The organism is Neisseria sp. S1 (assembly GCF_048060015.1).
GTDB lineage: Bacteria > Pseudomonadota > Gammaproteobacteria > Burkholderiales > Neisseriaceae > Neisseria > Neisseria arctica.
On record NZ_JBLUPI010000004.1, the window covers coordinates 57672 to 115342 of the forward strand.

Annotated in this window: 48 protein-coding genes, 1 other RNA gene and 1 pseudogene (1 of these 50 only partly in view); 34 read left to right on the forward strand and 16 right to left on the reverse strand. The window is 47.2% G+C overall.

All coding sequences use genetic code 11. The annotated features are described in order from the left end of the window. Positions 1-301: 301 nt before the first annotated feature. The 6 genes from rpsI to ACEPPX_RS04155 all read right to left on the reverse strand — a co-directional run bounded on the left by rpsI (position 302) and on the right by ACEPPX_RS04155 (position 3354). A complete protein-coding gene (gene rpsI, locus ACEPPX_RS04130; RefSeq protein WP_047759908.1) occupies positions 302-694 on the reverse strand; it encodes a 30S ribosomal protein S9 in 393 nt (130 codons plus the stop codon). Positions 695-703: 9 nt separating this feature from the next. Further along, positions 704-1132 carry a 50S ribosomal protein L13 gene (rplM, locus tag ACEPPX_RS04135; RefSeq protein WP_047759909.1) on the reverse strand — a complete coding sequence of 143 codons (429 nt, stop codon included), beginning with the start codon at positions 1130-1132 and terminating at the stop codon, positions 704-706. A gap of 273 nt (positions 1133-1405) precedes the next feature. After that, positions 1406-1588: non-coding RNA, 6S RNA (gene ssrS / locus ACEPPX_RS04140), on the reverse strand. Between the two features lie 22 nt (positions 1589-1610). Continuing rightward, entirely contained in the window at positions 1611-1910 is a 300-nt protein-coding gene (locus tag ACEPPX_RS04145; RefSeq protein WP_047759910.1) for a cell division protein ZapA, read from the reverse strand. Continuing rightward, positions 1907-2245 carry a hypothetical protein gene (locus tag ACEPPX_RS04150; protein WP_047759911.1) on the reverse strand — a complete coding sequence of 113 codons (339 nt, stop codon included), beginning with the start codon at positions 2243-2245 and terminating at the stop codon, positions 1907-1909. Before ACEPPX_RS04150 ends, ACEPPX_RS04145 begins: the two co-directional genes overlap by 4 nt. Before the next feature lie 119 nt (positions 2246-2364). Then, complete coding sequence (locus ACEPPX_RS04155) at positions 2365-3354, reverse strand: NAD(P)H-dependent glycerol-3-phosphate dehydrogenase (RefSeq protein ID WP_416623145.1); 990 nt, start codon at positions 3352-3354, stop codon at positions 2365-2367. A 371-nt stretch (positions 3355-3725) separates the two neighbouring features. Here ACEPPX_RS04155 and ACEPPX_RS04160 point away from each other — a divergent pair, with 371 nt between their 5' ends. Further along, positions 3726-4895 (forward strand): cytochrome-c peroxidase, encoded by a 1170-nt coding sequence (locus tag ACEPPX_RS04160; protein ID WP_416623050.1) that lies wholly within the window; start codon positions 3726-3728, stop codon positions 4893-4895. A gap of 369 nt (positions 4896-5264) precedes the next feature. On the opposite strand, the gene fabF is transcribed toward ACEPPX_RS04160, so the two are convergent. The 3 genes from fabF to ACEPPX_RS04175 form a co-directional block, all read right to left on the reverse strand. After that, positions 5265-6515, reverse strand: coding sequence for a beta-ketoacyl-ACP synthase II (gene fabF, locus ACEPPX_RS04165; protein ID WP_416623051.1), 1251 nt, complete (start codon positions 6513-6515; stop codon positions 5265-5267). Positions 6516-6674: 159 nt separating this feature from the next. Further along, positions 6675-6911, reverse strand: a complete 237-nt coding sequence (gene acpP, locus ACEPPX_RS04170; protein WP_047759914.1) for an acyl carrier protein — start codon at positions 6909-6911, stop codon at positions 6675-6677. A gap of 313 nt (positions 6912-7224) precedes the next feature. After that, entirely contained in the window at positions 7225-9228 is a 2004-nt protein-coding gene (locus ACEPPX_RS04175) for a prolyl oligopeptidase family serine peptidase (protein ID WP_416623146.1), read from the reverse strand. 84 nt (positions 9229-9312) lie between these two features. Here ACEPPX_RS04175 and ACEPPX_RS04180 point away from each other — a divergent pair, with 84 nt between their 5' ends. The 8 genes from ACEPPX_RS04180 (at position 9313) to ACEPPX_RS04215 (ending at position 18373) form a co-directional block, all read left to right on the forward strand. After that, entirely contained in the window at positions 9313-9693 is a 381-nt protein-coding gene (locus tag ACEPPX_RS04180; RefSeq protein WP_416623052.1) for a PAS domain-containing protein, read from the forward strand. Between the two features lie 71 nt (positions 9694-9764). Further along, entirely contained in the window at positions 9765-10328 is a 564-nt protein-coding gene (locus ACEPPX_RS04185) for a hypoxanthine-guanine phosphoribosyltransferase (RefSeq protein ID WP_416623053.1), read from the forward strand. A 141-nt stretch (positions 10329-10469) separates the two neighbouring features. Next, positions 10470-10892, forward strand: coding sequence for a PTS sugar transporter subunit IIA (locus ACEPPX_RS04190; RefSeq protein ID WP_416623054.1), 423 nt, complete (start codon positions 10470-10472; stop codon positions 10890-10892). Next, positions 10886-11155, forward strand: a complete 270-nt coding sequence (locus ACEPPX_RS04195; protein WP_047759919.1) for an HPr family phosphocarrier protein — start codon at positions 10886-10888, stop codon at positions 11153-11155. The genes ACEPPX_RS04190 and ACEPPX_RS04195 overlap by 7 nt, the downstream gene beginning before the upstream one ends. A 2-nt stretch (positions 11156-11157) precedes the next feature. Further along, complete coding sequence (gene ptsP, locus ACEPPX_RS04200) at positions 11158-12909, forward strand: phosphoenolpyruvate--protein phosphotransferase (protein WP_416623055.1); 1752 nt, start codon at positions 11158-11160, stop codon at positions 12907-12909. Positions 12910-13080: 171 nt separating this feature from the next. After that, a complete protein-coding gene (gene leuS, locus ACEPPX_RS04205; protein ID WP_416623056.1) occupies positions 13081-15726 on the forward strand; it encodes a leucine--tRNA ligase in 2646 nt (881 codons plus the stop codon). Positions 15727-15956: 230 nt separating this feature from the next. Beyond that, the gene (locus ACEPPX_RS04210) at positions 15957-17735 is read left to right on the forward strand and encodes a DUF3616 domain-containing protein (RefSeq protein ID WP_416623057.1); all 1779 of its coding nucleotides are present in this window, start codon (positions 15957-15959) and stop codon (positions 17733-17735) included. Between the two features lie 170 nt (positions 17736-17905). Next, positions 17906-18373, forward strand: a complete 468-nt coding sequence (locus ACEPPX_RS04215) for a YchJ family protein (protein ID WP_416623058.1) — start codon at positions 17906-17908, stop codon at positions 18371-18373. 358 nt (positions 18374-18731) lie between these two features. Here the strand turns inward: ACEPPX_RS04215 and ACEPPX_RS04220 are convergent, their stop codons facing one another. Beyond that, a complete protein-coding gene (locus ACEPPX_RS04220; RefSeq protein ID WP_416623059.1) occupies positions 18732-19520 on the reverse strand; it encodes an inositol monophosphatase family protein in 789 nt (262 codons plus the stop codon). An 89-nt stretch (positions 19521-19609) separates the two neighbouring features. Between ACEPPX_RS04220 and ACEPPX_RS04225 the strand changes: the two genes are divergently transcribed. The 4 genes from ACEPPX_RS04225 (at position 19610) to acnB (ending at position 25007) form a co-directional block, all read left to right on the forward strand. After that, entirely contained in the window at positions 19610-20335 is a 726-nt protein-coding gene (locus tag ACEPPX_RS04225) for a 16S rRNA (uracil(1498)-N(3))-methyltransferase (RefSeq protein ID WP_416623060.1), read from the forward strand. A gap of 221 nt (positions 20336-20556) precedes the next feature. After that, the gene (locus ACEPPX_RS04230) at positions 20557-21264 is read left to right on the forward strand and encodes an SIMPL domain-containing protein (protein WP_416623061.1); all 708 of its coding nucleotides are present in this window, start codon (positions 20557-20559) and stop codon (positions 21262-21264) included. A gap of 84 nt (positions 21265-21348) precedes the next feature. After that, a complete protein-coding gene (locus tag ACEPPX_RS04235; protein ID WP_416623062.1) occupies positions 21349-22152 on the forward strand; it encodes a M48 family metallopeptidase in 804 nt (267 codons plus the stop codon). A gap of 269 nt (positions 22153-22421) precedes the next feature. Further along, on the forward strand, positions 22422-25007 hold the full coding sequence (gene acnB, locus ACEPPX_RS04240) for a bifunctional aconitate hydratase 2/2-methylisocitrate dehydratase (protein WP_416623063.1): 2586 nt from the start codon (positions 22422-22424) through the stop codon (positions 25005-25007). Positions 25008-25438: 431 nt separating this feature from the next. On the opposite strand, the gene ACEPPX_RS04245 is transcribed toward acnB, so the two are convergent. Continuing rightward, positions 25439-28804: a right-handed parallel beta-helix repeat-containing protein gene (locus tag ACEPPX_RS04245; RefSeq protein ID WP_416623064.1), complete on the reverse strand. Its 3366-nt coding sequence runs from the start codon at positions 28802-28804 to the stop codon at positions 25439-25441. A gap of 441 nt (positions 28805-29245) precedes the next feature. After that, positions 29246-30754, reverse strand: a complete 1509-nt coding sequence (locus tag ACEPPX_RS04250) for a catalase (RefSeq protein ID WP_416623065.1) — start codon at positions 30752-30754, stop codon at positions 29246-29248. Between the two features lie 583 nt (positions 30755-31337). On the opposite strand from ACEPPX_RS04250, the gene ACEPPX_RS04255 reads away from it, so the two are divergent. Then, positions 31338-32657, forward strand: a complete 1320-nt coding sequence (locus ACEPPX_RS04255; protein ID WP_416623147.1) for an MFS transporter — start codon at positions 31338-31340, stop codon at positions 32655-32657. Between the two features lie 135 nt (positions 32658-32792). Here ACEPPX_RS04255 and xth read toward each other — a convergent pair whose 3' ends face one another. Together xth and ACEPPX_RS04265 are read right to left on the reverse strand one after the other, a co-directional pair. Continuing rightward, positions 32793-33563, reverse strand: coding sequence for an exodeoxyribonuclease III (xth, locus tag ACEPPX_RS04260; RefSeq protein ID WP_416623066.1), 771 nt, complete (start codon positions 33561-33563; stop codon positions 32793-32795). Positions 33564-33636: 73 nt separating this feature from the next. Next, positions 33637-33927 (reverse strand): ArsR/SmtB family transcription factor, encoded by a 291-nt coding sequence (locus tag ACEPPX_RS04265; RefSeq protein WP_152667018.1) that lies wholly within the window; start codon positions 33925-33927, stop codon positions 33637-33639. A gap of 222 nt (positions 33928-34149) precedes the next feature. Here ACEPPX_RS04265 and ACEPPX_RS04270 point away from each other — a divergent pair, with 222 nt between their 5' ends. The 3 genes from ACEPPX_RS04270 (at position 34150) to ACEPPX_RS04280 (ending at position 38144) form a co-directional block, all read left to right on the forward strand. Then, positions 34150-34344 (forward strand): DUF2892 domain-containing protein, encoded by a 195-nt coding sequence (locus ACEPPX_RS04270; RefSeq protein ID WP_047759930.1) that lies wholly within the window; start codon positions 34150-34152, stop codon positions 34342-34344. A 163-nt stretch (positions 34345-34507) separates the two neighbouring features. Further along, positions 34508-37207, forward strand: a complete 2700-nt coding sequence (pepN, locus tag ACEPPX_RS04275; RefSeq protein WP_416623067.1) for an aminopeptidase N — start codon at positions 34508-34510, stop codon at positions 37205-37207. Between the two features lie 265 nt (positions 37208-37472). After that, entirely contained in the window at positions 37473-38144 is a 672-nt protein-coding gene (locus tag ACEPPX_RS04280) for an OmpA family protein (protein WP_047759932.1), read from the forward strand. A 204-nt stretch (positions 38145-38348) separates the two neighbouring features. On the opposite strand, the gene ACEPPX_RS04285 is transcribed toward ACEPPX_RS04280, so the two are convergent. Next, positions 38349-39602: a YihY family inner membrane protein gene (locus tag ACEPPX_RS04285; protein WP_047759933.1), complete on the reverse strand. Its 1254-nt coding sequence runs from the start codon at positions 39600-39602 to the stop codon at positions 38349-38351. A gap of 47 nt (positions 39603-39649) precedes the next feature. Between ACEPPX_RS04285 and wrbA the strand changes: the two genes are divergently transcribed. Both wrbA and nfsA read left to right on the forward strand, forming a co-directional pair. Beyond that, on the forward strand, positions 39650-40255 hold the full coding sequence (gene wrbA, locus ACEPPX_RS04290; protein WP_416623068.1) for an NAD(P)H:quinone oxidoreductase: 606 nt from the start codon (positions 39650-39652) through the stop codon (positions 40253-40255). Positions 40256-40329: 74 nt separating this feature from the next. After that, positions 40330-41103 carry an oxygen-insensitive NADPH nitroreductase gene (gene nfsA / locus ACEPPX_RS04295; RefSeq protein WP_416623069.1) on the forward strand — a complete coding sequence of 258 codons (774 nt, stop codon included), beginning with the start codon at positions 40330-40332 and terminating at the stop codon, positions 41101-41103. Between the two features lie 110 nt (positions 41104-41213). Here the strand turns inward: nfsA and hslO are convergent, their stop codons facing one another. Then, on the reverse strand, positions 41214-42131 hold the full coding sequence (gene hslO / locus ACEPPX_RS04300; RefSeq protein WP_416623070.1) for an Hsp33 family molecular chaperone HslO: 918 nt from the start codon (positions 42129-42131) through the stop codon (positions 41214-41216). Positions 42132-42474: 343 nt separating this feature from the next. Here hslO and ACEPPX_RS04305 point away from each other — a divergent pair, with 343 nt between their 5' ends. The 15 genes and pseudogenes from ACEPPX_RS04305 to ACEPPX_RS04375 form a co-directional block, all read left to right on the forward strand. After that, entirely contained in the window at positions 42475-43317 is an 843-nt protein-coding gene (locus ACEPPX_RS04305; protein WP_416623071.1) for a class II glutamine amidotransferase, read from the forward strand. A gap of 174 nt (positions 43318-43491) precedes the next feature. Further along, positions 43492-43965 carry a transcriptional regulator NrdR gene (nrdR, locus tag ACEPPX_RS04310; RefSeq protein ID WP_416623072.1) on the forward strand — a complete coding sequence of 158 codons (474 nt, stop codon included), beginning with the start codon at positions 43492-43494 and terminating at the stop codon, positions 43963-43965. A 155-nt stretch (positions 43966-44120) separates the two neighbouring features. Beyond that, positions 44121-44699, forward strand: coding sequence for a cytochrome C (locus ACEPPX_RS04315; protein ID WP_416623073.1), 579 nt, complete (start codon positions 44121-44123; stop codon positions 44697-44699). Positions 44700-44710: 11 nt separating this feature from the next. Further along, entirely contained in the window at positions 44711-45823 is a 1113-nt protein-coding gene (gene ribD / locus ACEPPX_RS04320) for a bifunctional diaminohydroxyphosphoribosylaminopyrimidine deaminase/5-amino-6-(5-phosphoribosylamino)uracil reductase RibD (RefSeq protein WP_416623074.1), read from the forward strand. A gap of 354 nt (positions 45824-46177) precedes the next feature. After that, on the forward strand, positions 46178-47485 hold the full coding sequence (locus ACEPPX_RS04325; protein ID WP_416623075.1) for a nucleotide sugar dehydrogenase: 1308 nt from the start codon (positions 46178-46180) through the stop codon (positions 47483-47485). A gap of 99 nt (positions 47486-47584) precedes the next feature. Then, positions 47585-49006, forward strand: coding sequence for a lipopolysaccharide biosynthesis protein (locus tag ACEPPX_RS04330; RefSeq protein WP_416623076.1), 1422 nt, complete (start codon positions 47585-47587; stop codon positions 49004-49006). Between the two features lie 24 nt (positions 49007-49030). Continuing rightward, entirely contained in the window at positions 49031-50197 is a 1167-nt protein-coding gene (locus tag ACEPPX_RS04335; RefSeq protein ID WP_416623077.1) for a glycosyltransferase, read from the forward strand. Positions 50198-50276: 79 nt separating this feature from the next. Next, positions 50277-51560: an O-antigen ligase family protein gene (locus tag ACEPPX_RS04340; RefSeq protein WP_416623078.1), complete on the forward strand. Its 1284-nt coding sequence runs from the start codon at positions 50277-50279 to the stop codon at positions 51558-51560. After that, positions 51557-52627, forward strand: coding sequence for a glycosyltransferase family 4 protein (locus ACEPPX_RS04345; protein ID WP_047759945.1), 1071 nt, complete (start codon positions 51557-51559; stop codon positions 52625-52627). The genes ACEPPX_RS04340 and ACEPPX_RS04345 overlap by 4 nt, the downstream gene beginning before the upstream one ends. Positions 52628-52635: 8 nt before the next feature. Further along, positions 52636-53808, forward strand: coding sequence for a glycosyltransferase (locus ACEPPX_RS04350; RefSeq protein ID WP_416623079.1), 1173 nt, complete (start codon positions 52636-52638; stop codon positions 53806-53808). Continuing rightward, positions 53801-54397 (forward strand): annotated as a pseudogene (locus ACEPPX_RS04355) (sugar transferase); the annotation flags it as partial. The gene ACEPPX_RS04350 and the pseudogene ACEPPX_RS04355, both read left to right, overlap by 8 nt. After that, positions 54377-55369 carry an ATP-grasp domain-containing protein gene (locus ACEPPX_RS04360; RefSeq protein WP_416623148.1) on the forward strand — a complete coding sequence of 331 codons (993 nt, stop codon included), beginning with the start codon at positions 54377-54379 and terminating at the stop codon, positions 55367-55369. The pseudogene ACEPPX_RS04355 and the gene ACEPPX_RS04360, both read left to right, overlap by 21 nt. Continuing rightward, a complete protein-coding gene (locus ACEPPX_RS04365) occupies positions 55366-56040 on the forward strand; it encodes an HAD family hydrolase (protein ID WP_416623080.1) in 675 nt (224 codons plus the stop codon). The genes ACEPPX_RS04360 and ACEPPX_RS04365 overlap by 4 nt, the downstream gene beginning before the upstream one ends. Next, positions 56034-57209, forward strand: coding sequence for a DegT/DnrJ/EryC1/StrS family aminotransferase (locus tag ACEPPX_RS04370; protein WP_416623081.1), 1176 nt, complete (start codon positions 56034-56036; stop codon positions 57207-57209). Before ACEPPX_RS04365 ends, ACEPPX_RS04370 begins: the two co-directional genes overlap by 7 nt. 14 nt (positions 57210-57223) lie before the next feature. After that, positions 57224-57671 carry the 5' end (the start) of a polysaccharide biosynthesis protein gene (locus ACEPPX_RS04375; RefSeq protein ID WP_416623082.1) on the forward strand. The gene runs 1451 nt beyond the window's last position, so 448 of the gene's 1899 nt are visible here — the first part of the coding sequence; the start codon lies at positions 57224-57226; the stop codon falls past the right edge of the window.

Below are 57671 nucleotides of genomic sequence, written 5' to 3' on the forward strand. Positions count from 1 at the left end.
GTACAGGATACCAAGTCTCTCCAAAATCAGTAGTGAAATTGCACAAATTTACAAAAATTCATAAAGTACAATATTTTAATCAAAATAAACATTCAGCCTTATTTATATTGCCGAACAAATGATTACCATAAGCAACAGAAGATCAAAATCTTTCATTTAGACACCGACAACTTTGTTCCTCAACCTGGTATATAACAACTTATGAACCATCTTATCTCGCCCAATAAAATTATGAGCTTACACGATAATAGTAGAAAATAAAAAAAGCCCCACACATTGTGGGGCTTTTTTGGATAAACAATTAACGTTTTGAGAATTGTTTCGCACGGCGTGCTTTGCGCAAACCGAATTTTTTACGTTCAACTTCACGTGCATCACGAGTAACAAAGCCAGCTTGAGAGAGAGCCGGTTTCAAAGCTGCATCGTAATCAATCAAAGCGCGGGTGATACCGTGGCGGATAGCACCAGATTGGCCGGTTTCACCACCGCCAACTACGTTTACTTTAATATCAAACGCTTCGGCGTTTTCAGTCAATACCAAAGGTTGGCGAACAACCATGCGGCTGGTTTCACGTGCGAAAAATTCATCAACAGGGCGGCCGTTTACGATGATTTGGCCAGTACCTTTTTGCAGGAATACACGAGCCACTGAACTTTTGCGGCGGCCAGTGCCGTAGTAATATTTACCGTTCATGTCGTGTCCTTAGATTTCCAATACTTTAGGTTGTTGTGCGGCATGGCCGTGCTCGGCACCTGCATACACTTTCAATTTTTTAATCATGGCGTAACCTAAGGGGCCTTTCGGCAACATGCCTTTTACGGCCTTCTCCAAAACGCGCTCAGGGAATTTTTCTTGCATTTCGGTGAAGTTACGCTCATAGATACCACCGGGATAGCCTGAATGGCGGTAGTATTTCTTATCCAACGCTTTGTTACCGGTAACACGCAATTTGTCGGCATTAATTACAATAATGTAATCACCGGTATCAACGTGAGGAGTATATTCTGGCTTGTGTTTACCGCGCAGACGGTGGGCGATTTCGGCAGCAACGCGACCCAAAACTTTATCTTGAGCGTCGATAACGAACCATTCGCGCTTCACCTCATGCGGTTTGGCTGAAAAGGTTTTCATAAGGAGGAATCCAAACAAATATATAGAAAGCTACCGATTCTAGTGATAAATCAGTTTTCTGTCAATCAAATTGACGCCGTATAAAGTATTTACCGGTTCTCTAAGAATAGGGCTAATCCAAAGTGTTGTATTTCAAGCATCAGCTTAAAACATCATTTAAATTTTAAAACGCAAAGAGTCTGGCATACGATACATTTCTAAGCCCCGGCAAGTGCTATGTCATGATATACCATAGAATAAAAATACCACCCAATAGGTGGTATTTCTTAAAATTGAATCCCCGCAAATGTCGTTTAGGCTGAATCCGCTTGAACCTTGCTGACAAGGCGGTCACCTCGGGGTGATTTCGGGTGCATCGACTATAAACGACGCTCGCTCCCATCACTACTCTCGGCAACCTGAAGCGAACTTATTGGTTCAAAGGAATGTATGCCTTCGCGAACACCGCAGGGAAAAGAAGAAACTGTTGGTTGTTGATTTAATTCGAAAGCCTTGACAGGGCTTTATCGCAAACCTCAACCATGCCATTTATTTTACGCTCAAATTCGCCGATTGCCAAATCATCTTTAAGTGACATTTTTAATAAATCATGTACTACATTTAAGGCGGCCATAATTGCGATTTTATCGGTTTCAACAATTCTGCCGTTTTGTTTGATTGCATCGATTTTTTGATTTAATAACTCGACTGCCTGCAGTAAGGTAGCCTTTTCTTCCGGAGGAGTACCGATATTAAACTGGCGTCCCATGATATGGATACTGACTTGCTCATGGCTCATAATTCACCCTCATATTCTTGCGTCTCTTTCGGCAATCTTGCCAACAAAGTCCGGATATGCATTGCGCTACCTTCTAATAAATCGCGGTATTGTTGGTTTTCTACCATTAATCCGTCGATCTTACTCTGCAGATCCTCTTTTAACTTACCCACTTGCACCAATAATGCTTCGCTTAATTCATCAACGGCCGCCTGGTGCTCACTTTTCTGCTGGGTTTGTTCTGCCTTCAAACGGGCAATTTCTTCATGCAGACGCTTGTTCTCACCGACTACGGTTTCAAATTTCTGTGCCAGCTGATAAACGCTGACCTCAAGTTTTTCCAAAGACTGGTTCATAATTTGTCATACCAGGAAAATAAATTATGGCTGCAAGCATAGATTGATGTATGCGTACTGTCAAATCAGGCCGTCTGAAAATCTTTTCAGACGGCCTTAGAAAATTTACCGAATTGGCTTTATTCGAATCGTGCTTCGCGCTCCATCAAACGCTCAACCACTTGCTCGGCCGTCAATTCTTTACGGATAAGTTGCAATAATGTATGGGTAATCGGCATATCGATCTGATATTTACACGCCGTGTTAAATACTTCTTCAATAGTGCTGACACCTTCGGAAACATGACCGATTTCGACCAACACTTGATGCAATTCCTTACCCGAAGCCAACCCCAGCCCCACCCGACGGTTACGGGATAACGCTCCGGTACAGGTAAGAATCAAGTCGCCCATGCCGGCCAGACCCATCATGGTTTTCGGCTGTGCGCCCATGACCACTGCCAGTCGGGTTATCTCAGCCAAACCACGGGTTACTAAAGCGGCACGTGCATTTAAACCGTATTCAAGGCCATCTGAAAGACCTGTGGCAATAGCCATGACGTTTTTCACTGCTCCACCAACTGACACACCAATAACGTCTTCACTACCATACAAACGCATCACGCCTGAATTTAATTGCTGTACCACGCTCTCGATCCATGGTTTGTTCTCTGAAGCCAGCACTACCGCACAGGGTAACTGTTTAGCTAATTCTTGTGCAAAACTAGGGCCGGAAAGTACGCCGACTTTATCATTACCGGGTAAAACCTCTTTCAAAACTTGGAAAGTGAGCAAACCGGTATCTTGTTCAAAACCCTTACAAGCTGCCAAAACAGGCAGGTGGGAATAGCCGTTATCTGACAACAGTTTGGCACTATCACGCAAACCCGCTACGGAGGTAACGATCAAAGCCAATTCGCTCCCGCTTAATGCTTCGGATAAGGAAGTACATGCCTTTAAAGCCTCTGGTAACTCGAATCCAGGCAAGTATCGCTTATTTTCACTATCTTGTTGCAAAGCACGCATATGTGCTTCATTTCTCGCCCACATAGAAACTTCATGACCCTGCTTGGAAAAATGTATAGCCAACGCTGTTCCCCAAGCACCGGCACCTATCACTGTAATTTTCATCTCATTCTCACTTTCCGAAACTGCCGCCAACTTTAAAACAATCATGCCCCGCATGCAAGCTTTAATACCCCCTCCTTTACACGCTACATCCTAAAGTCAACAAAGGAATCAAATGTTGTACTTCATCACTGTTTTTTAATAATCCTCAGCTACATTTTGAGTACCGCCACACTTAACCTAAAACTATTGCCCTGATAAAATAAACCAATAGCATAAGCATACCTAATTTTAAGATTGACTTAAGGCAAAGTTTCCAAGAAACAACCACTCTATACTCTAACCAAGCACATAACGATACCTACCCAAAGGGAAAACTACCATATCTGCCACTACCTGACGAACACAATCAAAATATTCAGAAAGGAACCATAATGAAACTTACTATGAAAAAGTCCGCACTGGGATTAGCTACGCTATTTACTTTGGCTGCCTGTAACCAACAGCAATCCGCATCCTCTCCAGAGCAACCTGCAGCTGCAAGTGCCGCATCGGCTCCAACCGCATCAGCATCACAAGCCCAATATGACAATAGCAATGCCTCCGCTGAAGATAAAGATCTGCTGACCAAAGCACAAGGTATTTTCCAACCACTACCCGATCGCGCAGAAATGGAGAAAATCCACCCATTCACAGACGAGCAAGTCAAATTAGGGCATCAATTATGGTATGAACCACGCTTATCACGCGGCAATACTGTTAGCTGCAACTCTTGCCACAACTTGGCTTCTTATGGCGTTGACAACCTACCGACTAGTCCCGGTGATAAAAGCCAGCTAGGTGCCCGCAACTCACCTACTGCCCTAAATGCAGCTTTGCTGGGCAGCCAATTCTGGGATGGTCGTGCACCCGATGTAGAAGCACAAGCAGGCGGCCCGTTACTCAATCCGGTAGAAATGGCAATGCCTGACGAAGCATCCGTTGCGGCCAAAATCTCCCATATTCCCGAGTACCAAGAAATGTTCAAGGCTGCCTATCCGGATAAAGGCGGCGAGATCAACTTTGCCAATATTACTGACGCGATTGCAGCATTCGAACGCACCTTGCTGACACCAACCCGCTGGGATGAGTATCTCAAAGGTAATATCAGCGCCTTGAACGACCAAGAACGAAAAGGTGTTAAAGCATTTATCGACAACGGCTGTATTGCCTGCCACTCAGGCGTTACCTTAGGCGGCAACTCATTCCAAAAATTCGGCCTGGTTGACGGTCCCTACTGGAAATTCACCGGCAGCAAAAACCATGACGAAGGCCGCTTCCAGGTTACCAAAACAGAAAGCGATAAATTCGTATTCCGTGTTCCCGGCCTTCGCAACGTCGCCAAAACTTACCCATACTTCCACGATGGTAGCGTTTGGGAATTAGATAAAGCTGTTTCAATTATGGGACAAGCCCAACTGGGTAAACAATTGCCTAAAGAAGATGTAGACAATATCGTTGCCTTCCTCGGCACACTCACTGCTCCTGCTCCGGAGTCTGCCCGCGTATTGCCGGTATTGCCTTCATCAACCGCAGAGCAAGCCCGCCCTGCTACAGATAAGTAAGTAAATTCAATATTTGGATTTTTTCCTAGTCTGAAATATTGAACCGCCTAAACCAATGCCGTCCGAATTAATTCAGACGGCATTATCTTTTTCCCAAAGTAGCTTTGCTTTTATACATACCATCTCTTAACTCTATCAATCTAATAGGCTATTAATAATTTCGCTTGTTTAAAGCATACCCCCTCAAGCAAAACCGGGTATTTCCAACAGTATGACTACCTAACCAACTATTCTCTCACTCGCAAACCAACCTCATCTATGATTAACGACATATATGGAGCGTAACCAAATCTATATAAAAATGAAGAAGCCGTCTGAAAATATTTCAAACGGCCTTTAAAAAACAATATTTCGAGTTATCTAAAATTTTTAATCAGTAAACTTTTTAAATACCAGCGTACCATTCGTACCGCCGAAACCGAATGAATTGGAAATAGCCACATCGATTTTCACATCACGAGCTTCATTGGCACAGTAATCCAAATCACAGCCTGATTCAGTATCTTGCTCGAAAATGTTGATGGTCGGCGGCGATTTTTGCTCGTGAACGGCCAACACGCTGTACACGGCTTCAACACCACCTGCCGCACCCAGCAAATGACCGGTCATTGATTTGGTAGAGTTCACCACGATTTTACGTGCATGTTCTTCTCCCAGTGCCAACTTCAAAGCATTTGTTTCATTGGCATCACCCAAAGGCGTAGAAGTACCGTGAGCGTTAACATAATCCACATCTGTCGCATTCAAACCGGCATCATGCAAAGCACGTGTAATCGCCAAAGCTGGTCCTTCCACATTCGGAGCGGTAATATGATAAGCATCCGAGCTCATACCAAAACCAACCAGCTCTGCATATATCTTGGCACCGCGTTTTTTCGCATGTTCCAATTCTTCCAATACCAAAATACCGGCACCTTCGCCCATTACAAAACCATCCCGGCCTTTATCCCATGGTCGTGAAGCAGTTTTAGGATCATCATTACGAGTAGAGAGGGCCTTCATAGCAGCAAAACCGCCCATACCGAGAGTACAAATCGCACCTTCTGCGCCGCCGGCAATCATAATATCGGCATCACCATATTTGATTAGGCGTGCCGAATCCCCGATAGCGTGCGCTCCGGTGGTACAAGCGGAAACCATACCGTAGCTGGGACCACGATAGCCTTTGAGAATAGTAACGTGTCCGGCGATCAAATTAATCAGTGATCCGGGAATAAAAAAGGGATTAATTTTCCGCGGGCCGACTTCTTGTACAGCAGTGCCGGTTGCTTCAATGCTAGGCAAACCGCCGATACCCGAACCGATATTGACGCCTACACGGTCTTTGTCCAAACCTTCAATATCATCCAATCCCGCATCGGCGACGGCCTGTAAAGCAGCTGCGATACCGTAATGAATAAAAACATCCATACGGCGGGCTTCTTTAGCGCTGATATAGTCACCGATATTGAAATCTTTTACTTCACCCGCGATTTGGCAGTTTAGCTCAGAGGCATCAAAGCGGGTAATGGTATCGATACCGCTTCGGCCGGCCAACAGGTTGTTCCATGCGGTTGTCACATCGTTGCCCACCGGCGACACTTGTCCCAAACCGGTAATGACCACTCTTCTCTGGCTCATAGCTGTCTCACTATTATATTTAGGTTAGGATGGCTGCAACCTTAATGACTCCCGGCTGCAGGCCGTCTGAAATTCAAAATTGACGGTACATAAGTAAGGAAAAGCCCCTGTCGGCAGGCAAACCCGCAGCAGAGGCCGATTTATTGCATTAAATGCAAATTAACCGTTGTGAGCGGTGATATAGTCGATCGCCAACTGAACGGTAGTGATTTTTTCAGCTTCCTCATCGGGAATTTCGCAGCCGAAGGCTTCTTCCAAAGCCATTACCAGCTCAACGGTATCCAGAGAGTCGGCACCCAAATCGTCTTGGAATGAAGATTCGTTTTTAACTTCAGCTTCATTCACACCCAATTGTTCGGCAACAATTTTTTTAACTTGTTGTTCAATATTTGACATGTTGGTCAGTCCTTATATGCCTTAAGTTTGCAAAATTAAGGCGGGTTAAGAAAATTATTAATTCGGCGTATTGTACCGAATCAGTTTAGAGTTTTCCATCTAAATTTTCGCTTTGCTATATGACTTCAGCAGTTACGTGATATCTGCCTGCTCGCAAATAACGTTACAGGGCATATTATCATAGGCTTATTTTGAACCACAAGCTGCTTTTCATCCCATATATTTATCAAACATTTACACCGGTAGAAAACCCCAAAAACCATTTTCCGCACACCGATTTCAGCCGTATTCCACCCCATCTGGCAACAATTCCTCATGCTAAATTTTGCTGTAAAAAGTACAACACGCCAGCCAGCTCGGCTGCTGTTTGGGTCTGAGTAGTATTTCCTACATGCCCCCCGCTTTGCGGAGCAAACAGCCAACTTTGAGGAGAAATTGTACGAAGTTTGGCATAAAACTTAAGGGCGTGCGCAGGATGCACCCTATCATCAGAAAAACTGGTAGTGATCAGTGCCGGCGGGTATTTCCGGCCGTCCGAAAGATGATGATAAGGAGATAACGAGGCCAAAGCTGTTTTTTCATCGGGGTTATCAGGGTCTCCATATTCATCGATCCAGCTTGCACCTGCCGACAATTGGGTATAAGCCAACATATCGGTAAGCGGTACTTCGCACACCAGTGCACCGATACTTTCGGGTGCGCGCACAAATGCGGCCGCAGTTATCAAGCCACCGTTGCTGCCGCCCTGCAAACCGATACGGGCAGGTGAACTTAAACCTCGTGCGGCAATATCACGCACTACGGCTACCAAATCTTCAACACTTTTATATTTGTTTTTCCGCTGCGCTGCACGGTGCCAATTCGGCCCGAACTCGCCGCCACCACGGATATTAGCTACAACGAAAGCATATCCTTTTTCCAACCAATGCCGGCCTATCGTGCCGAGGTAGTGCGGCAGTTCGGGCATGCCGAAACCACCGTACGCATACACCAGCGTAGGCGTATCCACGCCTGATGTTTTACCTACATGGTAATACGGGATATGCGTTCCGTCTTCCGATTCGGCATAAAACTGCCGTACCCGGACATCTGTAGCATCAAATTGTTTAGGCTGTCGGCGCAGCACAGTCAGTTCCATTACTTGCAAATCAAGTGCAAACAGGGTGAGAGGGGTTGTAAAATCTCCGGCAGCAATATAAACCACATCCCCGCCCCACGGCTGATCGGTAATTTCCAAAGCCCCCTGAGGCAGCGCAGGCACTTCGACCTCCTGCCATTGACCGTTGGCAAAACGCCATGCTTTCAGACGGCCCGAAACATTATCAAGAATACCGGCCACCACAAAACGCTTCGTGGTTTCCACACTTTCCAATGCTTGTCTTTCATTAGGGGAGAATAACAATTGCGCACCGCCAAGCTCTCCCTTGTTCAGTTTTACCGCAACCAAACTGCCCGCCGGATAACAATGGTTAGCGCGTTGCCAGTCACTGCGCAAATGCAGCATCAGCTGACCAGCAAGATATCCGCTGATCTCGCAATCTGCAGGCAGGTTCAAACGCTGCACCAAACCTTCGGCCGACACTTGAAAATAGTCTTTAGTAAAAAAACCGCCGGCCGCTTCGATTAAATCTATCGGCGCACCCTGACCGTCCAAATAACGCCAGGCATTGACCATCATGCCGTCTGAATCCATCTGATAAACAGGCTGAGCTTCCGAAAAACTTTGCCCCCGCCGCATCAACCATACTTCCCGAGGATACCCGGAACGGGTGAGCTGTCTTTCGTCCCACGCAGGACAAACCCATACGCTGTCGGCATCCCGCCAAGCAATATGGCTTTTTCCCGCCGGAAAATGAAAACCGCCCTCAACCAATGCACCCTTGTTCAAATCAAATTCGAGCGTATAAGCCGTATCACTGCCTTCCACGCTCAGGCTTAGCAATACCTGATGGGGTGCTTCCACATAATGCGACACACCGTCTAAGTAAACACCGTCACCCAAAATTTCATCAAAATCAGCAACTGAGAATAATATCTGCCAATCAGGAATCCCCGCCCGGAAAGATGCTGCCGTACACATCCGGTACACTCCTTTGGGGTAGTCCGCACTTTGGTGGAAGTGATACATCCGCCCCCGATGCTCTTGGCAAAAGGGAATTTGCCTTTCGTCTTGCAGCTGACGGGTAATATCATCCGCCATCGAGAGAAAGGTATCATCATTACAAAACCGCGCTAAAGTTTCGGCATGCGCGGCAGAAGCAAACTCACGGGTAATGGAGGAAGACAAATCGTGCAGATAAGAATAAGGGTCTTGCATAAAATCTTGCATGGGTAAAGAGGCCGTCTGAAAGCAAAAAGGCGATTATAATACGTAACACTCTCTGCTATGAAAGGATGTACAATGAATGCCCTACCCTACCAAGCCATGATTGAACAGATGACCGATTCCGTCATATATGCCGATTCTGAAGGCATTATCCGCGCATGGAATCACGCATCAGAAAAAATGTTCGGTTTTAGCGCCGCCGAAGCCATTGGCCAAAGTTTGGATATCATTATTCCCGAAAAATTGCGCGCTCCGCACTGGAAGGGTTTCCATTCCGCAATCTCGACGGGGGCAACCCGAAGCGGCGGACAAGCCACACGCACCAAAGCCCTGCATAAAACAGGCAAATATATTTATGCGGAGGTGAGTTTCTGCATCATTACCGATCCCGCAAACAGCAAGCGGGGTGCTCTGTCCGTCGCCCGTCCCGCCCATAAAAACCAAACGGGCGTATAATACCGCCAGCATGCCGGACAATCGTCCGGCATGCTGTTTCAAAGATTAATAAAGAAATTAAAGATTGCATCATGAACATTGACACCAAACGCAGCCACACCCAAGCCATGCTCGACAATGCCGATTTATTGTTCGATGAAAGCCAATGCCGAAGTGCCTTGCAAAACCTTGCCGACCGTATTAGTGCCGACTTGGGCGACAAATACCCTCTACTGCTGCCCGTAATGGGCGGTGCCGTTGTTTTTACCGGCCAACTGCTGCCACTGTTACGCTTTCCTCTGGATTTCGACTATGTTCACGTTTCTCGCTACGGCGACAAACTCGAAGGCGGCAACTTCAATTGGCTGCGCATGCCCCGGCCCGAAAACATCCGGGGCCGCCATGTCGTAGTACTCGATGACATTCTCGACGAGGGACATACCATGGCGGCCATTAAAGAAAAACTACTGGAAATGGGCGCGGCCAGCTGCTCGGCGGCTGTCTTCGCCAATAAACTAATCAGCAAACCCAAGCCTATCACCGCTGACTATATCGGCTTAAACGTTCCCGACCGCTACGTATTCGGCTACGGTATGGATGCGGCCGGCGCCTGGCGCAATCTCGGCGAAATTTACGCACTGAAAAACGAAAGCTGACAAACCATTTCCAGGCCGTCTGAAACCCTCTTTTCAGACGGCCCGATTAGTCTTATAGTCTGCATTATTCCAAACTATCCGTATGCAGCCATATTTGAAACAGCCTGATATACAGCCAAACAAGAAAGCCACAATTCCAATATGATCGGTTTACTTATCATTACCCACGAAACCCTAGGCGAAGCCTACCGCAGCCTGGCACAACATTTCTTTTTGGGCGAGCCGCCGGGAAATATCCGTATTCTCGGCGTAGAGCATAATGAAAACCATGAAGACATCATCCAACGCGCCCAGTCGGTTATCCACGAAATCAACAGCGGTTACGGCGTTTTAGTATTAACCGATATATTCGGTGCAACACCCTGTAACGCAGCCAGAAAGCTTGTTCGAGAAAACGAAGTGGCCATACTCACCGGAATCAACGCTCCGATGATGCTCAAAGCCACCCAATACAGTACCCAAGAAACCGATTTGACTAAATTCATTCAAACGGTAAAGAATGCCGGCATCAACGGTATTCTCGACATCACCACCCCGCCCGAAGGAGCTTGCCGCCCATGCTGAAACAAGAAATCGAAATCATCAACAAACTCGGCCTGCATGCACGGGCTTCAAGCAAATTCACCCAAACTGCATCTGGCTTTCAAAGCGAAGTATGGGTTAGTCGAAACGACCGCCGCGTAAACGGTAAAAGCATCATGGGTCTGATGATGTTGGCAGCCGCCAAAGGCAGCATTATCGAACTCGAAACAGACGGCCCCGACGAAGCTGCCGCCATGCAAGCGCTCACCAACCTGATCAACGACTATTTCGGCGAAGGCGAATAACCATGAGTATCGTGCTGCACGGCATCGCCGCAGGCAAAGGCATTGCCATTGGGCGTGCCCACCTGATTGCACGCGGCATTAACGAAGTACCGCAATTCGACATACTACCCAACGAATTGGCTTCCGAAAAAGCACGCTTCGAAGCCGCCATCAAGGCCACACGTAAAGAGCTGGAACAACTTCGCAGTGCAATTCCCGAAAACGCACCAGCGGAACTAGGTGCATTCATTTCTCTGCATTTGATGCTGCTTACCGATGCTACCCTCTCACGCGATCCCGTCGATATCATTGAAGAGCAAAACATTAATGCCGAATGGGCATTAAAACTGCAAACCGACAAACTGGCCAAACAATTCGACGAAATCGATGATGCCTATCTGCGCGAGCGCAAACAAGATATGCTGCAAGTGGTTGAGCGTATCCACAACAACCTTATCGGCCAAGGCAACGAAATCAACCTGCAAACCAACCTGCTTGATGACACCGTTCTGATCGCGCACGACCTTTCCCCCGCCGATACAGTGCATTTTAAAGAACAGCGTATTGCCGGCTTCGTAACCGATGCAGGCGGTTCTACCAGCCACACCGCTATTTTAGGGCGCAGCCTCGATATCCCGTCCGTTATCGGCCTGCACAACGCTCGTAAACTCATCAGCGAAGACGAATGGGTTATCGTTGACGGCATTAACGGTATTCTGATTATTAACCCCGACGAATTGGTTTTGGCAGAATACCGCCAACGTATGCGCCAATACCGTTTGCGCAAGCGGGAGTTAAACAAGCTCAAAAAAACCGCCGCTACTACCAAAGACGGCATCAATATCGAATTACTGGCCAATATAGAATCGGTTGAAGACATTAAATCGCTACATAATATGGGCGCAGACGGCGTCGGCCTGTTCCGCAGCGAATTTCTCTACCTCAACCGGGACAACCTACCCGATGAAAACGAACAGTACGAAGTATATTCCGCCATCATTAAAAAACTCAAAGGCAAGCAGTTCACCATCCGTACCGTAGATTTAGGCGTTGATAAAAATCCGCGCTGGTTCGGGCAAAACGCTACGCCCAATGGGAGCCTCAACCCTGCCCTCGGCCTGACCGGTATCCGCTTATGTTTGGCCGAACCGGTCATGTTCCGCACACAGATGAAAGCCATCTTACGCGCCTCCGTACACGGCAAAGTAAAAATGATGTGGCCGATGATCACCTCTCTGTCCGAACTCAAACAATGCCTCGTACACTACGAAACAGCCAAACGCCAACTTGAAGAGCGCGGCGAAACATACGGCGAGGTAGAGCTTGGCTGCATGATTGAAATCCCGTCAGCCGCACTAACGGTAAGCAGTCTGCTGAAACTGGTCGACTTCGTATCCATCGGCACCAACGACCTGATCCAATACACCTTATCGGTCGACCGCGGCGACGACAGCGTCAGCTATCTTTACCAACCCGGCCACCCGGCAGTACTCAAGCTGATACTGCACGTTATCCGAACCGCCAACCGCATGGGAAAAACCGTATCCGTCTGCGGCGAAATGGCCGGCGATACCACCTTTACCCGGGTGCTGCTGGGCATGGGTCTGCGGCGTTTTTCCATGAATCCCAACAATCTGCTGGCGGTGAAAGACATCGTTTTACACAGTAATACGGATACGCTTGAAGGAGATATCGTCAAACTGATGCGAAACGAAGATCCTGAAAAAACCGAAAAACTGCTCAAAATCATCAATGCGGCAGAAAGCGACATCTAAACCACCCCTATAAAATTTTCAGACGGCCTGATACAAGCAATATCAGGCCGTCTGAATACCGTCACCCCGAAATATCCCATACCCGCAATCTGCATTATTTACAAAATTCCCTGCCGAAACTGCTATAATTCCGCCCTGATTTTCTATTTTTAAGCATATAAAAGCCAAATCATGCAAGAACATTACCAACCTTCCGCCATCGAAACCGCCGCCCAGGAAAAATGGGAAAAAGCGCGCTTATTTAATGTCAGCGAAGACAGCAGCAAACCCAAATACTACTGCCTTTCCATGTTCCCCTACCCCAGCGGCAAGCTGCACATGGGACATGTACGCAACTATACCATTGGCGACGTACTTTCCCGATTCAAACTACTCAACGGCTACAACGTCATGCAGCCCATGGGATGGGACGCCTTCGGTATGCCGGCTGAAAATGCCGCAATGAAACACCAAGTGGCGCCGGCAAAATGGACTTACGAAAATATCGCCTACATGAAACAGCAGCTCAAAAGCTTGGGCTTCGCCATTGATTGGGAGCGTGAAATCGCCACCTGCACCCCCGAATACTATCGTTGGGAACAATGGCTATTTACCAAACTGTTTGAAAAAGGCATCGTTTACCGCAAAAACGGCACCGTAAACTGGGATCCGGTAGACCAAACCGTACTCGCCAACGAGCAAGTAATAGATGGTCGCGGCTGGCGCTCGGGCGCGTTGATTGAAAAACGCGAAATCCCGATGTATTACTTCAAAATCACCGACTACGCCGAGGAACTTCTGGCCGATCTCGACAAGCTCGAAAACTGGCCCGAACAAGTAAAAACCATGCAACGCAACTGGATCGGCAAATCACGCGGTATGCAGGTCCGCTTTAAAGTCGATGCAGACAGCCGCAGCGGTTTGGAAGGCGAATATGCCGATTATTTACAGGTTTACACCACCCGCCCCGATACCCTGATGGGCGCCACTTACGTTGCCGTAGCTGCCGAGCATCCGCTGGCTACCGCCGCCGCGGCCAACAAACCCGAACTGCAAGCCTTTATCACCGAATGCAAATCCGGCAGCGTCGCCGAAGCCGATATGGCGACAATGGAGAAAAAAGGCGTACCTACGGGCCGCTATGTCATCAATCCGCTAAACGGCGACAAACTCGAAGTTTGGATTGCCAATTATGTATTGTGGGGCTATGGCGACGGCGCCGTCATGGCCGTTCCCGCCCACGACGAGCGCGATTTCGAATTTGCTGCCAAATACGCACTGCCCATGAAGCAAGTGATTGCTGTTGAAGGAGAAACCTTCGACGCTACCCAATGGCAGGAATGGTATGCCGATAAAGAAAACGGCACACTGATCAACAGCGGCAAATACGACGGCATGAATTTTCAGACGGCCTTCGATACTATGGCCTCCGACTTACAGGCTGCCCATGCAGGCGCACCGAAAACCCAATACCGCCTGCGCGACTGGGGTATTTCGCGCCAACGTTACTGGGGCTGCCCGATTCCGATTATCCATTGCGACTGCTGCGGCGATGTCCCCGTACCAGCCGAGCAGCTACCTGTCGTACTGCCTGAAGACGTTGTTCCCGATGGTACAGGTTCTCCGCTGGCTAAAATGCCCGAATTCTATGAAACCACCTGCCCCAAATGCGGCGCGCCTGCCAAACGCGAAACCGACACCATGGATACCTTCATGGAATCGAGCTGGTATCCGTTCCGCTATATGTCTCCCCGCTTCGAAGAAGGTATGGTAGAGCCGCAAGCGGCCGCTTATTGGGGTGCGGTAGACCAATACATCGGCGGTATCGAACACGCTATTTTGCACCTACTCTATGCGCGCTTCTTCACCAAGCTGATGCGCGACGAGGGCCTGATTAATGTAGACGAACCGTTTGAACGCTTGCTCACCCAAGGCATGGTGGTGTGCGACACCTACTATCGCGAAGGTGAAAACGGCAGCAAAAACTGGATTAACCCCGCCGATGTCGAACTAACCTTCGACGAAAAAGGCCGCCCCGTTTCCGCCGTATTGAAAGCAGACGGTTTGCCCGTCATCATCAGCGGCACTGAAAAAATGTCGAAATCAAAAAACAACGGCGTCGACCCGCAAGCTCTGATTGATGCTTACGGGGCCGATACCGCCCGTTTGTTTATGATGTTTGCCTCACCGCCCGAGCAATCGTTGGAGTGGAGTGACAGCGGTGTAGAGGGCGCCCACCGCTTCTTGCGCCGCTTGTGGCGCACGGTGTACGAATACACCGCCAAAGGCGGCACGGTTACCGCGTTTACGGGCGACCAAAGCGGTTTGAGCAAAGCACTGAAAGAGTTGCGCTTCAAACTACACAGCACAATTGCCAAAGTAGGTGATGACTACGGACGCCGCCTACAATTCAACACCGCTATTGCCGCTGTGATGGAATTGCTCAACCAATACGACGCTTGCGTTAAAAACGGTGATTGCGACAGCGCCGAAGGCCGCGCCGTGGCCCAAGAAGTACTCGAGGCTACCGTGCGTCTGCTGTGGCCGATTGTGCCGCATATTTGCGAAACCCTTTGGAGCGAGTTACGCCCGGATACCGCATTATGGGAAGCCGCTTGGCCACAAACCGATGAAGCCGCATTGGTAAAATCGGAAATCGAAATCATGGTGCAGGTAAACGGCAAATTACGCGGCAAAGTCACTGTTGCCGCAGATGCTTCAAAAGATACCGTGGAAGCCGCCGCACTCGCATCTGAAGGCGCGGTAAAATTCATGGATGGCAAACCGGCCAAGAAAGTTATTGTTGTTCCGGGGCGATTGGTCAATATCGTGGTTTAAACATACCACTTAAAAATGCCGTCTGAAACTTTAGATTTCAGACGGCATTTTTCATTACAAAGGAACCTTGCACATATAAATGCCATCGAACAAGTATGATTCCCAATGAATTGATTTTCATCATTTACCAAGCCGCCTGAAAATTTTCAGGCGGCTTGGTAAATACCCATTCATTTAACTCATTGAGATACTTTTCCGATTATCCATTTATAAAGACAGTACCCGACGTCATGACTGCCGAGCCGCCCCCACCACTGCTACCGCCCGACAAGCCGAATGATATAAATGCTGCCGATTCCCAAAGCATGCCGTTACTGCCCGACAGCGACACTGCTGCTGCGTCAGAGCAAAATATCGGACTGTCCGCCCGCTCCACAGTCAAAAAGAAAAAAAGCGGCAGTAGAAAAACAAAAAATACCACCACCCAACCTGAGAGCGGCAACACCAGTAACATCGGCACCTCAAAAGGTGTAGAAACCATGTTCCGAAACGCCTTTCGCACTGAATTGGAACTAATTGCCCTAGCCGCCACTAAAGCGAACATCATGATTTCGCTCAACGGTTTTATCGTATCGGCTCTGATGATTTCGGGAGCGTTTATTTTCGCTTCGTCACCGGCTTTTCTTGTCCCTGCGGGCATTTTTATGTTTACCGCCGCCGCATCCATCGTATTTGCCCTGATTTCCGCCTCTCCCGAACGGGCAGGGCTGCCGCGTGCAGTGTGGGCATGGTTAAAAGACGTTGCCGCCCGTCGGGCAAAACTACACGATTTCAAACAACGCATACTCTATGCCGACAGTGCTTTTTCAGACGGCAGCAGCCAACCCAATATCCTGATTTACGAGGACCGCGCACGGCTTTCCAAAAGCGAATACTGGGAACAGATGCAGGAAATACTGTCCAGCCGGCACGACGTTTACCATAAAATGAGCGACCAGCTTTACTGGCTGGGAATGATTGCCAACAAAAAATTCAAATATCTGAATATGTCTTATACTGTTTTCCGCTGGGGTTTGCTGGCTTCCGTTATCGCCTTTGTAGGTGTTAAATCCATCCAAAGCATCATGCCCGTACTGGCCGACACCGGACAGGCCATCAAATTGCGCAACTTAGGTATTAACGATTTCGACAATATCTACGAACCTTCCGCCGTCCAACAACTGCCCGACGGTCGTCTGCTGGTAGTGGAAGACGAACCTTCCCGTGCCTTCAGTCTGGTGAAATTCACCGAAGACGGCACACTGTATGAAGATGAAGCGTTGGATTTTCGGCTTATCCGAAGCTTTCAGCGGAAGCTCAGTGATTTGGAAGGCTTGGCACGCGATAACGAAGGCTATATTTACGCTACCACCTCGCATTCTCGCAATAAAAAAGGCGAACGCCGCCCGGACAGGGAGCATATGTTGCGCTTCAAAATCGAAGGCAACAACGTACACGACCTACGCTACTTTTCCGGCCTGACCGATACCCTTGCCGAGTCTGACACACTCAACAAACTCATCCGTTCGAAAATCAACGCGCAAGTGGATTTTGAAAAAATCAATATCGAAGGATTACTATATGACCGCAAACAAAACCGCCTGATGCTGGGCTTCCGCGAACCAATGGTCAACGAGCTTTCCATGATCGTCGTGATTGGCAATCCGAAAGAAATGTTTGAAAACCAAGCAAAGCCTGAATTCACCGATGTAATTTTTCTCAATCTCAACGGCGGCGGCATTCGGGCGCTCAGCTATGACCCGGTGCTGGATACATTCATGATTGTCAACGAAATTACCGGCTACGAAGACAACCCCTATTCGCAGCTGTGGACCTGGAATGGTAACCCGCAAAGCGAACCAGAGCAGCTCGCCCTACCCGAAATCATCAACCTCAACAATGTCGAATCCATAGATTCCGTTACCATTAACGGAGAATCCCGACTAATGATTATGAGCGATGAAGGCAATGAAAAAAAGAAAAGGCCGGCAAAATATATGATGCTGGATTACAATCAGCTAAAGCAGTAAAGCATTATAAAGAGGCCGTCTGAAAAATTATTTTCAGACGGCCTAAATTGATAAACCAAACCCAATGATTATAGCTCAAACTATGCGCCCGGTTTACCTCAGGCAGAGCAATAGGTTTTACCCAAACGCTTGGGCTATAATTGCCACTTTATTTCGCCTCTCAATACAATATGACTACCGCCTGCCCCTGCCAATCAGGTCTTCCCTATACGGAATGCTGCCAACCTTTTCACAATGGCACGGCTACCGCCCCAAATGCCGAAGCATTGATGCGTTCGCGCTATTGCGCTTATGTACTCCATCACATTGATTATATTATCGACACTACCGTTCCGGCCCAGCAACCATTGCTCGACCGCTCCGAGATACAGCATTGGAGCGAATCCACCCGATGGCAGGGCTTAAACGTATTGGCCCATCATCCGAATATCTCGAAAAACCATGCACAAGTAGAATTTAAAGCCCTTTATAGCGAGAACGGCCAAACACAAGTTCATCACGAACTTTCCGCGTTCGTGCGAATTGGGGAAGATTGGTATTTCATAGACCCCACGGTTCCCCTCCCCGGTATGAAGCACCCTTGTTTTTGCGGTTCGGCAAAAAAATTTAAAGCGTGCTGCGGACAGTTTTTCAAATAAGCCTTTCCTCACTTAAGGCCGTCTGAAATCCGGATAAGCACTCATACATATTAATAATAAAAACAAAGATGGCAGATCCGCCGAAAACAAAGCAGCCAAATTTTCCAGACAAAAAAAACCATTCACGCCAAGGGAGAAGCATGAATGGTCAATACATTGCGGGAAAACGTCTTACTCACTACTTCGATCACTTCAAGGAAAAGCAATCTCTGTCAGCGGTTTCTATTGTAACTATTTCAGTTTTAAATAGCGTTAAACTGTGCAATCGTTATATCAATTCAGCCTAAGCTTTACTTACGTTATTGCATTATTATTTTTCTTCGCCCGGAATCTTCAATTAAACAAAACCGCCTGATGATTATTGGTTATCCCTTATCCATTTGAGCCAATTCGCAAACACCTGCGGCTGCAAACCTGCAATCACCGACCTGCTGAATACATGCTCACCGCTCCAGAAGTCATCTCCCTCCAAAGTGGCCAAACATCCCCCGGCTTCTTCAAAAATCAACGCGCCTGCGGCGTAATCCCACAATTTCTGTCCGCCGTGCACATATACGTCATACCGTCCGGCTGCCAAATAACACCAATCCAAAGTGCTGCTACCCAAACTGCGGATACTGCCTACCGGCGCCAACGTATTCATCCGGCTCGAAAGTTTTCCCGAACGCAGATATTTGATTTCCACACCGGCGATTGCCTCATGCAGATGCTTGTGCACACTACGCAAAGGCAGGCTGCGGCCGTTTAGAAACGCCCCTTCGCCACGCTTTGCATAAAAGCATTCGTCGCTTACCGGATTGAATACCACTCCCAACTGTGCCCGCCCGTGTTTGATGTAAGCTGCCGAAAGTGCGAAATGCGGCAGGCCGTTGATAAAATTATTGGTACCGTCTATCGGATCGACTACCCACAAGCCCTCTTCGTTGTAGTGCCATAACTCGCGCTGTTCAACAGCCGTCATTTCCTCACCCAGCATCGGACAATCGATAATCGCAGGCAATCCAGCCGCAAAAGCAGACTGAGCCGCCAAATCAGCTTCGGTCAGCAAAGAACCGTCTAATTTACGGCTCACGACCGCATCCAAAAAACGCGGCATTACCTCGGTTTGCGCCACCTCGCGCACCAGCGACTGTAATCGGTTTAACACTGTGGTTCGTCCTTAACTACTAATACTTGATATTTGTGCGGATAGAAGTCAATATTACCATTTTAACAACCAATATACACCCTGCCTTTATGCCACGTTTTTACGTTCCCGCAGAATTAAATCCCGCCCAAGTGTTGGAACTACCCGATACCGTTGTCCGCCACCTGCATGTTCTGCGGGTTAAGGCAGGCGAAATGATCACCCTGTTCAACGGCAACGGCCATAGCTATCTCTCCCGCCTTACTTTACTTGAAAAACGACGCGCACATGCCGAAATTCTGAACCGTGAAACACCGGATAACGAATCACCCCTGAAAATCACGCTGATTCAAGCCGTATCCAGCGGCGAGCGCATGGATTTCACCCTGCAAAAAAGTGTCGAGCTGGGCGTTACCGAAATCCGCCCTGTTATCAGCGAACGCAGTATTGTCCGGCTTTCGGGCGAACGTGCCGACAAACGCGTCGCACGCTGGCAGGAAATCGTTATCGCCGCTTGCGAGCAAAGCGGCCGCAATATCATCCCCCCCGTATTACCGCTGGTTTCCTACCGTGAGGCATTGGCACAGCTGCCACCTGCTGATGTCCACCTGCTAATGAGCTTGAACCGTGCCCTCAGCCTTGCGGATTCTGCTACCGCCCCCCAATCCCTAACTTTCATGGTCGGCCCCGAAGGCGGCTGGAGCGAAACCGAAGAAGAGGCGGCATTTACCGCAGGATTCCAATCCGTTACCTTAGGTCCGCGTGTATTACGCACCGAAACCGCATCTCTGGCCGCCATTGCCGCCATGCAGACCCTATGGGGTGATTTCGTATAACCCAGATGCCCCTCTCCTGTGTTAACTCTCACCATACATACCATTTATGAATCATGCCGTCTGAAATATTATTTTCAGACGGCATGATTCATTACTATCATATACAAACCGTGTTTTACTGCATCGCTTCGGATGCAAACAATGTTTCACATATCTTATCAACCCGACTACAAAACAGTATGTTAAATTACTCTCCCAACCCTAATACCTAGGAAAAACACATGCTGAATAAACCATTGGCACTCGGTATGCTGGCTGCAGCCGCTGCCCTACCCGCGCAGGCTGAAACCCTGAATTATAATATCGTTGAATTTTCGGAAAGCGCCAGCATTGAAGTTCCACGAGACATCATGACCATCCGCCTGACTATTAATGAAGAAGGTGCAGACCGTGCTGCAGTCAACCGCGCATTTGTACAAAAATACAATTCGCTGAACCGCCGTCTCGAAAGCAACCGCGCATTCAAGAGCGAACTGTTAAACCGCAATGCCTATCCCCGCTACCAATACAAAAACGGCAAGCAAACCCAAATCGGCTGGCAGGAAAGCGCGCAAATTAAAGTAGAAAGCAAAGATTTCGCCGCCTTAAACCGCCTGATTGCCGAAGCACAAAACGAAGCCTCGCTAAACGACACATCATTTAGCATATCCGACAAAAAACGCGAAGAAGTGATAGATGAGGTCAGCAAAGCCGCTCTCAACCGCTTTAAAAACCGTGCTGATACACTAAGCCGCACCCTCGGATTTTCAGGCTATAAAATTGTACGCCTCAACTTAGGACAAATCGGCAACCAACCCTTGGAATATGCCGCTCCCGTTGCCGCCATGCGTACTATGAAAATGTCAGATAGTGCAGGAGAAATAGCCGAAGCTCCCAACCCCGGTACCGAAGACATCAGTATTACCGTAAACGGCACGATTCAAATGTAAACCCGCCACTGTAATAAAACAACTTGCCGAAAGGGACATATACGCCCTTTTGGCATATCACGCCGCAATAAATCGGGAGAAATCATGAAAAACAAAATTGTACAGTTTACTGCAATGGCCACCGCTGCAATATTAGCCGTTAGCGGCTGTACCGCCGTTGCCGATATGGCAGGTTATGACACCGCCACTTTAAATGCGAGTGCCGCCCAAGGTTACAATAAAGTCATCACCCAAGCGCGCTCGAAAGATTTGTTGGATACGACCTCCCAAACCTACCGCCGCATTCATGCCGTATTCAACCGTATGAAGCCTTATGCGGAGCGGGCTAATACCACGGGCATTCCGTTTGCATGGCAGATGAGCGTAATCAAATCAGACCAACCCAACGCTTGGGCCATGCCCAGTGGAAAAATGGCCATGTATACCGGCATGGTCGACAAGCTCAATCTGACCGATGATGAGATCGCTGCTGTAATCGGCCATGAAATGACCCATGCCTTACACGAGCACAGCAAAAAAGCAGTCGGCCAACAAGTCCTCACGGGCTTAGCCGCCGATATCGGCAGCAGTGTTTTGAGTGCCAAAACCGGCATCAGCACCGATGCAGCCAACTTTTCTACCGGCCTGCTTGGCGAGCTGGGTCTTAATATGCCTTTTTCGCGCAATCAGGAAAGCGACGCCGATGCAGGCGGCCTACGCCTGATGGCACAAGCCGGCTACAACCCTGCCGCCGCAGTTACGGTTTGGGAAAAAATGAACAAAATCCAAAACAATAACACGACACTGAATGCATTGCTTTCCACCCACCCCACCAATAATGCGCGTATTGCCTCTATCCGCAAGATGCTTCCGGAAGTTATGCCGATTTACCAGCAAAACCGCCGCTGATGACTCTTAGCCAGCTACCATTATTATCCGGCCGTCTGAATATCATTTCAGACGGCCTTCCCTATTTAGAGAAACACACTACCGAAACTTAAATATCCCCCCGGCCTTACACCGGCCACAAACCAAACGAATCATTTTAGCTATCCCTCATTCCTACCTTGTAAAGTATTCCTATTTATAACGAATTAGTTTATGATTGGAATGCTACTGCATACTACAATATGCGTATCCCCACCAGAAGAAAAACTGCACAAAAAAGGAACGAAGAGATGTTAGAAGCCTATCGTAAAGCTGCCGCAGAACGCGAAGCAATGGGTATTCCCGCCCTTCCCCTCACCGCACAGCAAACCGCTGATTTGGTTGAGTTGTTAAAAAACCCGCCCGAAGGCGAAGGCGAATTTTTGGTCGACTTACTGGCCAATCGCATTCCTCCCGGTGTAGACGATGCATCTAAAGTCAAAGCCTCTTTCTTGGCCGCCATTGCAGAAGGCAGTGCCACCAGTCCGTTGGTTTCTCCTGAATACGCTACTAAGCTTTTGGGAACCATGCTCGGCGGCTACAACATCTACCCGCTGATCGAACTACTGGACAACGAAAAACTGGCACCGATTGCAGCAGAAGGTTTGAAGCATACCCTGCTGATGTTCGATTCATTCCACGACGTGCAGGAAAAAGCTGAAAAAGGCAACGCCCATGCCAAAGCCGTGTTGGAATCATGGGCTAATGCCGAATGGTTTACCTCTCGTGAAAAAGTACCCGAAAAAATCACCGTTACCGTATTCAAAGTAGACGGCGAAACCAATACCGACGATCTCTCTCCGGCACCCGATGCGTGGAGTCGTCCCGATATCCCGCTGCATGCACTGGCGATGTTAAAAAACCCCCGCCCGGGCATCGATCCCGACAAACCGGGTGAAATCGGCCCGATCAAATTATTGGAAGAACTAAAAGCCAAGGGCCATCTCGTTGCTTACGTAGGCGACGTAGTCGGCACAGGTTCTTCACGCAAATCCGCAACCAACTCGGTAATCTGGCACACCGGCCACGATATTCCTTTTGTTCCGAACAAGCGCTTCGGCGGCGTATGCTTGGGCGGCAAAATTGCACCTATCTTCTTCAATACTCAAGAAGACTCGGGCGCACTACCGATCGAGGTAGACGTATCCAAACTGCACATGGGCGATGTTGTCGACATCCTGCCCTACGAAGGTAAAATTGTAAAAGACGGCGAAACCGTTGCCGAATTCGAACTGAAATCACAAGTATTACTGGATGAAGTACAAGCCGGCGGCCGCATCAACTTGATTATTGGCCGTGGCTTAACTGCCAAAGCCCGCGAAGCTTTAGGCCTGCCGCCCTCAACCGAATTCCGCCTGCCGCAAGCTCCGGCCGCCAGCAATGCCGGTTTCTCACTGGCGCAAAAAATGGTCGGCCGTGCCTGCGGTCTGCCTGAAGGCCAAGGCGTACGTCCCGGCACTTACTGTGAACCGAAAATGACTACCGTAGGCTCGCAAGATACTACCGGCCCGATGACTCGCGACGAATTGAAAGATTTGGCCTGCTTGGGCTTCTCTGCCGATTTGGTAATGCAGTCGTTCTGCCACACTGCCGCCTATCCCAAACCGGTAGACGTGAAAACCCATAAAGAGCTGCCGGAATTTATCTCCACCCGCGGCGGTGTTTCTCTGCGCCCGGGCGACGGTGTAATCCATTCATGGCTTAACCGTCTGCTGTTACCGGATACCGTAGGTACCGGCGGTGACTCACACACCCGCTTCCCGCTGGGTATTTCATTCCCTGCCGGCTCAGGTTTGGTAGCATTTGCAGCGGCCACAGGTGTAATGCCCCTAGATATGCCGGAATCGGTATTGGTACGCTTTAGCGGCAAACTGCAGCCGGGCGTTACCCTGCGCGATTTGGTAAACGCTATTCCTCTGTATGCCATCAAAGCAGGCTTGCTAACCGTAGCCAAAGCCGGCAAGAAAAATATTTTCTCCGGCCGTATTCTCGAAATCGAGGGTCTGCCGGATTTGAAAGTAGAACAGGCTTTTGAATTATCGGATGCCTCTGCCGAACGTTCTGCTGCCGGCTGTACCGTAAAACTAAATAAAGAGCCGGTTATCGAGTATATGAAATCTAATATCGTGTTGATGAAAAACATGATTGCCGACGGCTACAAAGATCCGCGCACTCTAGAGCGCCGTATTAAAGCCATGGAGAAATGGCTGGCCGATCCTCAATTGCTCGAAGCAGATAAAGACGCGGAATACGCTGCCGTTATCGAAATCAATATGGATGACATCAAAGAACCGATCGTTGCATGCCCGAACGACCCCGATGATGTGAAATTCCTGTCTGAAGTAAGCGGCACACCTATCGATGAAGTATTTATCGGTTCGTGCATGACCAACATCGGCCATTTCCGCGCAGCCGGCAAACTGTTGGAAGGCAAATCGGATATTCCGGTACGCCTCTGGGTTGCTCCTCCTACCAAAATGGATGCCCAACAGCTGACTGAAGAAGGCTATTACGGTATTCTCGGCCGTAGCGGCGCGCGCATGGAAATGCCGGGTTGCTCACTGTGTATGGGTAACCAAGCACAAGTACGTGAAGGTGCTACCGTGGTTTCTACCTCTACCCGTAACTTCCCGAACCGCTTGGGTAAAAATACCAATGTTTACCTAGCCTCGGCCGAACTGGCGGCTATCTGCTCGAAACTGGGCCGTATCCCGACTGTTGAGGAATACCAAGCCAATATCGGCATCATCAACGAAAAAGGTGCGGAAGTTTACCGTTACATGAACTTCAACGAAATCGACAGCTATAATGAAGTTGCCGAGAAAGTAAACCTCTAATACCTGATACGGTGATAATAAGGCCATCTGAAAAACCTATTATCACAACTCCACAAACACCCGTCGGATAAGCCGGACGGGTGTTTTTTATTGCCTGCTTATCTTTGTATTATTAGACTGCCGTCTGCATTCAACGGAAGCGGCTACATCAATAATATATCCTCACATAAGGCAAAGCTATTAAGTGCCGGCATTATGGATCCCGCTCAGTCACATGTTCGATTTAATGGAAACCCCGTCTCTTCGTAAGTTACTTTCCAAACTTTCAGACGGCCTTTTATTTATGCCCACCTGTTCCCAAAGAATCATTATCCTAAAATATAAAGAGCGGATTACTTCAGAATACAAGTATATTAGCCAACCTATTAATCGCCATAAAAAAACGGCCTACTTATTTAAAGTAGGCCTCCCGTAATGTGTTTATTAATTTGTTAGAAAATCACAGTATTACCGATGTCTTCCGTATAACTGATTTCCGTGACAGGCAAAGTAGGAAGGTACGCCGCATCTGTTGTACCCGGCTGTAGGGCAGCAGAAGTATTGCCAGAAGGCAGCAGACTTGCTAATTCGATAGTATTACCAGTATCTAGCAGATCTGATAAAGTCAACGCACTGCCGTTTTCGGTAATTACTGTATCCGAAAGCACTCCAGCAGGCTGAGCACGTGCGGAATCATTATCGCCAACCGAATCACTTCCAATATCGAAAAGCTGTGTATTGGCGGTTTCTGTTACCGATAACGGTCCGCTGATAATATCTTCTCCGATAGATTCATCAGCTACCTCTACAACGTTTTCTTCTGATGTCGTTTGGTTTTTTGCAGCCAATTTCTCTGCCAAAGCTTCTGCATCGTTATGTTTGTTGTCGGAAGCATTCACGGTTGCGCGCACCGATTCGATCCATTGGTTGGAAAGCTGATTGTAATCAGTAAATACCAGATTTCCGGTTACATTCAGTTCCGGTTGCACCTCTCCGCGATGACCGTGGATACTGATAATCGAATGATTTATCACACCATGCAGTTCAAATACATTATCAATAATATTGTACTGTGTGGCATTGCCGATTACCTGGATACCCTCTACCGCTCCATTAGATTTTTCACGAACGGTAATATAGTTGTCCTGAATCGTTACCGCACCGCGTAAATTACCATCCGTATTATGCTCATTGATAAAAATCGGCATAGTAGTCCGAGCGATTTCACCAATACTGGCAATATTACCGGTAATATTGATATTGCCGGAGCCCGGGCCGTTGGTCTGGGTAATATAGTCTTTGGTATTATTAATGATACCAATCAGATATTTAGTAGATTCCCCACTGATATGGTTATCTTTAATATTCAAAGTGTAATCCATAGCCTGCTCATGGTTACGGAATTCGATCGCATAGGTTTGAACGGCATCCTTATATAAGGTCAGGTTCTTAATCGTATTGTTACTGATTTCAAAATAACCGTTAGGATCGCTGTGCAGGTTTTTCAACTGGGTATTGGTTTGTATTTGAATACCTGAATAAGTATGGTAGCTGTTTTTGTATTGGAGATTATCATCCGCTTCCAAACGGAAATTAGGATCTTGCTCAATCACATTACCACTGATTTTTACATTATTCATGGTAAATTGGCGGTTATATACGGCAATACCATATAAACGGTCGCCAATGGCAACGTTGTCCGTAATCACGATATCGTTACCGTCGTGTACATCCAAACCTTTACGGTAATTGTGGTCGGTAGTGTTCTTGGTAAAAGTTACCCCGAAATTATAGCTGCCTGCCATAGCCATAATACCGTAACCCGTACCACCATCAGCTTCGTGGCCGTTCCAAGAGAATGTATTTCCTTCTGCGATAAAGTCTTTTTGATAGGCCACACCCGCACCCGCTACACGGTTATGGTGCAGATAGCTGTCAACCAGACGGTTATTTTCACCTACAGGCAAATTCGGATAATCTTCCGAAATTTCATCATGAATCAAACGGGCTTTATAAGTTTTTCCTTTACCGTTCGGATCAACAGTTAATGCCGCCGTAGACGAGAACATAATGCCGGCACGGTTGGCGCCCGAAACCTCTACCTTACTGATCAGCGTATTGCTGGCATCATTAACTAATATCCCGCATACTTTGCCAAAATAGCTTTCTCCGGGGCGGTAGAAATCTTTATTGGTGTATTGCACCGATAAATCGGCTATTGTTTTACCGTTTTGCCCATCAATCAAAATACCCGCATCTTTACGAATATCGGTATCGTTACTATTGGGATTAAATACACCTACTTGGGCTTTATCAAAAGAAATAACCGTTTTACCCATGCCGTCACCAAACAGCGAGGTAACTCCGCTGGTATTTTTATCAATTACCAACTGCTCGGAAATATACAGTTTTCCATGCAGATATACACCGGCCCCGACTTGGTGTGCAGCAGCTAATGCAGCTTTAATTGCGGCATAGCTGTCTTGTTTGCCACTGGGATCACTACCGAAATCACGGGCATCCACGTATTTTCCATACGAAGTATGCGTATACACTTTGTAGCCGCCAATAACCCCAAATACTGCCGTATCGGTTTTCTCTATGGTAGCAAGGCCGTCTGAAATATTATTACCGGATGTTTGTAACGATACATCTTTAGCAGTCACTAAATTTTCTGAACCAACTGACGCGGTATCTGTTTTGAGATTCGCAAATTCAACAGGCATCGGAGTAGTTGTTTGGAGGGGGTTTGCGTCAATCGCTACGGCCTCATTAGCCGCAACATTTTCTTTTACGATTCCTGTTGTTTTACTCTCTACCGGTAACGGTTGGTTTTGAATAGTTTCGACAGCGGGTTGGGCAGCATTATTCTGCGAAGCAGGAGATTTCTCAGCCTCAAGCGAACTGGAAACTGCTTCTACTTTAGCTTTTTCTACCAATACCGGCTCAGATATATTTTTTTCTACATTTTTAGCGTTAACAGCTAAAACCTGTTCACCTGCAGATGCACTCTTAACAGGTGATAAAGTAGACGTTGGAATTTCCTTATTTTGAGTAACGCCAACAGTGGATTGAGCAACCTTAGAAACAACTACTTCCTGCTGCTCACCAACAGATTTATCCACAGTTTCATTAACCACAGGTTTGGCAGCATTATTCTGCGGAGCAGGAGATTTCCCAGCCTCAAGCGAACTAGAAGCTGCCTCTGCTTTGGCTTTTTCTACCAATACCGACTCAGATACATCTTTTTCTACATCTTTAGCGTTAACAGCCAAAACCTGTTCATCTGCCGATACGCTATTAACAGGTGATAAAGTAATAGATGTTTGCGAAGAAGAAATATTGGTATTTTTTTTCGCTTCGACTACTGTAGTTTCTACCGTCTTATCTTGTTTAGCCGAACCAGATTCAGAACCTCCTCCGCCACCACCTCCAGCTGCAGCACCAACGGCAGACGCCCCCAGCAAACCGAATAACAAATGCATTGGTTTCAAGCCTGATGAAGCTACAGCACCTGAGGTTTTCACCACTTCTTCCGCCAATTGTGTTTTCACCTGAGGTGCATCTTCAACATTTACAATAACATCCTGATTTGTAAAAACTGTTTTCGGATAAGAAGCAGAAGATTGTTGATATGTTTTTTCCTCTACAGATAAATTCCCCAACACAATGGATTCTTTATCCGCAAATCCAACTTTTTCAACACCCAAAATTTCATTACCTGCATCATCAATCGGCAGGTTCTCTTGAAGCATCTCCGAATTATTAAGCACGTTTTCCGGAGACTGCTGACGAATAATATTAATGTTGTTAGCCATTACAAACTCCACGATCTCTAATGTGTTAGGAGTGTGGATTATATAATGTAATTTTAATTATCATTACTTTTGTTACTACAATTTAAATTATAGTACTGATTTTTATATAAATTCCAAATGTAAATATTTTTATATTTTTGAAAAAATGTATCAAATATGTAACACGATCTTGACAAATATCTTTCAATAAAAATCAATAAAATCGCCTGTAAACCTTACGTTTACAGGCGATAACAGCATTAGACAATCAACTAATCTATGGTTTCAACAATGCTTGTAAAGACTACTTCTATAATCAGCCAGCCGACTTTAGAAGTCCGCTTATCGAGACTCTGTATCAGGCCAATAATGGCGGAGATTTTCCAGTAATAACTCACCGATATCACCCCACATACTCATCATCAAACTCCTTTACATTTCCCGATAACGAAATTCATCCGTTTACAGCAAACCCGGTTGCCCTAGCGCCGGGTCACTTTCGCGAGCCGCCTGAGCATCAGCTACCGTCATGCCCAGTGCTTTAGCCACACCTTCGCCGTAAGCCGGATCGCAAGCATAGCAGTTACGGATATGACGGTATTTGATAAAGTCTAAGGCATCGCCCATTGCAGCAGCAGTATTATCAAACAAAGCTTGCTTTTGCTTATCGTTCATTAATTTGAACAAGGCGCGGGGTTGGCTGAAGTAGTCGGCATCGTCTTCACGGTAGTTCCAGAAGTCGGCATCGCCGTTGATTTTCAGCGGCGGTTCTTTGTATTGAGGTTGTTCCTGCCACTGGCCGAAGCTGTTGGGTTCGTAATGCGGGGCGCTGCCGTAGTTGGCATCGACACGACCCATACCGTCGCGGTGGTTGCTGTGCACGGGGCAACGGGCAGCATTGACCGGAATTTGGTGGTGGTTAACACCCAAGCGGTAGCGTTGCGCATCTGCATAGTTGAACAGACGTGCTTGCAACATGCGGTCAGGCGATACGCTGATACCAGGAACCAGATTGCTTGGAGCAAAGGCGGATTGTTCAACATCTAAGAAGAAGTTTTCCGGATTACGGTTTAACTCGAACTCACCGACTTCAATCAGCGGATAATCACCTTTAGGCCATACTTTGGTCAGATCAAACGGATGGTAAGGTACTTTTTCCGCATCAGCTTCGGGCATAATTTGCACACACATTTTCCATTTCGGAAACTCGCCGCGCTCAATGGCTTCGTATAAATCTTTCTGATGGCTTTCACGGTCTTGACCGATTAAGGCTTCCGCTTCGGCGTTGCTCAGGTTTTTAATGCCTTGCTGCGTAATGAAGTGGAATTTCACCCAAAAACGTTCATTTTGTGCATTGATAAAGCTGTAGGTATGCGAACCGAAACCGTGCATATGGCGGTAGCTGGCGGGAATACCGCGGTCGCTCATCACGATAGTCACTTGATGCAGAGCTTCAGGCAGCAATGTCCAAAAATCCCAGTTATTGGTAGCACTACGCATATTGGTACGCGGATCGCGCTTAACCGCCTTATTCAAATCGGGGAACTTACGCGGGTCGCGCAAAAAGAATACCGGTGTGTTGTTGCCGACCATGTCCCAGTTACCCTCTTCGGTGTAAAACTTCAAGGCAAAACCACGGATATCGCGTTCGGCATCGGCTGCACCGCGTTCACCGGCTACAGTGGTAAAACGGGCGAACATTTCCGTTTTTTTGCCAACTTGGCTAAAAATCGCTGCGCGAGTATAACGGGTGATGTCATTGGTAACGGTAAAAGTACCGAACGCTCCCGAACCTTTAGCATGCATTCTGCGCTCGGGAATAACTTCGCGTACAAAATTGGCTAACTTTTCATTCAGCCATAAATCTTGAGCCAATAAAGGGCCACGGGGGCCGGCAGTCAGGCTGTTTTGATTATCAACTACGGGGGCTCCGCCATTGGTGGTTAAGTGGGTTACTGGGCATTTAGACATAATTTGGCTCCTTTTTCGCCTTGGGTAAAAATCGTTTAAACAGCTATTTGTTGGTAAGCATAGGTATAGCAGGTATCTTGCAAAGTGTTTTCATACTGGTACATTTTTGATTCCTGTAAGAAGGTTGTTCTTTGATGAAACACACTATACATAAAACTTTTAGCTATTAAAACTATAAATGCGATTTGTTTTTATAATAGTAAACATTAATCACATATAGATGCCGCAATAGATGTAGGATTAAATAATATATTGATGTTAATCAAAAACTTGATGGGAGTTATCCATACCAAACCAAATCTATTACGGTAAATTATTCATAGCGATAGTAACAGCAACATAACGGGTTTATTGTAAACAGACAGTAAATCCCTTCGAAAAATATCACGATAGAACTTCCCTTTAATTGAATGGCCGTCTGAAAGCCTAAAAGCTCCTTCCACCTATATATATTCTTGTAAAATCAAAAAATACTGTATTCTTCAATTCGCACTATCTCTACATTTTGCGCTTACTTTTTTTAACACTATGTTTTCAATCATGCCGCACACACCTGATACAAGGAAATTCACATAATATGAATATCGATATCGTTTCCCGCCTGCAAAATCTGCCGGTCGGTAAATTTCATTACAAGCTTTTGGTGCTGGTGGGACTAGGATGGTTGTTCGATGCTATGGATACGGGCTTAGTCTCTTTTGTATTGGCAACGCTTGGAAAAGAATGGGCGCTTACGCCCAAAGAACTGGGCTGGGTAGTCAGTACCGGATTTATAGGCATGGCTATCGGCGCTGTTTTCGGCGGTAAAGCGGCAGACAAAATCGGTAGGAAAACCGTTTTGGCAGCCACTTTGGTGATTTACTGCATCGCCACCGGTTTGTGCGCATTGGCACCTAATCTGGAATGGCTGTTGTTATTTCGCTTTTTAGTCGGTATCGGCTTGGGCGCACAGTTGCCGGTTGCCGTCACATTAGTAAGCGAATACGTTCCGGCTGAAGTGCGTGGCCGCTTTATTGTTTTGCTGGAAAGTTTTTGGGGCTTGGGTTGGCTTGCCGCAGCACTGATTTCCTATTTTTTCATCCCCCGATACGGTTGGCACAGTGCATTCTTAATCGGTGCCGTACCCGTATTTTATGCTTGGGTGATTTGGAAATATGTACCCGAATCCGTACCCTATCTGATTAATAAAGGACGGATACAAGAAGCACATGCCCTTGTCTGCCGCTTGGAAGCAGAAGCCGGCCTACCGGTAGCGTCTGAAGCGGTAGTTGCCGAAGCAATGGCAAAAAAACCGACACAATTCGGCCAGCTTTGGCAACACCCCTTCGCCAAGCGCACTTTAATGCTCTGGTTAGTATGGTTCGGCATTGTATTTTCCTATTACGGTATCTTTACCTGGCTGCCGAAATTATTGGTAGAACAAGGCTATACGGTCGTCAAAACTTTCGAATATGTATTGGTGATGATTTTGGCCCAACTTCCGGGTTACTTTGCTGCTGCGGTTTTGGTGGAAAAAATCGGCCGTAAGGCAACATTAGCCGGCTTTTTAGCCGCGTGTGCCGTGTGTGCTTATTTCTTTGGGCAAGCCGGCAGTATTGCTGCTGTAGTTTTCTGGGGTTGCATGATGTCGTTTTTCAACTTAGGTGCTTGGGGAGTTTTATATACCTACACTCCCGAGCTTTATCCCGTCCACTTCCGGGCATTCGGAGCTGGTTGGGCCGGCGCGGTTGGCCGTATCGGCGGTATTTTGGCACCGATGGTCGTCGCCTCCATGATCGGACTACCCGAAGGCTTCAATAAAATATTTATTATGTTTACTGCAGTGATGCTGTTGGTGGCTGCGGTCATTATGGTACTCGGAGAAGAAACCAAAGGACGTAAACTCGAAGATATCAGTGCTTAAAAATAATTATGCCGTCTGAAAACTTTCAGACGGCATTTCTATATAGGCTTGTTCAAATTAAAAATCAAAGGTTTGGTAAAACAGTTCAAAACATCCGAAACCTATGCCCATTCAACTATTCCCAAAGGCAGAACATTAATCGGCAAACAATGCCCATACCGGCGCATGATCACTGGGACGCTCCCATCCTCGAGCCTCCAAATCCACTTGTACATCTTGCAATTTGGCTGCCAACACCGTAGACACCAGCAAATGATCGATACGCAATCCTTGCTTACGCTGGAACATAGCACCACGGTAATCCCACCAAGTATAAAACGCCCCTTCCGGGTGAACTTGGCGCAAACTGTCGGTTAATCCCAGTGCCAGCAAATCTTTAAACCAACTGCGTTCGACACTCGAGCAATGAATTTTTTCAAACCACTTCTCAGGATCGTAGCAATCGGCATCTGTAGGAGCAATATTAAAGTCACCAAGTAGTACCAATTGCGGGTATTTTTCCAACTCGCCGCGTACAAATTTATTCAAAGCCGCAAACCACTGTTCTTTATAAAGAAACTTGGGGCTATCAAGCGCTTCGCCATTTACACAATAGACATTAATCACACGCACGCCGTTGATCGTAGCAGCAATGACCCGACGTTGCGGATCATCAGGCAATTCAGGCAGTCCGATATGCACGTCTTCAATCGGATGCTTGCTGATTAATGCCACGCCGTTATACGTTTTTTGACCGCTCCACACCGTATGCCAACCGGCCATCTGAAAAACAGCTGCCGGATATTTGTCCTGATCCAGCTTTAATTCCTGCAAAGCCAAAACATCGGGTTGGTGCAGTTGCAACCACTCCTGCACCTGAGGCAGGCGCACATTCAACGAATTCACATTCCAGGTAGCGATTTTCATAAGTTTTCCGACAAAAATAAAACAGGCCGCATGATAACAGTTTCAGACGGCCTTGAGCGACAGGTGGGAAAAATCAATCGGAACAATAAATCTTATGCAATGTTGCGATTATCGCTTCGATTTCCGGTGAAGTTAAACGGTATTGCAAAACCCGATGATAACGGGTGTACTCTACTACACCTTCACTTCGAAGCTTGGCCAAATGATTGGAAACCGCTGTTTGATTGATTCCGATCGCCTCTACCAATTCCGTTACGTTTTTTTCACTTTCCAGCAGCAAACAGAGAATCAACAACCGGTGAGGATGGGCAATCAGCTTTAGCAAAGCGGCGGCTTTAGTCGTATTGTGCAGCATATCTTGCATGATCGTATTCCATCCGACGAATTGAGAGAATGTCATTTTAAAATTTTATTACCAATACGGCAATCTCTCTTTGTGATATTTAAAAATCATGTTATTATGTTTTTAAAAATTTTCATTTAGGCATCAATACCACTACCCAAACCAAGCGGCCTGCCGTTTGAACACTATTTCCACCAATAGCCGTCTGAAAGCAGGCGGCAACAGTCATCAAGGAGAATCAATATGGCTTGTAAAAATATAGGCAGTTCCGACCGGATCATCCGTATCGTTATCGGCATTATCCTCATCAGTTTGGTATTTGTCGGCCCGCAAACCCTCTGGGGATGGCTAGGCCTGATACCTTTGGCTACCGGCCTGTTGGGATGGTGCGGCTTATATACCCTGTTGGGCATTAATACCTGCAAAAAAAATTTGTAATAATTAACCCCTCCATTCTATTTACGGTTTTAAGCGTAACAATACCCGGCAACCGCCCTTTCTTATCAAGATACGGGCGGTTGTTTACAAAGCTTTCAGACGGCCTGAAAATCATCTAAGATGCGTCATTTAATCTTGTCACACACAGAGAAAAGAGCGAAACATGGCGCAAACCGTCCACTACTTAAAAGATTACCAAGCACCCGCCCATACTATCCGGCAAACCGATTTACGATTTGATATAGGCGAAACCGAAACCACCGTTCAGGCTCGCATGATTGTCATTCCGAAAACCTCCGCCCCGCTTGTCTTGAACGGTTCGGCAGAGCTGGTTTCTCTGAAAATCGACGGCGAAACCATCAATCATTACAGCCTTGCGGACGATACGCTTACCATACCCGACGCGCCGTCTGAAAGTTTCGTATTGGAAGTAGAAACCCGTATCCGCCCATACGAAAACAAATCACTAATGGGTCTATATGGTTCCAACGGCAACCTCTATACCCAATGCGAACCCGAAGGCTTCCGTAAAATCACCTATTACATCGACCGCCCCGATGTGATGTCGAAATTCACCACAACCATTGTTGCCGACAAAAAACGCTATCCTGTTTTACTCTCCAACGGCAATAAAATCGATAGCGGCGATCTCGAAGGCGGCCGACATTGGGTAAAATGGATCGACCCTTTTGCCAAGCCCAGCTATTTGTTCGCATTGGTAGCCGGCACATTGGCACTTACCAAATCCACTTTTACTACCCGCGGCGGACGTGAAGTTGCTATCGAGTTCTACACCAGCGAAGCCGACAAATCTAAGGCAGGCTTTGCCGTCGAATCACTGAAAAATGCCATGTATTGGGATGAAGAGCGCTTCGACCTCGAATACGATTTGGATATTTACATGGTTGTTGCCGTCGGCGACTTCAATATGGGGGCGATGGAAAACAAAGGCCTCAATATTTTCAACACCAAATACGTTTTAGCCGACAGCCGTACCGCCACCGATGCAGACTTCGAAGGCATCGAATCTGTTATCGGCCATGAATATTTCCACAACTGGACAGGCAACCGCGTAACCTGCCGAGATTGGTTCCAACTTTCCCTCAAAGAAGGTCTGACCGTTTTCCGCGACCAAGAATTTTCAGGCGACCGGGCAAGCCGTGCCGTACGCCGTATCGAGAATGTCAGCCTGCTGCGCCAGCTTCAGTTTGCCGAAGATGCCGGGCCGATGGCACATCCCGTACGTCCAGCCTCATACGAAGAAATGAATAATTTCTACACCATGACCGTGTATGAGAAAGGTGCCGAAGTCGTGCGCATGTATCACACCCTTCTAGGTGAAGAAGGCTTTCAAAAAGGCATGCGGCTGTACTTCAAACGCCACGACGGCCAAGCCGTTACCTGCGACGATTTCCTTGCCGCGATGGCCGATGCCAACGAAACCGATCTCAGCCAATTCGCTCTGTGGTACAGCCAGGCAGGCACGCCCAAACTTGAAGTGAGCAGCCGTTACGACAGCCAACGCCAAACCCTTACTTTCAACATCCGCCAAACTATCCCCGCCACACCGGATATGTCGGATAAACAGCCGATGTTGATTCCCGTGAAAATCGGCCTGCTCGACCGGCAAGGCAAGGCGTTACCCTTTACGCTTTCCGATCAGGCGGATGCTCCTTCGCAAACCGAAACCGTATTGGTTTTAACCCAAGCCGAACAAGAATTCGTACTATATGGCATTCCTGAAGAGCCCGTTCCATCGCTCCTACGCGGCTTTTCCGCTCCCGTATATCTCGAATATCCGTATAGCGAGAGCGAACTCAACTTACTGGCCGCGCACGATACCGATGCGTTCGCCCGTTGGGAAGCTATGCAAACACTCTACCGCCGCGCCGTATCCGCCAATCTTGCCGCCATTGAGGAAGGCACCCCACTGCCTGCCCACAACGGTTTGATTGAGGCATTCAAACATATGCTCAAACAAGAAATCGATCCGGCTTTCAAAGCAGTCTTGCTGCAAATGCCTTCTGCCTCTGAATTATGGGAAGGTTCGGAAAACATCAATCCCATACACTACCATCAGGCCCGAGAAGCCTTACTCGATGAGATCGCCAAACAATGTTTGGAAAGCCTCGTCTATATCCGTACATGGGCATTGGAACAAGAAGCACTCAGCGGTATCGAAGCTCCTTACGAATATCACCCTCAGTTGGCGGGTATCCGTTCACTGCTCGCTGCCGTACGTCTTTACACCATCCGCGAAGAGCAGCACGGCATGATGAACATTGCCGCCTACTCGGACGAACAAAACGAGGCGCATAAAAAAACCGTATGTGCACGACTGCAAGACTACATCACGCGATATGAGCAGCTCACCCCCAACATGACACATGAAATGAGCATCCTCCACACCGTCAACCACCTAAATGAAGAAGGCCGTGATTTACTGCTCAACCGCTTCGCCGAACGCTATGCAGATGACGCACTGGTTATGGACAAATATTTTATGCTGATCGGTTCAAGCTGGCGGCCGGACGCCTTGGTTCAAACCCAAGCTGCACTTAATCACCCTAAATTCAGTTTAGAAAACCCCAATAAAGCGCGCGCGCTTTTAGGTAGTTTCAGCCGCAACGTTCCCCATTTCCATACCGAAGACGGCAGCGGTTATACTTTTATTGCTGACAAAGTTATAGAAATCGACAGTTTCAACCCGCAGGTAGCTGCCCGTCTGGTACAGGCTTTCAACATCTGCAACAAACTCGAGTCCAACCGTCGTGCATTAATGCAAAAAGAACTGTCACGTATCCGTAATAAAGAAGGTCTGTCCAAAGATGTAGCCGAAATCGTCGGAAAAATACTTTCCTGAGGAACTTCATTTTTACACCAACTGTCGAAATCAAGCGTACTGTATCGTTTACGGTACGCTTTTTTTGCCACTTGTCCTCATAAAAAACAGATAAGCGGCATCTGCCGTAAAAGCAAAGTAGTGTCGCGTAATATCAAGTTAAGACCGCTTCAATTTGCCCAAATTGTGGACTATAGTGAAACAACGGTATCTGAACATACCATTACAAACAAGCAAGCGCGGCTTACATATCGGCAGCCGCCAGCACCTAACCGAAAGGAAAACTATGAAAATTTTGAAACCCGTTGCTCTTGCCGCTATGGCTTCCGTTGCTTTGGCTGGCTGCGTTACCAACTCTGCCGGACAACAACAAATCAGTAAAACCGCCGCCTACGGCTTAGGCGGTGCGGCGGTATGCGGCATCGTAGGCGCACTCACCCACGGCGGCAAAGGCGCGCGTAATTCCGCTTTAGCTTGTGGTGCTATCGGAGCCGGTGTTGGTGGTTATATGGATTACCAAGAGAAAAAACTGCGTGAGAGCCTGGCTAACACAGGCGTGGAAGTGAGCCGCCAAGGTGACCAAATCAAACTGGTGATGCCTGAGAGCGTAACATTCGCTACCAATAGCGCATCATTAAGCACCTCTGCACAAGATGCATTGACCAAAGCCGCTCAAACTTTGGTTCAATACCCCGATACCACTTTGACCGTAGCCGGCCATACCGATAATACCGGTAGCGATGCGATCAACGAGCCATTGTCTCAACGCCGCGCACAAGCGGTAGCAGGCTACTTGAACCAACGCGGTGTAGCTACTGCTCGCTTGAGCACAGTGGGTTATGGTTCGCGCCAACCGGTTGCCTCTAACGCTACCGCCGAAGGCCGCGCACAAAACCGCCGTGTTGAAATCCTGATCAATCCTGATCACAACGCCGTACGCGCTGCACAACAACAATAAAAATGCTATTAATCGACTTATTTAACCGATAATCAAACATGCCGTCTGAAACTTTTCAGACGGCATGTTTTCATCAGGTAATAACAAAATACCAATACTAAAAATAACAATGCTAACTTGTATTTCACACTCCAACGTTATCAAAAGCCGCCTGTAAAATTTCAGACGGCTTCAATTCTTCGTACATAACAATCAAACACAACTCTATAATTGTTGATGCTCCCCCTGCAAACGCTTACGCTTATTTGCCTGGGCATGACAGCTGAACTCAGCTAGCGAAATATCCATCGCTGCCAAACAAGGCTGCATAATTTGCTCTACCGAATCGTTCACATGATCTTGGCTTAATCTGGCCGGTCGGTATACAAACAGTTTAAACAACTCGTCCACTTCAATACTATCGGCATTGGTTTTCAACACCCAACCCTGTTTACCCTGATAAACATAGCCGTGCCGTGCCAATTTTTCCAATAAATCACCCAATTCATCGTAGCCCATATTGATATGGCTGCGAAACGCCTGTACCGGTAATGCTTTGCCTTCCTGCTGAGCATCGTCCAACAGCAATAAAATTTTCAACACATCATCAAACCTACCCGCCGAATCGAAACCCCGGCGGAAAGCATCTCCCTGCCAATAAGATAAAGCCGCAGTCAACACCGCACCCGACAACACCAGCATCCACAATAAATTCAGCCACAACAGAAATACCGGAATAGCCGCGAAAGCACCGTATATCAAGGTATAGCCATTAAACGTACTCACATACCAGGCAAAACCGGCACGGGCTACCTCCAATAATACCGCCGTAACCGCCGCACCCAATAAAGCATGCTTGGCCGGTACAAAACGGTTCGGCACCAAACGGTATAACAACCACAGGATAACCGTACTGAATAATACTGATGTGACAACCTTCATCACCTCGGCCAACACCGGAAACAATATATCAAGGCGGCTTTCTTTCAACACCAGTGCCCATGCGGTCGCACTGATACCCAATGCCAACGGCCCGAAAGTCAACAATGCCCAATATACCAAAAACTGCATCCACAAAGGACGCTGTGCCTTCACATGCCAAATACGGTTAAATGTTTGATCTATGGTTTGAATCAACAGTAACGAAGTCACCAGCAACATCAATATACCGATTGCCGTCAGATTGCTGGCCTTACCTTTGAATTGGTCGATATAACTGAAAATCGTGCCGGCGCCTTGCGGTACCAGAGTTTGGTTGATGAACTGTACGAATGATTCCGACAATGTATCAAACATCGGAAATGCCGAGACCACCACCAGTGTGACCGTTAAAACCGGCACCAATGCCAACAACGTGGTAAACGTGAGACTGGCCGATACCTGAGGTACGCGTACCTCCACAAACCGCCGCAACAAAAACCGTGCAAACCCGACCGGCTTCGAGTCAAGTAGGGCTTGCCAGCGTTCCAAATTCAGCATACTCTTTCCTCTTATCAAACTGACATTATTGTAACGGAAACCCGGCAATGACCCAAAATCCATTGAAAATTCTGGTTTTATACTATTCGCAAAACGGCTCTACCCTTAACCTCGCCCGCCAAATAGCCCGCGGTATCGACAGCGTATCGGGCTGCGAAGCCGTACTGCGTACCGTTCCAAAAGTATCTGCCGTATGCGAAGCCGTAGAAGACGACATTCCTACGCAAGGCGCACCCTATGCAACTGCTGAAGATTTGAAAAACTGTGCCGGCCTCGCTCTGGGCAGCCCGACCCGCTTCGGCAATATGGCAGCGGCGATGAAATATTTTCTTGACGGCACTGTTGCCCAATGGCTGTCGGGCGAACTGATCGGCAAACCTGCAACCGTATTTACCAGTACCGCCAGCATGCACGGCGGGCAAGAATCCACCCTGCTGACGATGATGCTGCCCCTACTGCACCACGGCATGATTATTAGCGGTATTCCGTTTAGCGAAACCGCCCTCAATCATACTCAAACGGGCGGCACGCCATACGGTGCATCACATGTGGCCGGCAGCACCGCCGACAACCGGCTCAGCCAAGACGAACAGCAAGCCGCATTTGCCCAAGGCAAACGCCTGGCCGAATTGGCACTCAAACTGGCCCGCTAATTTTCAGACGGCCTATACCGACCATCCGTAAGACGGGCAATATACCCCTGCCATACCTGATTTGTTGTGATTGCATGCCGTCTGAAACACCTACCCACACCGAAGAGGATACTTTAATGACTACTTTACCCAGCAAACCCGTATTAGAAACCGCCCTCGCCCACCGCTCTATCCGTAAATTCACCGATGAAGCAATTTCACCCGAGATGCTTAATGCAGTCTTAGAAGCCGGCCGTGCAGCGTCTTCTTCAAGCTTTTTACAAGTCGTACATATCGTCCGCGTTACCGATCACGAATTACGCAAAGGCTTGCGGGCTGTCGGCTCAGATCAACGTTATATCGAAAACTGTGCCGAATTTCTGGTTTTCTGTATGGACTTCGCCAAGCATAAAAAAGTGGATTCCGGGGTACAAACCGATTGGACTGAAGTTACCCTCATCGGTACCGTAGACGCCGGCATCATGGCGCAAAATATTTTGCTGGCCGCCGAATCACTGGGTTTGGGCGGCATATATATCGGCAGCCTGCGCAACGATGTCAACCGTGTCGCCGAGCTGCTCAACCTGCCAGAATATGTCGTACCGCTGTTTGGCATGTGTCTCGGTCATCCTGCCCAAGATCCCCTCTACCGTCCGCGTCTGCCTCTGGATACCATCGTTTCTGAAAACTGTTACAAACCGCTCGATAGTGAAACGCTGGAAGCCTACGACGAGGTAGTATACGATTACTACCAACGTCGCAGCAATCTGGATTTGGATTGGTCGGCACAAGTACGTGATACGCTCTGTCGCGAAGTCCGCCCCGACATCCTGCCGTTTTTACAAAAACAAGGTCTTGCTAAAAAATAAACGGCTATCAAAGGCCGCCTGAAAAAATGCCGTCTGAATTTTTCAGACGGCATTTTTCATAAAATATCAAAACAGCTTTTATTTGGCCGATGAACAGCCTTACCCACGGATTATTGCAAACGCTGTCTTTCTGAACGAACCGCGCTTACCACATCCGTACCAAACAGTGCGTTAACATCTGTTTCGTCAAATACATATTTTTCGTTACAAAAATCGCAGTCCACTTCTACGCTTCCCTGGTCGGCCACAACTTCACCTACTTCCTGACCTCCCAGCATCAAGAGCATATCGCTGACTTTTCCACGCGAACAAGTACAAGCAAATTCCAAACTTTCGGGCTCGAAAACACGCGGTGGGGTTTCGTGGAACAAACGGTACAACAAATGCTGCGCGTCCAAGGAAGTTAACTCTGGGGCAGTGACCGTTTGAGCCAATGTTTCTACATGATTCCACGCCTCGGCGTCTATTTCTTTTTCAGGCAAACGCTGCAACAACAAACCGCCTACCACTTCATTCGAAGCGGCCAAAGTGATATGCGTATCCAGCTGCTCGGAGCGTTTCATGTAATTCATCAGCAATTCGGCTATAGTACCGCCTTCCAGAGGCACCACACCCTGCCAAGGCTCGCCGTCTTGCGGCTGCAAAGTCATCACGAATACGCCGTTCTCGCCCAATAATTCGGACAAGCTTTCTTCATCACCGATTTCAGCCTGTTCATCCCAGCGGGCGGTCGCGCGGCAGGTTTGCTCCGAAGTCGCTTCCACAACCAGCATTTTCAAACGGCCTTGCCCTTGCACTTGCACTGTCAACGTGCCGTCTATTTTCAGATTGCTAGAAAGCAGTGCGCCTGCCGCCAACAATTCGCCCAACGCTTTACGGATAGCAACAGGGTAATGCTTGCGGCTGACAATATGCTGCCAAACGTCTTCCAAACGAACATGCAAGCCGCGCACGGGCATATCGTCAAAAATAAAACGCGTGCGGCAGTCGGCGTGGTTGACGGCAGCTGCAGGAGTCTTTGCAGTCATAGGATTTCTTTCTGTGTATAATTCATTCGATTGACTCCGAATATGGTTGCATACCGTTGAAAATCAAGAGTCCGATCCGTATGGTTGAAAACCTATATATTCTTCCACCGACGATTCGGCAAATATAAAGCCACCGCCGATCCGCTGTTTTTTCAGACGGCCTGCCGGTTATCCTCACCTTTTGCAACCGCCGCCTTTTTCTATATTTTCGTCGTTTTGAATAAAACCGATTATCAAGTGAAATCTTCTCGGCGGTATTTGACTATCTGATGCAATCGGGGTAGTTTTATCATTTTTAACCGTACCGCCCCAATCACACTATTTTTAGATAATAAGGAACACCATGTGCCAGCTTTTGGGCATGAATTGCAACACACCTACCGACATTATTTTTTCCTTTGAAGGCTTCCGCCTGCGTGGCGGCCTCACCGACCACCACGCCGACGGATTCGGCATCGGCTTTTTCGAAGGCAAAGGCGTCCGCCTATTTCATGACGACAAACCGAGCGCACACTCCCCCGTAGCCGATTTGATACGCGCCTATCAAATCAAATCCGAAAATGTGGTGGCGCATATCCGCAAAGCCACCCAAGGCCAAACCTCTTTGGCCAATACGCATCCGTTTATGCGTGAAATATGGGGCGAATACTGGCTGTTTGCCCACAACGGCCATCTGAAAAACTTCTACCCCGAAGCCGGAGAATATTACCGCCCGGTTGGCAATACCGATTCCGAACGTGCGTTTTGCTATATTTTGGAACAATTGCGCCAACGCTTCCGCCACAAACCCGACGAAGAAACCTTATTTGAAACAATCGCATCGCTTACCCACGAAATACGCAACCACGGCTTATTTAATTTCGTCGTATCCAACGGCGAATTTATGATGGCGCATGCCAGCACCCTGCTGCACTATATAGTTCGAAAAGCGCCTTTCGGCGAAGCCAAATTATTGGATGATGATGTCGCCATCGACTTTTCTGCTGTTACCACACCCAACGATAAAGTCGCCGTCATTGCCACCCTGCCGCTGACTGTCAATGAACATTGGACACAATTAGCCGAAAATGAATTGGTGATGTTCCGGCAAGGCGACATTATCCGCCGTGATATTCCCTCTTCTGCACGTTATTTAAGTATTGAAGAGGGGCTTGCCATCGCCCGGGCGGCAGGTGTATCGGTTTAGCAAGCCATCTAAGCAAACAAGGCCGTCTGAAACCAAGCAGCTACGCAAGCACAGTATGTTTTCAGCATAATTATCCTTCCACGACGGCAGTTCCCTGCCCGTTATGCGGGCGGCTGACAGAAAAACAGCCTTTGCGTTACAATATAATGCTTCACATATGCAACCCGACCTTCTATGAAATGCCCCTTCTGCCAAAATCCCAACACCCAAGTAACCGACTCGCGCTTACTGGAAGAAACCAACAGCATTCGCCGCAGAAGGCGCTGCTTGACATGCGGCCAACGTTTCAGCACTTTTGAAACGGTAGAAATGCGGATGCCCCAAATTGTGAAAAGTACTGGAATCAAAGTCGCCTTCAATCCCCACAAACTGAGAACCAGCTTGGCACGCGCCTTACATAAGCGCCCCATAGATGACGAACAAATAGATGATACGGTCGCACTAATAGAATTACGCCTTTACCGTTTGGGCCAAAAAGAAGTCAGCTCAAGACTGATCGGCGAAATGGCGATGGAGGCTCTGGCCGCACTCGACCAAGTTGCCTATGTACGTTTTGCCTCCGTGTACAAAAGCTTTAACGATGTTTCCGAATTTACGCAAGCCATCGCCACATTACCTCTCGTATCGAATAATCCGCCCCAAGCATAAGCTTATTTTGCTATACTGAGGCTTCTTGGAAAGTTAAGTTGACAAAAAAAGCCTATGCAGCACCCAAGCTGCCCGCAAACGGTAAAAGGTTTTATCAAAACAGTTATACTTTTGATTTTTATCCAAGCTATTTCTCCACTGCACGGACAATAATTATGAAATTGAAAGCACTCACCCTCATTACCGTCGCCGTACTCGGACTGAGCGCCTGTAAACAACAAGCCGAAACTTCAGTTACTTCCGAAAATGCTGCATCCACGACACAAACCCCACAACAAGCGGCCAATACCGTCCAAACACTCGACAGCAGCGACAACAGAATCCGCATCGTGATCCAAGGCGGACAGTTCACCGATATTAGCAACGATGAATCCGCACGCCCGGACGGAGTCGGCAAAGAAGAATTAACCTTGCTCCAACGCGATACAACATCCGATATCACAATCTATGTAACCAACCTGGGTGCAGTTAAAAATAATGGTAAAACCTATTTTAACAACCTCAAAGAAGCCCTGAATAAAGCTGAGGGAATCAGTAACGTGCAAGTCGGAGCCGCTACTGAAAACCGTATGAACTACCGCTTCAGTCAAGCTACCGAAGATGGTGGCGAGCTACGAGAAAACTGCATCGCCATCATCGAGAGTAACAATTTGTTCAATGTATGCGCCAACAGCCAAAGTGCAACGCAAGAGCAGTTGGCCGGCGTATTGAAAGATGTCAACCTGATCAAATAAGGCCGTCTGAAATGCATAAACATGCTGATACATTTGGCGAACTCGACAGCCAAATGATGTACCGCGCCCTTGTCCTTGCACGACAAGGGCGTTTTTCAACCTCTCCGAATCCTCGGGTCGGTTGTGTATTGGCCAAAGGCAGCCAAGTTGTAGGAGAAGGTTTTCATATCATGGCCGGGGGGCCGCATGCCGAAGTGCATGCCCTTAGACAAGCCGGCAGCTTGGCTCAAGGTTCGACTGCCTACGTTACTCTGGAGCCGTGCAGCCACTACGGGCGTACGCCTCCATGCGCCAAAAGCCTGATCGAGGCAGGCGTATCTCGTGTTGTCGCCGCTATGCGCGATCCTAATCCCCTTGTGGGCGGCAAAGGACTGGAAATGCTGCAAAAAGCAGGTATCGCAGTGAGTTGCGGCCTCTTGGAGAACGAGGCCAGAGAACTTAATCGCGGCTTTTTATCCCGCATCGAAAGAGCCAGGCCGTTTGTACGTCTTAAATGTGCCGCCAGCCTAGACGGGAAAACCGCACTTGCAAACGGCCAAAGCCAATGGATTACAGGCGAGCAAGCACGGGCTGACGTACAAATTCTGCGTGCGGAAAGTTGCGCCGTAATCACCGGCATCGGCACAGTATTAGCCGACAACCCGCAATTAAATGTTCGGGACTTCCCTACGCTACGCCAACCTACGCGCATAGTTTTAGACAGCCGTCTGCAAACTCCTCTTAACAGCAACCTGATCCAAAACGGCACCGCTCCCACTATTATCGCTACTTTAGTAACGGAAACCGAAAAACTCCAACCATATCTGCATCATCCCCACGTATCTGTGATCGCCGCAAGCGAAAAAAACGGCAGGATCGATCTCCCCAAACTACTCGGAAAATTAGCCGATCTCGGCTTCGGCGAAGTCATGGTGGAAGCAGGTGCTACTTTGGCAGGTGCTTTTCTAGAAGAGGAACTTTTAGACGAAATTGTAGTCTATCAATCTCCTAAGATATTAGGAGGAACCGGCAGAGGTCTGTTCATACTTTCCGAACGACCGCAAGTATTAACTCAGAAAAGCAATTGGCAAACCATAGAGGTCACTACGATAGGATGCGATATCCGTTGGACGCTACGTCAATAACCTTTGGCCCTATGAACATATACACTCCGACTATCCCACCGATACTAATTGCTTAGAGAACAAAAATCCCTCCCTCTTCAAACCGAAAACTTTAAAAATAATCTTAATAAAAATAAACTCATTAATTATTTCATCAACTCCTATGCAACCATTAAGTACCTTTTCTCTACCGAACAACATCTCTATTGTATCGTACACTTCCTGCGTATATTATTATATGAAATTGAGTAATAAATCTAATTGTTTAAATAACTATTTTTGGCATAAGAAAAATTATTGACATTACTGGCCTTTCAAAGATCGGCAATAGCTTCACAATCATTATTTTGTTAACTTACCCCACAGAGAACTGTCATGAAAGATATTACCATTCAAAAATTTACCGATAAAACTGCCAAAATCGGCATCGTCGGCTTAGGCTATGTTGGCTTGCCCCTTATGCTGCGCTATGTTGACATAGGCTATCAAGTATTGGGTTTTGACATTGACGAGGGTAAGGTTGCCAGCCTTAACGAAGGTAAAAGCTATATCGAACACATCCCCAGCGAAAAAATTGCTGCGGCTCGAAACAGTTTGTTTGAGGCAACTACCGATTTTTCCCGTATCGGCGAAGTAGAAGCCATTATTTTGTGCGTACCGACTCCTCTAAATAAATATCGCGAGCCGGACATGAGCTATGTGATCGATACTACCGATGCAGTAAAACCATATCTGCGCGCCGGTCAAGTATTATCACTTGAATCCACCACCTACCCTGGCACAACCGAAGAGGAGTTATTGCCGCGCGCCGAAGAAGGTGGTTTGAAAGTCGGTAAAGACATTTTCTTGGTGTACTCACCCGAACGCGAAGATCCGGGTAACCCCAATTTTGAAACCCGGACCATTCCCAAAGTAATCGGCGGCCACACTCCCGCATGTTTGGAAGTGGGTATTGCCCTCTACCAACCTGCAATCGATACCGTTGTACCGGTGAGTTCCACCCGCGCCGCCGAATTAACCAAACTGCTGGAAAATATTCACCGTGCAGTTAATATCGGCCTGGTAAACGAAATGAAAATCGTGGCAGATAAAATGGATATCGATATTCACGAAGTGATTGGTGCCGCAGCTACCAAACCTTTCGGCTTTGTCGCCTACTACCCGGGTCCTGGCTTAGGCGGCCACTGCATTCCGATCGATCCATTCTATCTGACTTGGAAGGCTCGTGAATATGGTGTGAATACCCGCTTCATAGAATTGGCCGGCGAAGTAAACTCTGCCATGCCTGATTATGTAATCAGCAAAATCAGCTTGGCTCTCAACGAACGCAACCTATCTATCAAAGACAGCAAAGTTTTGGTACTGGGTATCGCCTATAAGAAAAATGTTGACGATATGCGTGAAAGCCCGTCTGTCGAAGTATTGGAGCGCTTACACAAACTGGGTGCGAAGATTGCCTATTCCGATCCTCATGTTCCGATATTCCCGCACATTCCCGGCCATAGTTACTTTGATCTGAAGAGTGAAAACCTAACAGCTGAAAATATTGCTAATTTTGATTGCATCGTAGTGACTACGGATCACGATAAATTTGATTATGAATTGTTGAAAAAACATGCCAAATTGATCGTAGATACCCGCGGACGCTTCCCGGGCAAAGCAGACAATGTAGTAAAAGCCTGATATTGAACGACAGCCGTATCCCGGTATAACCTGGGGTATGGCTGATTAAATCGATAAAATGCTTTATCGCAAAATCTGCCATCCCCTATATACAGCAGCATGAATGCAAAAAAATTATTTGGTTACGCCCTAGGCCCCCTAGGTAGTGCCGCCGCAAGCGCATTATCTTTGCCGCTGATCTCTTGGTATTTCAGTGCTGATGATATTGGGCGGATCGTGCTGCTACAAGCAGTATCGAGCCTGACATTATTGGTACTTGGCTTAGGTTTGGACCAAGCATATATACGCGAGTATTACAGTGCGCCCGATAAGGCACAACTGTTTAAAACTATTGTAGTACCACCTATGATTCTTGCATTTGCCGGTATGTTTGCCGTCTTTTGGTATCCGGAGTGGCTATCAATACAAATACTGGCACTGGACGATGCAACATTAGGTTTGTGGTGTTTATTGTTTTTCGGAGGCATCTTACTACCCCGTTACCTTTCTTTGATACTGCGTATGCAAGAAAGGGCGTTTGCGTTCTCCCTTAGCCAATTTACACCCAAGGTTTTAATTTTATTTTTCGTTTTACTATACATAGCCGTACAAGCACCTAAAACCACATTTTATTTGATTGCTGCCTATACCGTAGCCCAATGGTGTTGCGCAGTCATTTTAATGTGGCAAACGCGGCACGAATTGCTGGCCGCTGCGAAAGCCGAGAGAAACACTACGCAACTGAAAGAGACACTACGTTATGGCATCCCTCTGGCAGCCGCCGGATTAGCCTACTGGGGACTTTCTTCAATAGATAGGTTTGCTTTAAAAAAACTGGCCGGCCTCTCTGAGTTGGGCGTCTATTCCATGGCAGTCAGCTTTGGGGCTATTGCTTTAATCTTTCAAAGTATTTTTTCTACCATTTGGGCACCGATGGTATTTAAATGGATAGAAGGTGAGCAGGAAAATTTAAAAAAAATCGGCACCATTGTTGATTCGATGCTGAGTTTGATCATCATGATTTTATGTGTCATCGGGCTATTCTCACCGTTGGTTCCGATGATTTTGCCGGCAAATTATGCGCCTGTGCAATTTATACTGCTCTCGAGCATTTTGTTTCCTTTGCTGTATACCCTAACAGAAGTAACCGGCATCGGTATTAATGTGAGTAAGCAAACATGGCTGATTACAGTTATTTCCCTGATCGCCTTAGTTTGCAACTTGGCGCTGTTATATTGGTTAATCCCGCTTTTTGGAGCCAGAGGCGCCGCAATTGCTACAGCAACTTCATTTTGGTTGTTTTTCGTTATGAAAACCGAATGTTCGATACGTCTTTGGCAGCCGCTACCGCGTAAGAAGCTGTATGGCACTACCTTGGCATGCTTAATATCGTGTATTGCTTATACCTGCTGGGGTAATCCGACAAACTATTTTATTTTTGCGGCGTTTTGGCTGCTCGTGACAATCGGCTTGTATCTCCGGCACAAGCACCAACTGCACACTATGATATTAATGATTAGAGGCCGTCTGAAAAGCAATTAATGGCCAAGGGAAAACATAATAGTTATGCATGTATTAATCCTACCATCTTGGTATCCAGAAACTCCCGATGATGTTGACGGTATCTTTTTCCGACAACAGGCACAGGCGCTGCAAAGAGCGGGGGTAACTGTAGGCGTTATCGCTCCCCAGTTTCGCTCTCTACGCGGACGCCCGGATACAATCTTTTCAAAGATGTACGGTTACAAAGATTATGTCGAACAGGGCATACCGACATTCGTTTATCAAACCATGTATTTCTTCCCTCGCCTTCAGCTTGACCGTAGCCGTTGGCTCAAAGCAGGAAAAAAGCTTTTCATGCGCTATGTCACAAAACATGGCAAACCAGACCTCATACATGCGCATTGCATGAATTACGGCGGCCTTTTAGCATATGCTATTTATCAAGAAACAGGCATCCCCTACGTTATCACAGAGCACAGTTCTACCTATGCACGAAAGCTAATTCATGACTGGCAACGACCCGCTATGCAGCCGGCCGCCGAGCATTGTGCGGCGCGTCTTGCCGTCAGCCATGATTTTTGCGATCTGTTGAAAAAAGAATATCAAGGTTTGGAGTGGAAATATTTACCAAATATCTTGTCTAACAAATTCGAAGCGCCCGTCAACTTACAAAATAAACAGGGAAACCCAGAGTTTACATTCTGTTCGGTGGCGCACCTGCGGTTGAATAAAGGCTTTGATATTTTATTACCCGCTTTTGCCGATGCTCTAAAAACCAACCCGAATATGAAGTTAAAAATCGGCGGCACAGGCCCCGACGAAGCTCAGTTTCACCAACTGGCAGCCTCATTAAATCTAGGCAATAAAGTGGAATTCTTGGGCGGCTTAAAAAATGAAGAAGTATTAAATCTGATGTACACCAGCGATGCTTTTGTTTTAGCCAGCAGGGTAGAAACCTTCGGCGTAGTATTTATTGAAGCCTTATCCCAAGGACTGCCCGTTATTGCTACCCGATGCGGAGGCCCTGAAAGTATCGTCACAAATGAAAACGGTATCTTGGTCGATACTGAAGATCAAGCAGCACTGACTACCGCCTTACTGGATATGGCTGCCAACAGCGGCAATTACGTCCCAGAAGTTTTGCGCAAAAACTGCTTGGCCGAATTTGGTGAAAAGAGCATCGTCGGACAACTACAAGCAATTTACCGGCAAGTAACCGGTCGAAACTGATTTTAAAACCTGCACCAAACCATCAGGTTAATCAGATACGAACCTAATGCAAGAAAACTAATAAAAACTTGGGAAAATTGTGAAAATCAACTCTCAGAAACTATACATTTTTTTATTTTACAGCATCATTTGTGCCTACATGCTGGGGCCTACACTTGCCTATGTAGCCGGCATTCCGCGAATCGATAATCCTTTAACGGTATTATTTATCGCCGCGATGGGGATGGCCGCTATCTTTGAAAGTAAGCGGATTCCACGGGATATCCTTATAGCTTTGCTTGCCATTACTGTTATGAGCGGCTGGAGTTTGATGCATCTCCTATTTTCTCCGCTCACACCGACGCAATTTATGGACATCATGTTTTTTATGGTGCTCCCTCCGCTGTTTTATGCTCTATATCTGATACTTTCCCGCCATCGCGATCCGCTGCAGTTCATCCGTAAATTTTTAACAATTTTTGCTCTTTTTATAGCGGTGCCCCCATTTCTCGAACTGATTCTGGGCTTTCAATTCGTCGCTTCAGATGAAACCCTGTCTCTGGACAGCGGTAGTTTGAAAGGCTTGTTCTTTAATCCGAACAACTTGGCTACTACGGCATTATGTACCGCGCCTGCTATTCTCATTTTCTTCAACCTGCTTGCCCAAAGCCGTAAAGATATGTTGCGCGGCTGGCTGCTGTTTATCCTATTGGGCGCAGTTATCTTCGCCAGTGCTTCGCGTACCGCTATCGCCTGCTATCTGCTATTGCTCGCACTCAATCTCATCTACCGCAACAACGGCCTAACCACCTTAATAGCGATTGCCACTGCCGTCTGCGTATTAATGATGATTCCTGACCAATGGATTAAAGATTTTCTCCTTTCTCTAAACGGCAATGAGTTTTTGGAACGTTTTTCATCCAGGCTGTATCTGTTCTTATATGATTTTCAAAGCGACAACTCCATTTCGTACCGTCAGGAAATCTACAATTACTTTTGGAACAACCCTCCGTTTTTATATTTGGGGTATGGGCCTAAAAACTTCCAAGAATACTTCGGCGGGCACTTAAGCGACAGCCTCGGTTTTGCCAATCCGCACAGTTTTATCATTGAATTGTACCTAGGCTTCGGTATGGCTTCTTTATTGGGCTTTTTGGCTTATTTACTGCGCTATGCAAAAGTTATTCTCACGACTGCCGGCTTGGTTTCCAAACAACGTGTGTTTGGCCTGGCCTGCATGGGTATTTTCCTAATTGCCGGATTCATTCCTTCTACTATTTTGCGCTTACCTTTCATTTGGCTGCCCTGCTTCTTCATTTTCATCTATTTGGCAGCTAATTTGAAAAACAAACACTTACAAACCAAGCGAGGCTATACATTATGAAAATTGTACTAACTACCTCTATGAGCGGCCTCGGCGGCACTGAAAATGCAACCTTTCGCTTAAGCCGCCTCCTGAAAAGCCGGGGGCATGATATCGTTTTGGCATCTTCAGACGGCCCACTTATTGCAGAGGCACAAGAATTAGGTATCCGCTGGTATGAAATAAATTTCTACCAAGGCGGCTTAGCGGGTTATCTGAAAGGTATGGCTGCATATACAAAAATGCTAAAAGAGGAAAAACCCGACATTATCCACTGCCAAATGGCACGCATTGTGCCTGCATGTGCTTTGGCGGCAAAAATCGCTTCTCCTAAAACTAAAGTTTTTTATCACGCCCGCGGCTTGGATCCGGAAACCTACCCTAAAATTGCCAAATTATTCAAAATGCTAGGTGTTTACATTATCGGCAACTGTAAACACGAACAAGAAAAACTGATCCGCTACGGCTTTCCCGCCAACCGTATTACATACACCTATAATGCCTTGCACAAACCCGACTATGTTCCGGAAAAAACCGAAAAAGACTACATTATGCTCGGCACCTTATCTCGCCTAGATAAAGTGCGTGCCGTACATCTGATGCTGCCTATTTTTAAAACCCTGGTAGATCGCGGCCTGCCTGTGCGTCTTTCGATCGCAGGTATCGGTGAAGAAATGAATAATCTCAAGGCACAGGCATATGATTTGGGTATTGCCGATAAAGTTACCTTCTTAGGCGGTGTACGCGATTTAACCGCTTACTTCAAAGATGTGGATATTTTGGTAAATACGCCCAATTGCGCGGGGGATCACGGAGCCGGCGTTGGTAATAATATTCTCGAAGCAGGCCTGTATGATACTCCGGTAGTAACCTACAACATGGCGGGCATCTCGGAGATGGTAATCAACGGACAAACCGGCTACTGCATTCCTCTGGGCAATGCCGAAGAGTTTGCCGATGCTGTTACTGAATTGGTGCACAACAAAGACTTACGCCGTCAATTAGGCCAAGCCCTGCACAAACATGTCGAAACCTTGTGTTCGGACGATGAAATTTACCGTACCACTATTGCTGCATACAATATGTAAGGTAGAACATGAAAATTACTATTGTCGCCCCGTATTGCTCCCTACCTAGCGAACCGCATTTCAACCGCTTTTGGTATTTAGCAGAATTATTAAGCCAAAAACATGATGTTTTATTGCTAACCAGCAATTTCAAACATTATGACAAATCTTTCAGACGGCCTGAAGATGCGGAAAATGCTTCCAAAGGCAGATTGCGAGTCAAACTGCTGGCCGAGAGCGGATATCAGAAAAACGTTTCGTTACAGCGTGTCCAAAGCCATCATGTTTTTGTCAAAAATTTCGAACAATGGCTGCAAAGCTGCCGCCCGGGCGATCAAGATATCGTTTTTTCAGCCTACCCCCTTATAGCAACCAACCTATTGCTGGGCAAACATAAACAACGCTTAGGCTACAAACTGATTATTGATGTACAAGACGTATGGCCGGAATCATTTTCATCCGTCGTTCCCGTTTTGAAAAAAATACCTCACAACCTACTGCCGTTCGCACACCGTGCGAATACTGCCTATGCGGCTGCGGACGGCCTAGTGGCAGTGTCGCAAACCTATCTCGACCGTGCCAAAGAAGCCAATCCTAAAGTACCCGGCGAAGTCGTTTATATCGGTGCCGACTTCAACACTTTGGATTCCGTTGAAGCCAAAGCCTTCGCCGCCGGCACGACGCGCTTTTTTTATCTAGGCACTCTGAGCTTCAGTTACGACGTAGAAACAGTCTGCAAAGGTATCCAAGCCCTCTTGGATGCAGGGGAGAAAGTTGAGCTGCACATTATGGGTGGCGGCCCGGATTTGGAAAAATTAAAGGCTTACGCCAACGAATCAATTATTTTCTACGGCTATCTGCCTTATGCGGAAATGATGTCGATTGCCAAAGGTTGTGATATTTCGGTGAACCCCATCCATTCCTACGCCATGCAATCCATCACCAACAAACTGTCGGACTACATGGCCCTGCAAAAGCCCATTTTAAACAGCCAAGTTAATGATGAAGTATCCCAAGTGCTTACTCTGCTTCCGCATGCAAACTATACCTCAGGAGATGTAAATAGCTTTATCGGCGCGGCCCGCCGTATTTTGCAACACAAAAATGATCCTGTGCAGTCGGATGAGATCGTACACCGCTTCAAACGTGATGTGGCTTACCAAAAAATTGTTAACATGATTGAGAAGCTTGCACATGAATAATCTGCTCAAACGTTTATTGGATATAGTTGGTGCCGCCGCCGGGCTGATTCTGCTCTCACCCGTATTCCTGCTGCTTATTTATTTGATCCGGAAAAATTTGGGTTCTCCTGTCTTTTTTACCCAAACCCGCCCGGGTAAAGACGGCAAGCCGTTTAAGATGATTAAATTCCGTTCGATGCGAGATGCCGTTGATGCATCAGGCAAACCATTACCAGATAGCGAACGGCTCACTCCTTTTGGCAAAAAGCTGCGTGCTACCAGCTTAGATGAACTGCCCGAACTTTGGAATGTTTTAAAAGGGGAAATGAGCTTAGTGGGACCCCGCCCCCTACTGATGCAGTATCTCCCGCTCTACAATGATTTCCAACGCCGCCGCAACGAGGTCAAACCCGGCATCACCGGTTGGGCACAGGTAAACGGTAGAAATGCGATTTCTTGGGATGAAAAATTCCAACACGACGTATGGTATGTAGAAAACCAAAACCTATTATTAGATATAAAAATACTCTTTCTAACCATTAAAAAAGTATTTATCCGCGAAGGAATTTCTGCCCAAGGAGATGCGACTATGCCGTTTTTCGAAGGAAATACCAATACCCCTAACAATATCCTAATTTTATCGGCCGGACGACGCGTCGAACTGGTTGAAAGCTTCAAAACCGAAGCGGCGAAATTTTCTGGAAATATTCGGGTGTATTGTACGGATTTGAACCCCAAGCTGTCCTCTGCCTGCCATGTTGCGGATGAAGCATTTGCTGTTCCCCGTATCAGTGACAGCCATTACACGGATGCTATTTTCGAGCTGGCCGTTGCCAAAGGAATCGGCTTAATCATACCGACAATTGACACTGAATTGATGAAGCTGGCAAAAGAACGGGATCGTTTTACCGCTGCAAATATCCATTTGATCGTATCCGACAGCGAACTCTTGCAATACTGCCGCGATAAGCGTAAAAGCGTTGACCTTTTCCAACAATACAATATCAAAGCGCCCAAGATTTATCAGCTGGGAGACATTGTATTCCCGTGTTTTGTCAAACCGTATGACGGTAGCCGTGCAATCGGCGCCCAAGCCCTGAAATCTCCTCAAGACCTAACGGATGATTTGAAACAGGATCCCAAAATGATGTTTTGCGAACTTATCGACATCAAAAATACCTATCGTGAATTTACCGTCGATATGTATTACACCCAAAACGGCGAATTGAAATGCGCTATTCCGCGCGAGCGTATCGAGGTGCGCTCAGGTGAAGTCAGCAAAGGTGTAACACGCAAAAATTGGCTATATGATTTCCTAGTCGAAAACATGGCTACCCTCAAGGGTGCCCGCGGCTGTATCACCGCCCAATTTTTCTATAACCCTGAAAACAACAGCCTCTACGGCGTAGAAATTAATCCGAGATTCGGCGGCGGCTTCCCCCTATCGTATGCAGTCGGAGGAAATTATCCGTCTTGGTTGATTCAAGAGTATTTATACGGTAAAGAAATTCCATTTTATGACAAATGGGAACCCAACCTTATTATGCTGCGATACGATGCAAAAATATTGGTGAAAGAATGACAATAACGATCAACCCTGCCGAGAGCGTTTTGGTTCTGGATCTTGATGACACTCTTTACGCCGAGTTTGACTACAAGCTTTCCGGAATTAAAAAAGTTTGTAGTCTGTTAGCCCGACTATATCCCGAATATAGCGAAGAGATATTGTTGAGCCAAATAGATCCGGATAGCTCCGACTGGTTAAACAAGTTGGCAAGTTTTTGCAATTTAAACGCCGCTGAGAAAAACTCCCTACTTTGGGTATACCGTCTGCATAACCCTGAGATACAGCCGTATGTTTGTGCAAACGAACTTAAAGCATTACTCAACAGATTTTGCGGTAGCGCCATCATTTCAGACGGCCGTAGTTTGAGCCAGCGACTAAAACTTCACGGACTGGGATTGCTACACCATTTCGAGCATATTTTGATTTCCGAAGCATGGCATTCGGAAAAACCAAATCCGGAACGTTTTGACTTCATTATGGAACAGTATCCCGGAAAAACTTATATCTACGTTGGTGACAACATTAAAAAAGACTTTATTACCCCAAAACAAATGGGCTGGCTGACCATCGGATTAAAGCCTTCTGAAAAAAATATACACCGATACCCGCCAGAAAGCTTTTCCGACAATCACCAACCGCACTATTGGATTCGTCATATCAATCAAATAAAGGAATTTATATGTTAAATACCGCCCTGTCTCCCTGGCCAAGCTTCACCCAAGAAGAAGCCGATGCCGTATCCAAAGTTTTACTGTCAAATAAAGTCAACTATTGGACAGGCAACGAATGCCGTGAATTTGAAAAAGAATTTGCAACCTTTGCCGATACCGAATATGCAATTGCATTAGGTAACGGCACCTTGGCTTTGGATGTAGCCCTCAAGGCCATGAACATAGGTGCCGGCGATGATGTTATCGTAACTTCGCGTACTTTTTTGGCCTCTGCCTCTGCGATCGTAACCGCAGGCGCAAATCCGGTGTTCGCAGACGTAGATTTAAACAGCCAAAACATTACTGCCGAAACCATCCGCACCGTCCTCACTCCTGCAACTAAAGCCATTATCGTTGTCCATCTTGCCGGCATGCCTGCAGAAATGGACGACATTATGGCTCTGGCCGAAGAAAAAAATCTTTGGGTAATTGAGGATTGCGCCCAAGCTCACGGTGCCAAATATAAAGGGAAATCCGTAGGCTCCATCGGCCATGTCGGCGCATGGTCGTTCTGCCAAGACAAAATCATGACGACCGGCGGTGAAGGCGGCATGGTGACGACAAACGACAAAGAGCTATGGTCGAAAATGTGGTCATATAAAGATCATGGCAAAAGCTTTGACGCCGTATATAACCGCCAACACCCCCCCGGTTTCCGCTGGTTACATGAAAGTTTCGGTACAAACTGGCGCATGATGGAAATGCAAGCCGTTATTGGCCGCATCCAGCTTAAACGGATGCCTGAATGGACCGCCAAACGCCAAGCAAATGCGGTTCGTTTATCGCAAAGCCTATCCCAGTTTGGTTGTATCCGCCTGGTGGAAGTACCCGACTATATCGTTCACGCCCAATACAAATTCTACGCTTTCGTTAAGCCGGAAAAACTCAAGCCAGAATGGAACCGTGACCGTATCGTTAACGAGCTGACCGCACTGAAAGTACCCTGCTATCAGGGCAGCTGCTCGGAGGTTTATTTGGAAAAAGCTTTCGACAATACGCCATGGCGCCCGAAAGAGCGGTTGAAAAATGCTGTCGAACTAGGTGACACCAGCCTGATGTTTTTAGTACACCCGACATTGAGCGATGAAGAAATATCGTTCTGCTGCCGCCATATCGAAGCCGTATTACAACAAGCCTGTATCTAAACCGGATACCAATTATGCTTTTGGAATCTTTACTTACTTTACCACGCAACGTAAAAAAAGCTTTTTTTGTGCTGCACGACTTGGCGGTTCTTTTTGCCACATTCTGGTTTATCCAAAGTCTGAAGATGAACTATTCTGAAGAGTGGCTCAATACGGCTAACTGGCTTTCTTTCGGCGTAACCGCAATCATCACGATTGTTGTCTTCTCGCGCCTGGGGCTTTATCGGGCCGTAACGCGTTTCGTCAGCACAAAAGTACTGACTACCGCCGTTATGGGCAGTGCCATTTCATCCGTTGTATTTTTTATCAGCATTTTAATGTTTGAACAACGCATGAGATTGGCTCTTCCCGTTGCTTATTTCCTGACGCTGGTCGTACTGATTGCAGGCAGCCGTTTGATGCTGCGGACCATCCTCACTAACCGCAGCAATAAGCAAATGATACCCGTCTTGATTTACGGTG

Excerpts from the sequence above, each read along its gene's own strand:
- ptsP (WP_416623055.1), top strand. The coding sequence starts at position 11,158 with ATGAGTATCGTGCTGCACGGCATCGCCGCAGGCAAAGGCATTGCCATT.
- fabF (WP_416623051.1), bottom strand. The coding sequence starts at position 6,515 with ATGAGCCAGAGAAGAGTGGTCATTACCGGTTTGGGACAAGTGTCGCCG.
- ACEPPX_RS04235 (WP_416623062.1), top strand. The coding sequence starts at position 21,349 with ATGAAAAACAAAATTGTACAGTTTACTGCAATGGCCACCGCTGCAATA.
- acnB (WP_416623063.1), top strand. The coding sequence starts at position 22,422 with ATGTTAGAAGCCTATCGTAAAGCTGCCGCAGAACGCGAAGCAATGGGT.
- ACEPPX_RS04155 (WP_416623145.1), bottom strand. The coding sequence starts at position 3,354 with ATGAAAATTACAGTGATAGGTGCCGGTGCTTGGGGAACAGCGTTGGCT.
- ACEPPX_RS04230 (WP_416623061.1), top strand. The coding sequence starts at position 20,557 with ATGCTGAATAAACCATTGGCACTCGGTATGCTGGCTGCAGCCGCTGCC.
- ACEPPX_RS04315 (WP_416623073.1), top strand. The coding sequence starts at position 44,121 with ATGAAATTGAAAGCACTCACCCTCATTACCGTCGCCGTACTCGGACTG.
- ACEPPX_RS04365 (WP_416623080.1), top strand. The coding sequence starts at position 55,366 with ATGACAATAACGATCAACCCTGCCGAGAGCGTTTTGGTTCTGGATCTT.
- ACEPPX_RS04370 (WP_416623081.1), top strand. The coding sequence starts at position 56,034 with ATGTTAAATACCGCCCTGTCTCCCTGGCCAAGCTTCACCCAAGAAGAA.
- ACEPPX_RS04360 (WP_416623148.1), top strand. The coding sequence starts at position 54,377 with ATGCCGTTTTTCGAAGGAAATACCAATACCCCTAACAATATCCTAATT.
- ACEPPX_RS04175 (WP_416623146.1), bottom strand. The coding sequence starts at position 9,228 with ATGCAAGACCCTTATTCTTATCTGCACGATTTGTCTTCCTCCATTACC.
- acpP (WP_047759914.1), bottom strand. The coding sequence starts at position 6,911 with ATGTCAAATATTGAACAACAAGTTAAAAAAATTGTTGCCGAACAATTG.
- ACEPPX_RS04215 (WP_416623058.1), top strand. The coding sequence starts at position 17,906 with ATGACTACCGCCTGCCCCTGCCAATCAGGTCTTCCCTATACGGAATGC.
- ribD (WP_416623074.1), top strand. The coding sequence starts at position 44,711 with ATGCATAAACATGCTGATACATTTGGCGAACTCGACAGCCAAATGATG.
- ACEPPX_RS04180 (WP_416623052.1), top strand. The coding sequence starts at position 9,313 with ATGAATGCCCTACCCTACCAAGCCATGATTGAACAGATGACCGATTCC.
- ACEPPX_RS04150 (WP_047759911.1), bottom strand. The coding sequence starts at position 2,245 with ATGAACCAGTCTTTGGAAAAACTTGAGGTCAGCGTTTATCAGCTGGCA.
- ACEPPX_RS04195 (WP_047759919.1), top strand. The coding sequence starts at position 10,886 with ATGCTGAAACAAGAAATCGAAATCATCAACAAACTCGGCCTGCATGCA.
- pepN (WP_416623067.1), top strand. The coding sequence starts at position 34,508 with ATGGCGCAAACCGTCCACTACTTAAAAGATTACCAAGCACCCGCCCAT.
- ACEPPX_RS04160 (WP_416623050.1), top strand. The coding sequence starts at position 3,726 with ATGAAACTTACTATGAAAAAGTCCGCACTGGGATTAGCTACGCTATTT.
- ACEPPX_RS04330 (WP_416623076.1), top strand. The coding sequence starts at position 47,585 with ATGAATGCAAAAAAATTATTTGGTTACGCCCTAGGCCCCCTAGGTAGT.
- ACEPPX_RS04285 (WP_047759933.1), bottom strand. The coding sequence starts at position 39,602 with ATGCTGAATTTGGAACGCTGGCAAGCCCTACTTGACTCGAAGCCGGTC.
- nrdR (WP_416623072.1), top strand. The coding sequence starts at position 43,492 with ATGAAATGCCCCTTCTGCCAAAATCCCAACACCCAAGTAACCGACTCG.
- ACEPPX_RS04250 (WP_416623065.1), bottom strand. The coding sequence starts at position 30,754 with ATGTCTAAATGCCCAGTAACCCACTTAACCACCAATGGCGGAGCCCCC.
- ACEPPX_RS04190 (WP_416623054.1), top strand. The coding sequence starts at position 10,470 with ATGATCGGTTTACTTATCATTACCCACGAAACCCTAGGCGAAGCCTAC.
- nfsA (WP_416623069.1), top strand. The coding sequence starts at position 40,330 with ATGCCGTCTGAAACACCTACCCACACCGAAGAGGATACTTTAATGACT.
- ACEPPX_RS04350 (WP_416623079.1), top strand. The coding sequence starts at position 52,636 with ATGAAAATTACTATTGTCGCCCCGTATTGCTCCCTACCTAGCGAACCG.
- ACEPPX_RS04265 (WP_152667018.1), bottom strand. The coding sequence starts at position 33,927 with ATGCAAGATATGCTGCACAATACGACTAAAGCCGCCGCTTTGCTAAAG.
- ACEPPX_RS04145 (WP_047759910.1), bottom strand. The coding sequence starts at position 1,910 with ATGAGCCATGAGCAAGTCAGTATCCATATCATGGGACGCCAGTTTAAT.
- xth (WP_416623066.1), bottom strand. The coding sequence starts at position 33,563 with ATGAAAATCGCTACCTGGAATGTGAATTCGTTGAATGTGCGCCTGCCT.
- ACEPPX_RS04325 (WP_416623075.1), top strand. The coding sequence starts at position 46,178 with ATGAAAGATATTACCATTCAAAAATTTACCGATAAAACTGCCAAAATC.
- ACEPPX_RS04245 (WP_416623064.1), bottom strand. The coding sequence starts at position 28,804 with ATGGCTAACAACATTAATATTATTCGTCAGCAGTCTCCGGAAAACGTG.
- hslO (WP_416623070.1), bottom strand. The coding sequence starts at position 42,131 with ATGACTGCAAAGACTCCTGCAGCTGCCGTCAACCACGCCGACTGCCGC.
- ACEPPX_RS04345 (WP_047759945.1), top strand. The coding sequence starts at position 51,557 with ATGAAAATTGTACTAACTACCTCTATGAGCGGCCTCGGCGGCACTGAA.
- ACEPPX_RS04335 (WP_416623077.1), top strand. The coding sequence starts at position 49,031 with ATGCATGTATTAATCCTACCATCTTGGTATCCAGAAACTCCCGATGAT.
- ACEPPX_RS04270 (WP_047759930.1), top strand. The coding sequence starts at position 34,150 with ATGGCTTGTAAAAATATAGGCAGTTCCGACCGGATCATCCGTATCGTT.
- ACEPPX_RS04225 (WP_416623060.1), top strand. The coding sequence starts at position 19,610 with ATGCCACGTTTTTACGTTCCCGCAGAATTAAATCCCGCCCAAGTGTTG.
- rpsI (WP_047759908.1), bottom strand. The coding sequence starts at position 694 with ATGAACGGTAAATATTACTACGGCACTGGCCGCCGCAAAAGTTCAGTG.
- leuS (WP_416623056.1), top strand. The coding sequence starts at position 13,081 with ATGCAAGAACATTACCAACCTTCCGCCATCGAAACCGCCGCCCAGGAA.
- ACEPPX_RS04305 (WP_416623071.1), top strand. The coding sequence starts at position 42,475 with ATGTGCCAGCTTTTGGGCATGAATTGCAACACACCTACCGACATTATT.
- ACEPPX_RS04210 (WP_416623057.1), top strand. The coding sequence starts at position 15,957 with ATGACTGCCGAGCCGCCCCCACCACTGCTACCGCCCGACAAGCCGAAT.
- ACEPPX_RS04280 (WP_047759932.1), top strand. The coding sequence starts at position 37,473 with ATGAAAATTTTGAAACCCGTTGCTCTTGCCGCTATGGCTTCCGTTGCT.
- ACEPPX_RS04185 (WP_416623053.1), top strand. The coding sequence starts at position 9,765 with ATGAACATTGACACCAAACGCAGCCACACCCAAGCCATGCTCGACAAT.
- wrbA (WP_416623068.1), top strand. The coding sequence starts at position 39,650 with ATGACCCAAAATCCATTGAAAATTCTGGTTTTATACTATTCGCAAAAC.
- rplM (WP_047759909.1), bottom strand. The coding sequence starts at position 1,132 with ATGAAAACCTTTTCAGCCAAACCGCATGAGGTGAAGCGCGAATGGTTC.